This is a genomic window from Acinetobacter legionensis, from assembly GCF_048551735.1.
Taxonomy (GTDB): domain Bacteria; phylum Pseudomonadota; class Gammaproteobacteria; order Pseudomonadales; family Moraxellaceae; genus Acinetobacter.
The window spans coordinates 115343-165332 of sequence record NZ_JBIMBV010000010.1; the positions used below are offsets into that span (position 1 = coordinate 115343).

The window sequence follows — 49990 nt, forward strand, 5'->3', positions numbered from 1 at the left end:
AGGGGGGTCAAATAGCGGTACGACTTTGCCTCCAGAGAATGGTTCGGGGGGTTCAAATGGTGGATCAACTGAGACTCCTCCTGAGAACGGTTCAGGCGACTCAAACGGTGGCACGACTCAGCCTCCTGAGAGTGGTTCGGGCGGTTCAAACGGTGGCACGACTCAGCCTCCTGAAAATGGTTCGGGTGGTTCAAATGGTAATACAGGGACAACACCACCTATAGTAGAAAAATATCCAGAACCAGTTAAAAATAAAATCTCAAGCAGTGTATTAGGCTTTTATGATTTTAATGCACAGGGTGGAAATCGCTTATTGCGCAATGATTTAAATGGTGACTTTGCTGCAATGCTACAGTTTGCCCAAAGCCATGTGGTAAATCCGAAGAATAATGAACAGGATAAAATGCCACGCTTAACAACGCAAAAAGATGCATTGTTATTGGTTACACCTTTAGTTTCAATGGGAGATGTTGATAAATTACAAGCGGAAATCTATCAAGGTAACCAACTGATACGTACCGTAAATCTAAAAGAGCCTTCACGTCTTGCTGCTTCCGATCAATCTAATCAGGATGATCGAGCGCGGGTGATGTACTCTAAACAGGCATGGTCAGCAGCATTAAAGTGGGATGAGGTACGTTCAGGATTATCCATCCGTATTATAGATCCTGTAAACAATCGCAGTGGTTCTTTAGCTGGGGCAGATATTGATTTTGCAGCACCAGGCGAGTTGGTGGTACAAAGTATTCGTTTAGGTTTATTGACTGATGCACCTAAATCCAATGGTCACTATATGCTGTTGGAACCTGAAAAAGCAGGAACCGATTATTTCCAAACCATCCCTGCTGCAAAAATGATTGTCAGCAAATACGATGAAATGAAGCTTAATCGGGTCATGGTTGCAAGTGGTGTCATTTACGATTCTGTCAGTGCAACCAATGGTGGTGTCTATGATGGAGATATGCGTGAAAATACTGCTAAATCAACATTTAGTGTGGGAATTAACTTAGCGAATTGGGGTGTCACCAGTTCATCGATGCAAAGTCAAGAGCAACCACAAGTGACTCAAAGTGTGGTGATTCATCATGCCAGAGGTAAATATGCCAATGGTGAGTCCAATCACGGCTTAAGTGGTGGAAATGGTATTTTGACATTGATCGATTCGGTGGGGAATGAATTTAGCCATGAAATCGGGCATCACTATGGTTTAGGGCATTATCCTGGCTCAGTCGAAACAAGTGGAAGTCCTACAAATTATTTCTGGTCTGCACATCATGCTGATAGTGGCTGGGGATATATTGCATTTCGAAATAAAATGCGTGGCAATTTAAATTGGGGCAATACCAATTTAGGTGATGGTAGTAATGGTGTACCAAACTTCCAAAATCTCTATGCTTATGGTTGGGATGCCATGAGTGGTGGATCTAGCGCCAGCTCGATTTCCAAATATACCCACTATACTGGTTATAGTATGTGGTTAAAAATTCAACCTGCTTTTGATAAATACGTTTGGGATCCAAATTCTACGACAGGTTATAAAAAATGGAATGCAGCAACGCGTGAAATGGTAGATGCACAACCTAAAACACCAAACTCAGGCAATGTTTGGTATAACAGTGCCGATGGTAACTTTTTAAAACCACGTTTATTTAGTGTGCCTGTTTATACGATTTTAGGTGGCTATGATCCAATCAATCAGGTGGGGATTATTTATCCTGCAGCACGAGGTAATTGGGGCAATGTCTTTAATCTACCTCAGGCCAACTCGGCTGGCACTGCTGCAAATTGTTGGTTAAATGTGCAGTATGTCAATAAAGTAGAAAATATTGCACTTGCACCACAACGGGTAAACTCAGGTAGTAATGCCAATAAGTTCCATATCAATCTTGCGCAAAGTGATGCGCCTCAAAATATTGATCTTTACTGCCAAAAAGCAGGCCAGCAAGCAGTGAAATTGTCGAATATCAATATCCCAGTCACTACACAAGCAATGACACCTTTTGTTTCTATTGGTAAAGAAGCAGAGTATTCGGCATTAAGAACACTTGAAATGCCACAACTCGAACAAGCTTTGCTGAATAATAAAGGTAAAGAGGTGGTCAGCCTAGATGCGGATTCACGCTTATTATTTGACTCTTATCGTCAATTTAAAACTGAATTGTCAGCGGACGCGCAAACAGAAATGGTTCGTTATACCCAACAGCAAATTAAACTTTATCGTTTAAATCGTTGGATAAATGCATATCGAACTGATCTCGAAAGTGGCAATGTTGAAGCGATTGAGGCATTTAATCAGTTTATGGCAAAGTTGGAACTAAGTACTGATTTCAATTTAAACCATGTTTCCAGTATTAAAAATGGGACAAATTGTTTAAAAGTTGAAACACTGGCTAATGGCAAATTGAATGCCTATATCAGTGGTAAGAGTGGCTGTACGGGTGATGACACTGAACAGTGGATCTACGATGCAATGGGTAAAATCCACAGCAAAAAATATATGGATCAGTGTTTAGCCAATCAGGGTGGGGTGATTAATCTAAGCTCATGTAACCATGATGCAGCAAGCCAAGTGTGGGCGATGAATGCCACACTGCAACGTATCGAGCAAGGTTCAAAATGTTTTGATTTGGAATATGGTTATTTAAGCAATAACCGAGCACGTTTGATTAGTTATAATTGCGGTACTGGTGGGAATCAAAAATGGACAAATCTTACTGCCAATAACAGTTTGATTTTGGCTGCAACCCGTGCTGAAAATTTAGCTTTGATCAAGCAGCTTCTAATCAAGTAACCATTGATCAAATAAGCAAATCAAACATTAAGTTATCACAATAAAATAAGCGCCATAAGGCGCTTATTTTTGTTCATGTTGATGATTTTACTTAAATACATCAATGATTGAAATGTTGTTAGGCTGGTTTAAGAAAACTGATCCGCATTCATCAAAGAGTGTTGTAAATCTTCAGTGGCTTTACGCCCTTGTAGTTGTAAGGCAACAGCATGTATTAAACCAGTCCAAGTTTCATTGGGTTCCCAAATTTGATGCATCAACTCTTGTGCGGCTGGCATATCGATATCCATATAATATTGGCGATATAAATACATCAAACAACTCACCTGCATATTCTTCGCACAATGTACCCAAACGATTTTTTCCTGTACCAAATGCGCGATCAAATCTAACACAAATAAGCATTGATCATCTGCTGGTGTATCCCAATGGATTGGAATTTGAATGTAGTTGAGTCCAAACTCAGCACAGATTTTATCTTCATGTTCAAGGTGTAAGCTGGCATCTGTAAATGCCAAATTGATGATTGTATCTACGCCGTATTCTTTAATCTGTTTCAGTTGTTCAGCACTCGGCTGACCTGAAGTCAGTAAATGTTCGTGGACAAACTGGAAGTTTGCGATTTGACAGAGTTCTTGTTCAAGTTCGTTCATAGCATTCTTACAGAAAATGTTTAATAACATCATAAACAAAAACGCCATCTATGTAGATGGCGTTTTTATATTAATTAACGATTTGGTAAAATTTCTTTTAAAGCTGCATCCATTTCCAGAAGTGCTTTTTCAGTGGTTTCCCAATCGATACAGCCATCAGTCACAGATTTACCATATTCTAAATCAGCCAGATTTTCAGGAATATCTTGGCGCCCACCTTTGATATGGCTTTCAACCATAATGCCGACAATAGATTTGTTGCCATCTAAAATCTGTTCGGTGATATTTTTCAACACAAGCGGTTGTAAATACGGATCTTTATTTGAGTTGGCATGACTGGTATCAATCATGATTTTATTGCTGACTTTGGCTTTTGCTAATGCATTTTCCGCTTCAGCAACAGAACCCGCATCATAGTTCGGCTTACCATTACCGCCACGTAATACAACGTGTGCATAAGGGTTACCACTAGTACGAATCACTGAAACTTGGCCTTCGTTATTTAAACCCAAGAAACTATGACCATGTTTAACAGACTGCATAGCATTGGTTGCAACGGTTAAACCACCATCTGTACCATTTTTAAAGCCTACAGGTGACGAAAGACCAGAAGACATTTCGCGATGTGTTTGGCTTTCCGTTGTACGTGCACCAATTGCAGACCATGAAATAAGATCTTGGTAATATTGTGGTGAGTTTGGGTCAAGCGCTTCAGTTGCACAAGGTAAGCCTTTATCGTTTAACTCAAGCAATAGTTTGCGCCCTAAACGTAGACCTTTTTCAATATTAAAAGAATCATTCATATCTGGATCATTGATCAAACCTTTCCAGCCAACGGTGGTACGAGGTTTTTCAAAATAAACACGCATGATGATATATAAAGTATCTTTTACTTTTTCACTTAATACTTTTAAACGATTTGCATAATCATGTGCTGCAACAGGGTCATGAATAGAACAAGGGCCAATCACAACAAATAGACGTTTATCTTTACCATCTAAAATATTACGAACAGTTTCCCGACCATGAAGTACAGTTTGGTAGGCATTTTCATTTAATGGTAATTCAGCTTTAAGTTCCGCTGGGGTTACCAGCGTTTGAATGCTTTGGACATTCACGTCATCAATATCTGATTGAGTAATTGGATTTGAATTTAATGTATTCATTGCCGTCACTGGGTATTAGAAACATACAGAAAGTATTTTTAGTGGTCAGAATATAACACGAATTGGCCGAAGTTTTGTCATAAATAAATCATTAAAACTTTGCGGTCAATTCATAACTATTAGTTATTAATAAAAGCTTAATTTTAAACCTGTGGTTGTTGGACGGATGGCGTCACCATTGCAACCTGTGGTTTTTCTACAGGTTTGGATTTAACTGGGTTTAAGATAAAGTTAATACCCAAGGCAAATAGGGTGATCCCCAAAACCTTGCGAATCATTTTTTCTGGCATTTTAGAACTGATTAAGGTTCCCACCACAATTGCAGGAATTGAGCCCACCAACAACCATCCAAGCAGATGAAAATCTACATTGCCAGATGTCATATGTGCAAATCCAGCAACAGAGGTTAATAAAACAGCATGTACAACATCAGAACCAATGATACGAATCATGGGTAAATTTGGAAACATGAGGATCAGTGCCATGATACCAAATGCGCCAGCACCTACAGAAGAAAGGGTCACAAACACACCCAGTACAATCCCCATAATCACCACATAAGTGCGTTTGCCTTCAATGTTGAAATTATTGGCTTCATGAAAATCTTGCTTTTCTGCACGAAATTTGGCAAAGAATTTTTCAATTCTAGAACGGAACACGATAGACAAGCCTGTTATGGTCAGCATAAAGCCTAACACCATGGTTAAAATGGATTTGTAGTGCGTTGAACTGCTGAGATAATTGTCTAAAACCCAATGGGTGATAAATGAAGCAGGGACACTGCCTAAAGCTAACCAGAGAACAATCGGCCAAACGATATTCAGTTTTTTAGCGTGAACCATTGAGCCACAAAATTTAGAAATAGTTGCATAAAGTAGGTCTGTTCCGATTGCGATGTGTGGTTCTATTCGAAATAAACTAATCAAGATGGGGGTCATAAGTGAACCACCGCCTACACCAGTAATACCTACACAGAAGCCGACTAAAACGCCAGCTAGAATAAACTCAACAGGACCAAACATGACTTATATTGCCAGATATCAAAAAACAGGCATATCTTATGACTTTTTTGTATAAGTGGTTGTCTTGATTGTTGATTTGCTTATGCAAAAAAATGCTAAAGTCTTTTAACTTTAGCGTAATGCAGGTTTTTATATCTATCTAATTGATTATTATTCTAAATTTTGATTAGGTCTCTTTTGTAGCTTGAAGATGATCATTTGAATTAAATCATATTAGTATGAAACTTCTTCCTTCCTTTGGGAGGAAGGCTAGGATGAGGGTGCTTTTACATCGATTTATGCTTTTAAAAAGACTTGTGAAAGAAACCTAATAAATATACGAATTATATGATTTATCTTACAAAAGTAAACTTTATAACTTGGAACTTATACTTCTCTATGGAAATGAATATTTATGATTGAAAAGCTTACAATGCCCTACTTTACTATTGGCGCTTAAATAGGTTCACGTAGTCGATGCCTCACTTTTGGCAAGGGCTGCCAAACCTCGCACTGCAAACAAAGCTATACTTTGTTTTTGCTCATGTTGTGCGAAGGGTACGTCCTGTAACCCCCGCATTCCCACGCTCAATGGGCGAGAGCCGTCGCCACGCAATAGCCCGATCATGTATAATTCATCAATATAAAAGCAACTCATTGCATACTAGTTCAAAATATGACTGAGTATTGAATGCTCATTTTTTAGTAACTCAAAATCTAATAATCAGCTCTAAAATAAGCCTTATTCTGAAATAAATATTCACATCAGTACCCGATGTTTAATGGGAATATTCAAGCAGATAAAATTTATAATAGAATGCTTTGATATTTAGATGCCCAAGGTTGCGCCTGCTCTAATTGTGCCGCCAGTTGTAATAACACATCCTCACGTCCAAAAGGGGCAATAAATTGTGAACCTAAAGGTAGATTATCTTTATTCCAATATAAAGGTACTGACATGGCTGGTAAGCCCGTGATATTGGCCAATTGAGTAAATGGAACCCACTGCAAATTATTTTTAATCATTTGCTCAACTAACTTACCTTTTGCCAGTAAGTGGGCTTGATCAACTTTGAGCAAGGCTTTTAAAATCGGAACCTGCCAAGATGGTGTTTTTACCTCACCATTTTTCGGTGCTACTGAGGCTGTAGACGGGATCAAAAATAAGTCATAATGCTCAAAGAAATGGTTCATTTTTGCAACATAAACACCCCAGTTATTGAGGTTGTTAATATAGTCCACAGCAGAAGCCTTGGCCCCAAATGCGGCAATTGCCAGTGTATCTAATTCAAAATCTTGATCTGTTGCGCCAAATTTCTGTTTGACTTGATTGACCGTATAAGCGCATTGACTAAACCATGTGGTAATAAAGTCTTTGGCAAGAGACATACCGTCAATTTGAGGCGTTGCCTCTTCAACAATATGTCCTAAAGATTCTAAAAGTTTGCTAGTCTTTTGGATAGCTTGAACTGCATCTTTTGAAACTTTGGTTCCAATTGGGGAAACAGTGGAAAAAGCAATTCGCAGACGCTTTGGAGCTTTTTCAATGATGTCTAAGTAGCGTTCAGTCGGGCTTTGGATGTTGAAAAGAGCAGTGCGATCTGAGCCTTGAGTGGCATCTAACATGGCTGCACTATCACGGACTGATTTGCACAAAACATGTTGCATCGCAGCACCATGCATTGCTTCACTGATTTCAGGTCCCCAAGGCGTACGTCCACGACTTGGCTTTAAGCCAAATAGGCCACAATATGAAGCTGGGATTCGGATAGAGCCACCTCCATCACTTGCACCCGCAATCGGTACGATACCTGCTGCAACCCCAGAAGCGGAACCTCCAGAAGAGCCGCCACTATTGTGTTTTAAATTCCATGGATTTTTGCAACTGCCCCAAGCTTCAGGTTCAGTGATACCTTTAATGCCAAATTCAGGCGAATTGGTTAATCCGAAAGTGACTACCCCAGATTTCACCCAGCGATTGACGATTTCTGAATTTTCTTTAGCAATATATTGCGCATTTTTAAACGATTTGGAACCAAATGAAGTTGCGACACCTGCATATTCTTGATGTAGATCTTTGAGTAAAAATGGTACACCTGAAAAGGGACCAGTCGCATAATTTTGGGTGTTTTTTAATGCATGTTCATAAATCGGAATAACGATCGCATTAATTTTAGGATTAACTTGTTCAGCACGTTGAATTGCGATTTCTAATAATTCATGTGCTTGTACTTCCTTGTTTTTTACAAGTTGTGCTAAACCGATACCATCATATTGAATATATTCTGAAAACTTCATAGCTTTTCCTTGCTGTTTTGAGTTATTGGGCAAATATGTTTTGGTTTTGTTCGATGGTTTTTTCTAAACAAAGCTGATTTCTACCTTTTTCCTTGGCTAAATACAAAGCATCATCAGCTCGTTTTATCAGCTGTTGAAAAGGTATGCAATAGGGTAAAGTCTGATAACTTAAGCCAATACTGACGCTGATATTTAAGCTACGTTGATCATCTAAATGAATCGGGGTATTGAAAACGCTATTACAAATTCTTTGTGCAATGGCAATACTTTGATCTAAAGATAGATCTTTTAATAATATAGCAAACTCTTCGCCACCTAAGCGACCAAATAGATCATTCGTGCGAATTTGTGCTTTGACTTGATGGGTAAACTCTTGCAAAACATAATCGCCGATCACATGGCCATATTGATCATTAATTTTTTTAAAATGATCTAAATCTAAAACTAAAATTGTGACGCTGTGTGCTTGTTGTTTTTCAACATCCTCAGCAATGGTGCGTTCACTTTCTTCATAGAAATAACGACGATTTAGTGTGGTGGTGAGGCCATCATGATTGGCTAAGTATAAGATTTGGTGATAAAGCTTTTGTCGATTTAAACTGATAATAGCGAGGGTTAAAGGCCCCAAAGCCAGCATCATTAAACCGATGCGTACAGACAGTGTGGTGCCCAAATAGGCATCGGGTGACTGAGCAATATAATATGCAGTCAATGCATTATAGAGCAGCATACACACTATACAGTTAATGATAGAGACAAAAAATAAATTATAGCTTAGTGCAGCCCAGACTAGCGCTGCAATTGGGAACATGATTGCACCTGGACCCAGAAAAAAATGAGTCAGAATGACGGAGAAAATCACGCCCAATAGCGGAAGAAATTTTTCGTATTGAAAAGGCTGTTGTTTAAATTGTTGGATATGGTTTTGAATGGCTTTTTTATCTGGGATTGCCAATATAATCGGTAAAAAGGCAATAACATTGAGGATTTCACCCGTCCACCACATACCAAAATCGACCCAGATTCTATCCATAATCATAAAGGTGTTTGGTAAATAAGGGACAGTTAAACTTGCGACGATTGGCGAGGCTAAACAACCGCCAAAGGCACTGATTGCAAATAAGTATAAAAATGTTAGACCTTTATTATATTGTTTATAATCTAGTTTAAAAAAACGAATCAGGCCTAATGTGACCACGGCGTGAGTTAGATTGGCTAAAGTCAGAAAGAAGGTGATTAAAAATGAATTGCCAGTAAGCAGATCTGCAAGCATAAATGCGATAAATGCACCAATCCATCCACCTATATTTTTTAAGCGATGAAACCTTAAAAAGAGCCCAAGTAAAACAGCATTTGCGGGCCAAAAAATGGCAAGAAAAGATAAGGGTCTACCCAATATTCCAGCCAATGCACAGACAAAAATAATCATTGCAATAATAAAAAATGCAGAGATGTTGTCTTTAAGCACTTGACTTAAATATGCGAGAGCTCGAGGCAATTTACTAACCTATTCTAAAGAGGGATTAATCTCTAAGCCAATATTTTATCTGGCTCTGCTAAGGTATTAATCAGTAATCATATCTATTTGTATCGATAAATCAATAGTTTTAGTTACCTTAATTCGGGCTCGTCACAAAAATGTTTTTTGCATAGATCACACAAGAAAGATTGTTCATATATGGTTAATTTTACATGTTTTATTCTAAATCTATGCTAATTTATGTCTGATGAAATATTACATACAGACTTGGTATGAAAAAAACAGCACTTATAATTTCTTTATTGCTTAGCCTTTCACCTTTTGTGAGAGCTGAAACAGTTCAACCTCAAGCAACCAATCCTACGACTGTGGCTGCAACCAATACCACAAGCACAATTCGTATAAATACTCGCCCTGAAATTTTAGGCTTATGGGGTATGGAAATTCCAGAAAATAAGAAATGTACAGAATATTATAATTTCCGTGGTTCCAATGAAGTGGTGGTGAATAGTGCCAAAGAGTGGTCAACTGGTCTGTTTGATTATCAACCTTCACCGGATAATACGTTGGAAAAGCCACCTGCATTAATCATGCAAATTCGCTATGAAAATAATGAAACAGATTGTTCAGGACGTAAAGAAGATCAGTCTGGTGAAGTTACCCAATATTTTGTGAAGTGGATTAATAAGAACACCTTGAATTTTTGTATTTCTGACAAAGGGGATCAGTGCTTTGCTACTTTACGCAGAGTCTTGCCTTAAGTCGATTTAAAGCATCAATGCTTGTCTAAGTAATGAAGCATTTGCTTTAAAATGAAAAACCTCTGATTTTACAGAGGTTTTTTATTGGGTTTTTACGGGATTAGAGAATGTATATTAAGCTTCTTTTTCATGTCCTTGAACTTGTTTTAATAAGTGTTTTTCAAGGTAGTGAATATCCATTGCTTGTGAACAGAAGTTTTTATCTTCAAGAATCAGATCTTTATGTAATGGAATATTGGTTTTAATTCCAGTTAAGATCATCTCATCCAAGGCTTGTTTCATACGGGCAATCGCGGTTTCACGATCTTTACCATAAGAAATCAACTTTGCGATCATTGAGTCATAATACGGAGGAATGCTATAGCCTTGATAGATATGAGAATCTAAACGGATACCCGCACCGCCTGGCGCATAGAATGATTCAATTTTACCTGGTGATGGTAAGAAGGTTGACGGATCTTCTGCATTGATACGGCATTCAATCGCATGACCTTCGATTTTAATGTCTTCTTGTTGAAGATTTAAACCTAGACCTGCAGCGATACGTAATTGCTGTTCAATAATATCAACACCAGTCACTTGTTCAGTCACCGGATGCTCAACTTGAACACGAGTATTCATCTCGATAAAGAAGAACTCACCATCTTCAAATAAGAACTCAAAAGTACCAGCACCACGGTATTGCATCAACTTACATGCATTGACACAAGCTTCAAGAATATGTGCACGCGCTTCTTCTGGTAAACCTGGTGCAGGTGCTTCTTCAAGCACTTTTTGATGGCGACGCTGTAAAGAGCAGTCACGGTCATATAAATGAATCGCTTGGCCATTACCATCGGCTAAAACTTGTACTTCAACATGACGTGGTTTTTGTAGGAAACGCTCCATATAAACCGTATCATCCCCGAACCACATTTCAGCATCACGTTGTGCAGCTTGAACAGATTCAAGTAATGTATCAACACGCTCAACAATACGCATCCCACGCCCACCACCGCCTGAAGCAGCTTTTACAATCAATGGGAAACCAATTTCTTTGGCTTCAGCCAATGCATTGTTTGGTGTGACCGCATGAGCAGAACCAGGAACTGTTGGAACACCTGCTTTACGCATCGCCGTAATTGCGGAAACTTTATTTCCCATCAGACGAATGTGTTCGGGACGAGGTCCAATGAAAATAAATCCTGAGTTTTCTACAATTTCTGCAAATTCAGCATTTTCAGATAAGAAACCATAACCTGGATGGATGGCATCTGCGCCTGTAATTTCTGCTGCGGTAATAATGGCTGGAATATTTAAATAGCTTTCACTACTTGCGCCAGGACCTATACATACGGCTTCATCACAAAAACGTAAATGCATCAAATCTTTATCAGCATCTGAGTAGATTCCGACAGTTTTGATTCCCAAAGTTTTACAAGCACGAGTGATGCGTAATGCAATTTCACCTCGGTTTGCAATTAAAACTTTTTGCAACATATCAACCCCCGAGGTATTACGCGCGGTAGCGAAATAAAGGTTGACCGAACTGGATTACATCACCATTTTTTACTAAAATTTCTTCAACTACACCACTTTGAGTTGCTTCAATAGGGTTCATAATTTTCATTGCTTCGATGATACCTAAAGTTTCACCCGCAGAAACAGTCTGACCAATATTCACAAATGGTGCTTCACCCGGACTTGGTGCTGAATAGAACACACCAACCATTGGAGACGTTTCTACTGCACCACGAGAGGCAGCTTTAACTACAGGCGCTTCAGCGGTTGGAAGGGCAATAGGTGCTACACCAGCAGCAACCACAGGATTACGGCGAGTTAAAGCAATCGATTGATCGCCTTCTTTCACTTCAATTGCTTGAAGATCAGATTCGATCATCAAATCGATGAGCTTTTTAATTTTGCGAATATCCATGGGTTCGTATTCCTAAATTATGATTGGGTTGAAGATTTAAGTTTTTCGATGGCGAAATCAAGTGCAAAAGAATAGCCTTTGGCACCTAAACCACAAATGACGCCAACAGCTTTATCTGATAAATAAGAATGATGTCTAAATGCTTCACGTGCATGAACATTAGAAAGGTGTACCTCAATAAATGGAATCGCAACGCCAAGTAGAGCATCACGTACAGCAACTGAGGTATGGGTCAGCGCGGCAGGATTAATAATGATAAATTTTATGCCGTCTTGTTGTGCTTGGTGAATACGATCGACCACAGCTCCTTCCCAGTTGCTTTGAAAAGTATCTAAACTCATATTAGCTTGTCGTGCTTGGAGACTCAGTTGTTGGTTAATGTCATCCAATGTGAGGTGACCATAGACCTCAGGTTCGCGCTTTCCTAGCAAGTTTAAGTTTGGTCCGTGAATGACCAAAATGGTCGAACTCATTGAGAGTGCTCCAATTCAAAAGTCGCAAAAAAAATTGCAAGATGTCTGCAAAGTTTGCATATTATGGCATATTTTTCCACAAATACTTTATATTTTCTTTGAATCGTCGCGGAAACGCAGTGCCTTGTATGGGCTATATAATGTTAATTTTGTCTGTAAATGGCAATGTTAAAATATGACATTTTTAGCAGATGTTTTACAGAGACTTCATTTTAAACTGAGTGACCAAAACTATTCATTTGATTTGTGTAACAGCCATATGGCTATCATCAATACATAAGATGTCACTACAACGTGTTGTATAGCTTGGAGAACGATTTTGCTGACGCATTTTCCATGTTTCTTTGTCGGAATGATAACCTACTTGAATACAGTCTGAGCCAAAGCGTTGTTTCATACTGGAGAGTGTATCCATCAGTTGATCACGTTGCTGAATAAAGTCTACAGGATGCCATAAGTCATTGATGTGCTGGCTTTTGCCATGCAGTGCTGAGAACATGACGGCGACTTTTACATACTTTAAATTTTCTTTAAATAAAACATCAATTTGCTGTAATGCTGACTTGGTTAAAATCATCAAATCGTCTGTTGCATACATCAAGCCAATGACACTACTTTGTGCCTTTTTATAGGGTGCTTGAGCAACTTTTTCATATAAGGAAACATGCACAACTGCACACAGTTGGCGTTGCTTGCTTAGTCGTTGATGTGCACGATTGACATGGAAAATAATGGCTTGTTTAATAATCTCAACATTATTTAGAGCAGATGCAAAACTGCGTGACGAAAGGATACGTTTTGAGGGAATGTCTGCATCGTCCAAAGCAATACAGGATTGACCTTTTAGCTCACGAATGGTGCGTCCAATGACCACTGAAAACTCGCGTGCAAGGTAATGTTCATTGGCAAAAGTTAAGTCATAGCAATTATAAATATTATAAGCTTGTAACCGTTTGCTGGTTTTACGTCCAACACACCAGACCTCAGCGACACTGGTTTCAAGTAGTAAACTTTCAAAACTGCACAAATCTAAACCAGTCAGGTCACAGACACTATCAAAGCCGCGCCGTTTCTTGGCAAAACTATTGGCAAGCTTTGCTTGGGTTTTACTATAGCCAATACCAATACAACAGGGTAGACCAAGCCATTTTTGGATGGTTTCGATGAGTTTTCTACAGTAATCCTGTAGAACGAATAAGTCTTGATAGGAACTGAGATTGATAAAACACTCATCAATAGAGTAGGCTTCCAAATCCTCATCTTTAAAAAAAATCTTTAAAATTTTAAAAAAACGATCTGAAAAATCACCATATAAAGCATAGTTACTTGAAAAGGCGAGTACTCCGGCTTTTTGGGCTTGTTGTTCAACTTCATGCCAAGGGATAGCCATATCTATATTTAACGCCTTGGCTTCGTTGCTTCGTGAAACGACACAACCATCATTATTGCTTAATACGACAACTGGTTTGTTATTTAAACTGGGGTTAAATACGCGTTCGCAACTGACATAACAATTGTTAATGTCGATCAAAGCAAAAATTTGTTCACTCATGAGATATCTTGAAAAAGTTACAAATTCAAGTTAAATATTAAAAGATGTTTAAAATAAATTCAAATCAAATGTGGATTTATTCATCATTTGGACGGGATGATTTCAATAAAGGGATTGGCGAGATACAAAACTTAATAAGCACTGTTGAGCTTCGTAGTGGTTTAAGTAATTTAGGTAAAAATGCTGAATAGAGAAGTGATTCTTTTAAAAGGTATATCTTAAATTGCAACTTACAATGTCGAAAAATGAAACATCTCAATCCTTGTATAGAAAACTGAAAGGGCTAAATTAACAGTTGTCGTAGATTTGTACGGCATATCCCAATATTGAAAAGGATGGATATGAAAATGGCTAATCAACAACAGAATCAGCAACAGAATCAGCAGAACGACCAACAAGGTCAGCCCAATCAATCTAATCAACAGCAGAAGCAACACAGTCAGCAAGATCAACAATCAAATCAACAAAACCAGCAAAAGCAACAATCCAACCAACAAGCTCAACAAAATCAGCAAAACCAACACAAGCCTCAGCAAAAATAGGGCTTTGAACTAAACTCAATCGTAGCTTTTAATGACGAAACGCCTCAACTTAGGTGTTTTGTCATTTTAGATTTAGATAGAGTTAACCTGTAAAAAAACGCATACACAAGAATATATACAGCTACATATTAGAGGGGAAGTTTAAATTTAATTTGCGTAGGCGATGCCTCCAAAAGATAATAAACCTTGCACTGCAAACAAAGCCGTGCTTTGTTTTGCTTATGTTGTGCAAGGGAACGTCCTGTACCATCGCATTCCCACCTTACAACGATAGGCGATATTTATGTCGCTCCACGGCAGGATAATCCTCTAGAATTCAATAATACAAAAACTTATTCATAACCAAAAAACTTCATACAAAACATAAGCTTTATTGATGATCAATGACTTGATGCAAATCAATTGTATGAATAATTAAGTGGTTTGACTTTATTATGCTTTTAAAGCATTTTGATTTTAAGCTTACGTTACCTATCACTTGAATTGTTTCTTGCTATGATCAAGAATTTTATGAAGACCTTCATTTATATTTATACATTGATTAAATTGGGCAAAATGGTGTATTTCAGTGTTTAGTGTGCTAAAAAAATGCGCTGGATCCGAAATAGTATGATTAAGATGATAGGGTTCAAAATGTAGGCTGATGACTTCAAGTTGATTTTTTGCCCGATGTGCTTTGCAATCTATACGTCCCACAATTTGATCCCCATATAAAATAGGTAGACAAAAATAACCAAATATACGTTTAGGTGGCGTCACATAACATTCCAATCGATAATCAAATTTAAACAGGGTATTTAGACGTTCACGATGTATCACCAGATTGTCAAAAGGAGAGAGAAGTTTGACTTTCAACTCAATAGTCGGGATCCGTTCTAAGGCATCGGTTGGGATATAAAGATTTTGACTATCTTTGTCCCTACTGCCTAATTGAGCTAAAGTGGTGATTACACCCGCATCTAATTTTTCATTGACAATGTCACGCATTGCCTTACGGATCTTTTGTCCAACTTTTAAATGCAACAATTGCTTCCATGTAAACACGCCATGTGCACGAAGCGTGGTATTGAACAAGTAGTAGGCATATTCCTCTAATGTAGGAACACTCAGATCAAGCTGACTTGGAATACAATATTCAGTCAGTTGATAGACTTTTTCCATACCATTACGTTCAGAAATCATCAAATCGCCTTGCATAAACAATTGTTCAATAGAACGACGCGCTAAACTTGAGTTCCACCAGCCCCCCGAATTTTGCTTATTGCCTTGTTCAATGCTACGTAATCGAATACTGCCTTCAGCTTTCGCCCGAGCCAGAATCTCATTCATAAAAGCTTGATCACCGTGCTTAAAATAACGATGCTCTCCATTTCTAATCGATGTCATATGAGGAAGTGCATAGCGATAATCCTGCATCGGTAAATAAGATGCTGCATGAAACCAATATTCAAAAATATGTTGTTGTTTGATCAGTTGATTTAAATGGCTTTGTTGATAATCCGGAACACGGTTCCATAAAATATGATGGTGGGCACGTTCTACTACTGAAATTGTATCAATCTGGACATAGCCAAGATGTTCAATGGCATGGCGTGTTCCAGATAACCCTGTACCGAACGAAGTAGGTGAAATTAGACCCTGATGAGAGAGTGCTAGGCGTCTTAATGATTCAATCATAACAATTATTTTTTTAACCTATTTTTAGTGAGTATTGGCTTACAAGAGTATCGCAAATGAAACTTTAAGATGATTAGCATAAACCAGTGCTGCCACTTTTAATGATCATTTTAATTTTTTAAGAATATAAGTAACTACGCCCCAAATCATAATTTGTTCTTCACTGTGTGGGTGAATATCTGGAAAATCAGGGTTTTCTGCTTTGAGCCAAATATCATAAATTCCTGTAGATACTTTAACTTGCATAAAGCGTTTGACTGTAAATTCATTGTTGATTAATGCCAAAACAATATCGCCATGTTCAGCCTCTAGACTACGATCAATTAAGATTTCATCTCCAATTTCAATACCTGCATTTTTCATTGATAAGGAGTTAACTTTTAACATAAAGGTTGCAATAGGGTTATGAATTAAGTGTTCATTTAAATCAATTTTCTTTTCAGTATAGTCTTGGGCGGGTGATGGAAAGCCTGCTGCAACAGTTTCTAAAGGATAAGGAATGCGAATGTTGCTACGAAATTCAATTGTAAGTAGATCTTGCATTGAAATAGACTCGATAACAGAGATGAGGGGATTCATTGATTTAAATTTTTCCCTTACAGTGCTATCACTTAATTTCGATGGAGAATTTAAATTTGGCTTCATCACGATTCAACTTGATAATGTAACATAATCAAGTTTAACAAAATAAATGCTTGATGCAAGATTCTTTTGGTGAATTGATTGTGATTGTCAAACTGTCAGCTTACAATTTGACAAAATCCAATCGCTCGGAAATGTACATGTTGCAAGATTTTGTAGAAGAACAGAAATTAGTGTGTGAAGAATTTGACTCTCGCTATATCAAAGTCAATGAAACGGATCTCGTGGCTATCGCTAAGCAAACATTAAATAAAGAACCGATCGTGGGTTTACGTAAACAGCCAGATGCTGAAAACGTGTCATGGTTTATTTATGGTGGTGAGTTGGAAGAGGGTGAAGATTTTTTTGATGTGATCAGTGTAAAAGAGCTTGAAGAGGTTTTTCCTGATGCGATTCCTTACCTTGCTTTAGAAGAAGGCTTTAGATTTATGATAGATGCTGATGAATACGAAGATGTATGGAAAGCAGATATTTTATAAAAAAGGTTTGCTCAAGCATGATCTATAGATTTATTTTGACCCTCTGCAGTATTGTTCTGAGTAGTGTATTCAGTACCCCAAGTTTTGCTGAGCAATCCACGCAAAAACTCACTCAAGAACAATATGATCAGCGTATTCAAATCTATACTGATCAAGTCAATGTAACCAAACATATCTTGGATGAAGATCAGAGCACGATCACTGCAGCTGAACAGCATAAAGCATTTTGTTCGCGCTTAGATGCTTATCAAACGATTGCTAGAATTTCGAAAGAAAATTTAGAGCTCGATACGGCCAATATGATGTTAATGATTGCCAACAATTATTTAGATCGACAAAAGCAAAGTATTGAGCAGTCAGGAATGACGCTTGAGCTATTTTGTTCGATTAAGAAATAAGCAAAATGTCATTTAAGCCTTATTTTAGTCAAAAAATGATATTTAATTGGCTGAAAATGATAAGTTGTTTTTTTTAAAATGATCAATAATAGACGCATTAAAGCAATACAAGATTTGATTTTCCCTGGTCTGTATTTTGTTTGGCTTTAAGCATCAATCATATGACTGATGCACCCTAAACTCGCTTAATTGCGAGTTTTTTAATGCGTGTGTTTTGTTCTGGCTTTGAATTCACACTAAGATCGTAAAAGATTACAAGCCAATTAAAAGAAATATGACAACTCAAATCAAAAGGAAACAAGAGTTCACTTTTCAGCAGAATTTTAAAAAATAGAAGAGCAATCAAGATTGCGCATAAAGCCAAATAGGTTTAATTACTCTAAGCAAAGCTAAAAATTTTCTTAAATATTAGAATGATGTAAGTAAATTTAATTTTTGATTTTATTGATTTTTTATTTTATCTAAGGGGGCAATGTTTTCATTTTTGAGCAGATGTTGTTACTGTGAGACTGTTATCCTGATCCGTATATATTTTTTATTATCACTTTCTAGTAAAGAAAATATGGGTTTATATGTATAAATTTATCAGTAAAAGTGTGATGTCGTTGCTGATATGTATTGAATAAATTCTTTAATTAATCAAGTGATTAATCTATCTGTTAATTTTTTATTTAAAGGGTTTTTATGAAATCTATCCGTTTATCGCCATCGTTTACTTTAGCATTGTTACAAGCCCGAGAAGCAACAATGACTCATTTTAGATCAGTATTAAATGAAATGGATTTTAACTGAGCAGAAATGGCGGGTGATTGCTGTACTTTATCAATATGATGAGCTTGAAAATAACCATTTGGCTGATTTGGTGTGTATTTCAAAGCCCAGTTTAACGGGAATCTTAAGTCGTATGCTTGATCGATACTTGATTAAGAAATGCAAAATCATCCATGATCAACGGGTGAGTTTGATTCGGCTTAGTGAAGAGGGTAAACAATACTTTGAAACGCAAGCGAATAAAATGGAAGAAATTTATATAGATATTCAAATGCAATATGGTACAGAGAATATCCAACAACTTATGGGATTGTTAAATGATCTTTCGAAAATAAAACCACGATAAATTTTAAATTATCAGATCGCAAGTGAAACAATGGTTTAGGGATTAAAATAAAACTGCATGTCACTCAATTCATTTTAAATATGCAAAACACTTTAATCAAAAATGAGTGGGTTTTAATCACTCATTTTTATCATTGCTTAATCAAATAACTTTTTAATGTCTTTCGGTGCGCCTTGCTGGCTTTGAATTTCACCTTTTGCATCTTTCCATACCATTGCTGGGGTAGCGTAAAAGCCGTATTTATCCATCAGTTTGGTATTTACATCTAACTTTTCAGATAATGCATTAGGAATACTTTTCATTTCCACCAATTTATTCTTACCGTTGCTTAAATTGTATTGTTTGAAAATTTCGGAAGGATTGGCGTGATTTAAAATCGTTGCGGCTTGTCCTTTACTGCTTGGACGAATTACCCCAACCATAATATGTCGTAATTGAACTTTTCCTGAATCTACAAAAGGACGCGCTTGTTGCCAAAAGGTATGACAGTAGGGGCAGTTTGGGTCGTTAAATACATAAACCACTTTAGGAGCATTGCTATCGCCGTCTTGAATCCAAGTCGATTTTTCGAGGCTCTTCCAAATTTCATCTAATACTGCACCTTTAACATGGGTATTAATTGCTTCTTCAGTTAAGTTTTTACCTGAAGCATTAAATAGATCACCAACGATATAGTGCTTTTGATCTTTTGAAATAAATATCGTAGATGGATATTCATCTTTAAAACCTGTCCAACCCTCTAAACCTTCGGGTGCACTTATTTGCTTAACAAAGTTATAACCTTCTTTTTCCAATTTATTTTTAAGGAAATTTGCATCAGCAGCAAACAAAGAGCCACTTAACACCAAACCAAGCGAATAAATACCGAGTGTTTTTAAATCAATCATCAATATGACTCCTTAAGTTAAAAGCAATATTTCTTCAATCAATACCAATGAAATACATTATTCTGAAACTATCCTTTGAACTTTTTGGTGAAGCGCAGCATGGGTAAGTTCCCCCATATGTGTATCGATTAATTTGCCTTGTGCATTAAAAAATAAGGTGCTGGGTAAGCCAAACATTCCCATTTTATGTGCCGTTACACCGTCAAAGTCTAGTAGAACCCAATGCAAATTAAGTTTGTGTTGTTGCAAATACGTTTGCACTGCTTTGGCATCTTCATTTTGATTAATAAAGACAAATTGCACATTGGGATATCGTTGTTGCGCATCATTCAACACTGGCATTTCACGTCTGCATGGCGGACACCAACTGGCCCAAAGATTAATTACTGTGGGTTTGCCGAGGAATTGAGTCAGCTCAACATGCTCTTGTTGAAGACTCACTAAATTGACTTGAGGAAATTGTTGGTATTGCAATTGTACTTGTTGATAGAAATATTGACCTGAAATGAAAAACAGGGCAAAAGCCGCAAAAAATAGTGCAATAAAGCTTTTCTTCAGAGATCTGTTTTTCCAAATCATCCACAGGCCAGCACAAGCAACTCCCACATAAAGATGAAAACCTTTATCTTGAATCTTCCATATTTCAACTGGATGCTCTAAATAAACATCTAAGTTAAGTAAGACAAACCCAAGTCGTGCAGATAGCAGGCCAACCAAGAATGCAGACCAAATCGAGTCTTTAAACGCAGACCATTGTAAATTTGATACAGCAAAATATTGAAAGCAAAACTTTCCAATCACCACACTCATCAGTATCGCAAGCATGAGGATGGTTAATCCCCATGGCAACATAATCGGTCCTAAATGAATTGCCTGTGCAGTGATCATGGAAGTTTGTTTAACGTCCTGTGTGTATTTTTTCAGTTTGTTGAATAAGTTGTGGTGCTGAGAAGGTTCCAGTAAAGCGCAATTCACGGATTTCTTGCGCATTACTATTTAAAAACAACATGGTGGGTGGACCTAAAATTTCACGTTGTTTTAAAATGATATCTTGTGAGGCGTTGTATTGCGTTAAGTCTAATTGGATGAGCGTGAAGTTTTTCAATGCATCTTGTACATCTGTACGCGGGAATACTTCTTTTTCAATTGGTTGACACGCCACACACCAGTCTGCATAGACATCAATAATGATTGGTTTGTCTTGCTGTTTTGCATTGACCAATGCCAGTTCTAATTGTTCAGCGGTGGTCACTTTATTCCAAACTAAATGTTCTGTTTGGCTATGTTGAATTTGATAAGCAGAATAACTTTGTTGAATATTCCAAAAACCAGCAACTAAACTGGCTATTGCGATGATGGCTAGAATAACTTTATTGACTATTTTTTCACTGTCGCGTAGAGCAAAAAAGAGATAGATTGACAATGCGATACATAGCATGGCAAAAATTGCAGCGTACACAGTCGAAGGAAGCATTGGACGAATGAAATACAATGCAACCATCAACATAATAAAGCCGAAACTGACTTTAATCCGATCCATCCATTTACCTGGCTTTGGTAATAATTTAGAACCAAATACACTGGCAATAAATAAAGGTAAACCGATACCTAGACCTAGAATAAATAAGTACAAGCCACCTAATACAGCACTTTGAGTTTGTGAAACAAATAATAATGCGCCAGCAAGCGGGGCACTCATACATGGGCCAACAATGAGCGCTGATAATGCACCCATAACCACAGCACCGAGTACTGTCCCAGCTTTTTGATTATTTTGCAGATGACTTAATTTATTGGTAATAAATTGTGGTAAGTTTAATTGATATAAACCAAATAAATTTAAAGCCAGAACAACAAATAAAACTGCAAACAACGAAACAATCCAAGGGCTTTGGAACCAACGCTGAAAGCTATAACCAATTTCAGCCACCACAACACCCATAATCGCGTAAACTACAGCCATACTGATCACAAAGCATAAGGCAATCACAACAGCTTTATAACCTTTAGCACGTTGAATGATGATCCCTGAGAGAATAGGAATAAGCGGAAGCGAGCAGGGCAAAAAAGCCAATAAAATACCTAAACCAAAGAATACCAATAAGTTTAAAAACAGAGAGTCTTTAGATAATAGCTTAAAGAATGATTGATCATCATTCCATTGTAATGACGATGTAGTGTTTTTAGTGTCAATATTACTGTGTAAACCAGTAGAATTTTCTGTATCTGTAATGACATTACCACTTGCAGCAGAAGCGTTGAAATTGTTTGGATTTACAGTGTTGTCTGCTTCATTAGTAGTTTTTTGTCCCAGCTCAGTGGTTTGTTCATCCAATACTTTGTCTAAACCTATTTTTCCAACAGTTGAATTTACTTTAGTCTCAGCATTTTCTTTGATTTTTGTATCTTGAGCTGCGACTGCGGTATCAGATTGATTGAGTAATGAGCTAGTAGGATTGTTATTGAAAAGGCGTTTTGAAGATGTATTACTTTGCGGTAATAAGCCATCTGCATCAGTTGCAATGGTTTTTCTTTGTAATGGATAACATAAGCCATCTGCAGAACAACCTTGATACATCACTAAATATTGTGAATTAGGTTTAACCTGAATTTGTGTTGTCACATTTTCATAATGAACTTCAGTTTTCCCAAAAGTTGGATCATCTTTGATATGACCTTTGGGAAGACTTAAAGGTACAGCTTTATTGTTAATTGTTACTTTAAACTGATCATGATAGAGGTAATAGTGAGGTGCAACTGTCCATTTCAATTGTGCTTTATTTTCTGAAATTGATTCGGCAGAGAATTGAAAAGCTTGATCTGGTGGGAGAAACTCAGGATTGGCGTGGCTGATTGTACTTAGACTCAACAAAGTAAAACAACATACACTGAGCAATGTTCGCAACTTCATAATTCCATATCTTGATTTCATTTAAAGCCATTATCCATAATTTCAGATAAAGAAGGCATAATTCTAAGTTTTTCTTTGTAAAAATATCGTTAAAAACATTCAACTCCATTTTGCTTAAGTTTTTGAAAAATTTGTTCATCGTCATGATAGAGTCTGTCGAATTGAGTCATTTTCTTAGTTTTTTTACTGGTGTAATTGACATTGTAAAGCACAGCACCTTGATAAACGATTTCATAAGTTCCTGTTTCTTTCTGATTGATTATTTCTTTATAGAAATTGTGAAATTCACTCGGTCTACCTTGTGCTGTATCAACAGCATCATAGTGAGTAAATTTTAGCGAGATTTTTTTCATATAAGGATAATATTTTACTGTTTTGACTTTTGGAAATTCTTCCTCAGAAATAAGCAGAATATTATTGTTTTGACTTTCCTTAAAGCAAAAATATGGGGCAGTTTGCTTTGCATAAACAGACAAAGGGAGAAGACACATTACCGTTGTAAATAGCCTAAGCGATTTCATATATTTTCCCATTCTTGAATATCTTCAAGACGATCTTGTTTGAGTTTATCTAAAAATGTTAAAAAATCTTGTTTGCTTTTTATTGCATTAATTTTCATAAGCATCATTTCTGATTTACAGGATAAATTGTTGTATAAAGATAGGCCATCTCGCACGTTTTTTGCATTCTAACAATTGAAATTAATTTCAACTAGACCCATATAGAAATTAATCAACAGTACAGAACAGACACTTTGTGAAATTTGATTGATGATCAAGCTCACGATAACAAGTCGAAGCTCAACAATAGGATTAGGACATCATATGAATATCGCGGCAAACCCAGTAGTTGAAGCAGATCAAACTATATATTTAAAAGATTATCAAAAACCTTCATATGTTGTAGATTCAATCAATCTCGATATCCAAGTTTATGATGACCATACCAACGTAAACAGCAAATTAGTCATGAAACGTCAAGCAGCTGGAGATATGGTATTGCTTGGACGCGATCTTGAACTTAAATCAATTTCTATTAATGGTAAAAAACTGACTGAAAGTGAATATAGGCTTGATTCTGAGCAGTTGGTGATTGCCAATGCGCCAGATGAATCCATCGTTGAAACATCTGTAGTCATTCATCCTGAAACCAATACACAACTCGAAGGATTATATCTTGCGGGGAGTGATCTATTTGTCACTCAAAATGAGCCAGAAGGTTTCCGTAAAATCACTTTCTACCCTGATCGCCCAGATGTCTTATCCGTGTTCACCACTCGTGTAGAAGCCGATAACAAATACCCTGTGCTTTTGGCAAATGGGAACTTGATTGAAGCTGGTAAAACTGGTGATGAGCGCCACTATACCATTTGGGAAGATCCAACCAAAAAACCAGCTTATTTATTTGCCTGCGTAATTGGTGATTTAGCGGTTTTAAAAGACCGTTATACCACTACAGAAGGTCGTGATGTGGCATTAGAAATTTATGCAGAAGAAAAAGATATCCCAAAATGTCATATTGCGATGGAAGCGTTAAAGCATTCTATGCGTTGGGATGAAGAACACTATGGACGTGCATATGATCTAGACAATTATATGATTGTGGCAACCAGTCAGTTCAATATGGGCGCAATGGAAAATAAAGGCTTAAATATTTTCAATACATCATGTGTGCTTGCTGATGAAGAATATACCACTGATGCAGCAATCATGCGTGTACAGTCTGTGATTGCTCATGAATATTTCCATAACTGGACAGGTAACCGTATTACTTGCCGTGATTGGTTCCAATTGTGTTTAAAAGAAGGCTTAACGGTTTTCCGTGATCAGTCTTTTTCAGAAGATCTACAATCAGCAGCAGTACAACGTATTGACGATGTTGCGGTTCTTAAAGCGCATCAATTCCCAGAAGATGCAGGCCCATTATCGCATCCGCCACGTCCAGATCATTTTGTCGAAATCAACAATTTCTATACTGCGACAGTGTATGAGAAAGGTGCGGAAATTAACCGCATGATGTCAACCTTATTGGGCAAGGAAAAATTCCGTAAGGGAACCGATGAATATTTTCAACGTCATGATGGCCAAGCTGTCACTGTTGAAGATTGGGTTGCTGCTTTAACTGCGGGTTCAGGTGTCGATTTATCTGCATTTTTAATCTGGTATAACCAACCAGGAACGCCAAAGCTTGAAGCGAAAGGTGAATATGATGAGAGTGCTCACACTTATCGTTTGAGTTTTAAACAAAGTTTAAAAACCCATCCTAAATATCCAAATTTAAAAGCTGTACCTATTCCTGTGGCTTTAGCATTGTTTAATGCAGAAACAGGTGAGCAGTACACCTTACATTCTGAGGCTTTATTTGAAAATGGGATAAAAGATGGGGTGTATTTGTTTGATCAAACAGAAGCGACCATTGAATTTACAGGCGTGACCGAAAAGCCTGTAGCATCTTTATTACGGAATTTCTCAGCACCGGTAAATCTTGAATTTAATTATTCAGATGAAGAACTTGCCTTCTTGCTACAATATGAAACCAATGGTTTTAATCAGTGGCAAGCAACACAGACTTTACTTGAGCGTATTTTGCTTAATGGTCATGATGCTCAAATTTATGTAGAGGCAATTAAACAGACCTTACCAAGTGTAATTGAAAAAGATCCACTCTTGGCATCACGCTTATTTGATGTACCAAGTGAAGGTTATTTGGGTAGTCGTATCGACCAAGATTATAATCCTTTGATTGTAAATGAAGCACGTGAAGCTTTGTTGAATCAATTGGCAAAAGTACTGGATGACTTTGTTAAAGAAACATATTTATCACTTGATCCAGATTCACAAAATGAATTTTCACAAGCAATGGGTGTTCGTGCTCTGAAAAATATTATGTTGAGTTTTATGGCACGTCAGGGGGATACCGCAGTATTTGATTTGGCTTATGCACAGTATGAAAATTCTGTGAATATGTCTGAGCGACTTGGCGCACTTAAAGTATTGGTATGGAATGATGCTCCACAAGCAAAAGCAGCCTTAGAGGACTTCTATAAGCGCTTTAAGGATGAAGCATTGTCATTAGATCAATGGTTTATGATTCAAGCAGCGCATCCGAAAGCAACCGCTGAAACGATTCAGTATTTAACTTCACATGCTGATTATGATTTAGGTACACCTAACCGTATTCGTTCAGTAAGTGGTGGTTTAAATGCCAATCCTGTCAATGCATGGAGTTTTGGTGTTCAGCATTTTGTCGATTTGGCGAAGTATTTGGATGAGAAAAATCCAATTGTTGGGTCTCGTTTACTTCAAGTCCTCACCCGCTGGTATACATTAGCTGAGCCACAACGAAGTGAAGTAAAAGCCGCACTTGATGGATTAAAATCTCAAGTGAAATCAAAAAATGTCAGTGAAACCTTAAATAGTATGTTAAGTGTTTAATGGCTTATAATTTTTTGATTTAATTATATTTGTAATGCTATTTCTCTTATTTTTATAGGGGAAATAGCATATTTATAAGTTCTTAAACATTCAGATTTATTATTTATCTATTCCTTAAAAGTCTCATTTAAAGCTTGTTGCACCGCATCTACACGTGACTTACAGGCTTTATATGCAGACATAGATTCTTCAACAATCTTCATTAAATTATCAATATCAGGTTCTTCTTGAGATTCTAATAATTCTGCATTTTTCTTTAGAACGTCATAACCTTCTTTAAACGTTAAATCTTGTTTAGCCATTGCTTAATACCTGTGTCACATTTGCGTTGATCGTGCCATCCAGTAACTCTACTTGGATGCGATCAGTTGAAATTTGTTGAATAGAACGAATGGCTTTACCATCACTACGGACAATAGCATAACCTTTGGCCATGACATGACGTGGATTTTGCAAAAGCGTTTCACGCATGAGTGATTCAACTTGATTGGATGCCAATTTAATCAGTTGCTGTGCCAAATACTGAACAGTACCTTTCATCAAATCTAAGCTTTTATTTGCCTCATTGATTTGCCCTTGAGAAAGCGTTTTAATGACTTTGATGTACTGATCATTCTGGCTTTGGTAAGCAGTGATTTGATGCTGAGATAACAGTTTAATCTTCTGTAGAGAATCTAGCACATCTTGGGTTCGCTCTACGATTAGATTTCGAATCCCTGCAATCACTTTACTCGGTGTATCAAAAGAACGGTTCGCTACTTCATCTAAAATGGTTCTATCTTTTTCATGGCCTATACCTACCCAGATTGGAACAGAGCGTTTGCAGAGTAGCGCAGCGAGATTGTAATCATTGAGATAGGCCAGATCATTGACTGCACCTCCACCACGAATAATCACAATAAGATCTGGTGGGGTGTTGAGGTCTTTCGCCCATTGTCGTAATCCATTTGCTAAAGCTTCAGAAATACTTGTAGCCGCAGTGTTCCCCTGAAACGTTGCCGTATGATAGACAAAATGACAAACGCCAGCTTGATCGAGAGCATCTGCATCTTTCTTAAAGTCACCCAAGCCAGCAGCATTTTCAGGAGCAATGACGAGCACATTTTCAATATCAAATGGGGTAGGCAGTAATTTATTTTTATTCAGTAAACCTTCGCTGGTCAGTCTCTCTAAAATTTGTTGATAACGCCGTGCAAGATCTCCTAAGGTATAACTTGAATCTATTGCTTCAATATTGACTGAAAAACCATATTGGGGATTAAATACAGCTTTCACTTTAATCAGTACATTGAGATCACGAGAGAGTTCAATGCCACTTTCACGCTCAAACTTTAACACCATTTTGGCAGCAGAGAATTTCCAGATTGTTGCCTTACAACTGGCAATGACTTTATCTGAATCTTCCTCCTTTTCTGCAAGTTCTAAGTAGTAGTGGCCGCCCTTGATGCTTAGATTTCTAATCTCAGCTTTTACCCATATTGGTTCATCAAAAGTTACACGTATAACTTCTTGAACAGTTGCAAGGTATTCGCTTAAGGAAAGCTGTAAGTCAGACATACAAAGGCAATTACGGTAAATTTATCTAAAATAGTATATAACATGGTGGCTCAAGGCGGTGAAGATATATTGATCTTATACATCGGGTATGGCATATTTTTATGATGTTGATGGGCGTTATCGACATCTACTTAAACCAAATTATTTTTTAGTCTTTAAAGTAAAAACACAAGTGAAATCATTAATATTTATTAGCTTTTTTATTGGTATTTTGTACCAGCTATGATTTATAAAGTAATCATGCGCATTGTATGGGATATGGAGCAGATGTCAGTAACGTTACATCAACAATGAGTGATTATGATCGCTTTAGATATCAGAGTCAGAATGGGATGAGTATGCTTAACAGTAATGCACTCTCACCGAAAATGCGAACCGATTGTTATAAAATTGACCCGAAACAAACCAAATAACTTCAAAGCTCATCAATAGATGGGCTTTAATTTTATGTAAACTAAACTTCTTTTATAGAGCATTCAAAAAATTATAAATTATGAAAAAAATCCTTTTTTTATTTATTTTATGGATATCACAGCTTTGTTATGCAGATCCAATAATGCCAATTTTTGATAAAAAATTAAATATAGAGAAATTCAAAGAACATTTTGATCGTGATCATACTCGGTATCCTGAAAATGATAAATTAATCGCAGAACGAGAAACAGCTTTGGATCAACCTAAATATAAAGTGATTGTGACGAGAATAATATTTGGTAGAGAATATGAGCTTCAAACTTATATCAAAATGATTGGTTATCACGACTGCGAAGCTAGAAAAATTTTCTTATATTCAGGATATTATGATTACAATGCAGATCTTACTGAAACTTATAGAACTGTGACTAAATTTCCACAGGGTAGTAAGTTGATTGAAGATGCTTGTTTAGATAAATAAATTTTAAAATTTCATTTAAAGATAAATTCTCATACATCATAATCAACTAATATATTATTTTAATAACCCATTTCCCCAAAAAGTGGGTAATTTCTAAAAGTATTTTTTGAAAAAAAGTTTATCTAGCGTGAAAGAATCTGGCTTGTTTGTAAAAATAAAAAGTAAAATGAAAATATAAAGCAAATCATGGGTATAAAAAAACCAGCTTATCCAAGTGATCAAATTAAGACCCGGTGGAATTGTATATATACCAACGGTTACGAGTGCTACAAAGCAAATAAAGAGCAATATAAGGCTGGTTAACTGAGTAAATAATCCTAGGGTTAGCAATAGCCCGAATGCAAATTCAAATAAAGAAACAATGATAGCTGTGACTTCTGGAAAAGGTATACCAGCAGAAACAATCGTTTCCAACATGATTTGTTGATTTTTCTCTACAAATAATTTGTTATAACCCGTTGTTAAGAAAAATAAACCGATTGAAACTCTGGTTAATATTAAGGCGAACTGACTAAATTTTGGCGAATTAAATGGATTTTTAAAGAGAAAACCAAGCATGTGTCTATAATTCTGAAAATTAAAAAATATCTTAATAATCTGAGTAAACTTTTTAAATGTAAGCATTGTTGGTGAGTGTATATAATTTGTCATTTATACAGATTTAAAATTTTGCAAGTCAGTTCGAAATGTTACCTAAGTTTCATAAAATACACATTATGAAGTTCATACTTTGATATGGTATATTTTTTAAGCAAAATTGAGCGAACTATGAAAATCTTTTCAATTTTAAGTTTAGCTATGCTGATCGGTTTAACAGCGTGTCAAAAAAGAGATACAGATACACAAAAGCAAGATCAAACAACAACGCCACATTCAGTGGATAAGGACAGTTAATCCAACGCCCACTGATACAGTGGGCTGATTGATATGATGCATTGGTCGAAATCGAAATCATGTTTATGATAAGACGCTTAAAGCGTTTTTTTATTGTAAAAATAAAGTCTTGTTTGAGATTAGACAAACATTTTATAGATAGATCTTTGATTCTTTAGGCTCGATTTCACAATTAAAAGATATCGAAAAGTGGGAGGATTATTAAATTATAAAGCAAAGTTTTATTTAGATATTTTATATCTAATTCATGTAATTTTTAGGCTTTCTCTATAAGAATTCATACTAGAGGTATAAGCTATGATAGCCGAGTAATTTTCTGTAATGATATAAAACTACCTCGTCCTAATCGGCAATGACAGCACTTGTCTGAGCTCAATACATCTTGCTAATTGATTAAAAAATAAATTTAAATATATAAATTAAAAGAAATTCAAGCTTAAAATGTATAGGGTTCTAAATGATTTTTATGATTTGTGTAGATAACAAGTAGTAATTCGCAATTAGTGGTTGGATTGCTCTAAAGCGCTATGTTAGAACTTAACTTCCATATTTATTCGAGATTAAACATGAAAAAATTATTATTAATTTCATCTTTTTTAGCTGTTGTTTTTGTTGCTGGGTGTAATGCAAAAGACAAAGATAAAGCGACATCTCCTGATAATGAGGTAAGTAGCAGCGCAGTTGCTGTTGATACAAATGAGTCAGCTGAAAAAACGGTAAAGTATGAAACAGCTGATAAGAAACAATTTACGCTGAAGACCAGTGATAATTTTGTTACAGCAACATTAACTGATAATGATGGAAATAATTACTCCTTGAAAGAGGTTCCTGCTGGAAGTGGTATGCGTCTTGAGGGGGAAAATGGTGTTTCAATTCATTCTAAAGGCGATGAAGGAACCATTGAACTTGCAAAAGATAAATCTTTTACAGTGAAAGAAGTAAAATAGAGTTGTAACTTCAACAGCCTCACCATCTGGTGGGGTTTTTTATTGTCAATCAATAATGAAATTAATATGGTATGTTCAAGTGATTTGTAGAAAGTAGAGTGCAAACCATAATTTAGAATAGACATCTTTAAAATTCAATTGAAATAAGATATTTAAGCATACTTCCTCATTTATGCACTTGATTAGAACGCACAGATGAAAATAATTAGCGCACTTTTCATTGAAATGCTTAAATTAATGTAATTTTACCGTGGCATGAAATTTGCTGAAACTCCTTTGCAATATTTTTATTTTTCAATTGTTAAAGGTATTTTTTATGTTTAAGCAGACGGTTCTTTCACTGTTTATTTGCAGTGCTATCAGTACTTCAGCAGTTAATGCTGAAAGTTTTAATGTCCTTAAGCAATTATCCAACAAGCCTGTTCAATTAAAAGACGGTGAATACAAAGGTAATTATTATGTACCATCAACTTTAAACACGATTACTTGGGGTTACTTACCGAATAAAGAAGCAAAGCCAGTGATAACTGTTCCATCGGGAAGTGTTGTGACTTTCGATACAGTTTCACATGAGGGGTTACTTGAAGATCAAGGACGAGATGCAGAAAAATTCTTTAAATCCAAAGGGGTACAGGATGAATATATTTTAGATGAAGCAAAAAATATTACCAAATCTTCGCTAAAACATGATTTTCATAAAGATGGTCCTCATATTGTGACTGGTCCAATAGCAATTCAAGGTGCGCAACCAGGTGATATTTTAAAAGTAGAAGTCATTAAAGTAGAGCCTCGTGTTCCATATGGCGTCATTTCGAATCGTCATGGTAAAGGTGCATTAGTGGGTGAGTATCCTAAAAGACCACAACAAGAAAATGCTTCGGCTGAACATCCTGAGCGATATGGGAATGTTTCAGTATTTACTCCAATAGAAAAAAATGCAAAGGGTGAATATGAGGGGGTATTAAAAACAGAATCGGGTAAATCGATTCGTTTCCCACTGAGCCCCTTCATGGGGATCATGGGAGTCGCGCCGAATACATCAGAACCAGTGCATTCAGTTCCACCCGCGATGTATGGTGGCAATATTGATATAAATGAGTTAGGTGCTGGATCAACTGCATATTACCCAGTACAAGTGCCAGGTGCATTGTTTTATACAGGTGATAGTCATTTTGCCCAAGGTGATGGCGAAGTTGCTTTAACTGCATTAGAAGCCTCAGCAAGAGCAACACTCAAGTTCACTTTATTAAAAACAGGCAAAGATAAAATCCCAGGTAAAGAAATCGTACAGCCATTAGCCGAAAATGCTGAATTTTGGATCACACCCGGATTAGATCAAGATTTAGATGAAGCAATGAAAAAATCTACACGTGAAGCGATCCGTTTTTTAAACCAAGAATATGGTATTGATGAAGCGATTGCTTATGCCTACCTCAGTGCTGCTACTGATTTTGAAGTATCGCAAGTGGTAGATAAGACCAAGGGAATTCATGCCAAAATACGTAAAGCTGACTTTAAAGAGTTTGTTGAAGACCATAAATAAAATTAAAGCTGCTTAATTAAATATCCTTGAAAGTACCGCCGTGATGTAATTTCAAGGATTTATGATTAGATCTAAAATAATATATAATCCATAAAACGATAATTTAAACGTTATGCATTCATTTCCTTCAATTCAATCATTTATGCTTTGAAACTACATTTTATTGTGATTCTGACTCTCAACAGGAAAGGCATGACTTTTGAAACATGATCAATCGGGTTGGTTTAAACTTTGGTCATGTCCATTCAGTACGCAAAATTTAAACATGAATCATACTTTTACTATTTATATCCTCTATCCAGTCATTTAAATCTAAATCATTGGTAAAAGAATGTTCACCATCGATCTTAAAGACTAACAATGAGTCATGAATACTAATAATATTCGCTAAATGCTGGCGAATGATGTTGGCTTCATAAGTTGTATTGATCAGCCAAGTGGTAGGATTTACTCGAATTGAAGCATCATAGTCACAAATGAGCTTATGCATTTCATCAAAATGGTGTGCCTGTGATGAATTTAAAATAATCAAATAATTCATATTAACAACCTCCATAAAAGAGATTTAGATAAAATAACTTTTATTATGAAATGTGATAAGTATCACGATTTTTTCAATCTAACATCAAAGTATTTTGATCAGGTGAAAAAATGTCGGACAATCTAAAGCTGATTTTTGATGATGTGTTAAATTTTTTTATTGTATTGTTCAAGAAAATTATTAGTGGATATTCCTTTTGTTACATAATAAATAATCAAAAATTTTAAATACTGGCTAAATTGAAGTATGATTAAGTTTAAAATATTTAAATAATAAGCTCATCAAAAGATGGGCTTTTTTGTCTTACTCTCTCTGTGTTATAAAGTTTGAGGCTTAAAATGCTGGTTAAAATAGAAGATGGTTTTTACCTAAATTCACTGCATATTATCGCGATACATGTTTCTAAAAATATGATTACGCAGAATTTTTCTATAAATATAGAATATACCCCGCACAATCAAAATGCCAATGGCCTATATCATAAAATGTGTCAAACCAAAGCTGAAGCGGATTTATTTTTGCAAAGTCTACATCAACAAATCGCGCAAATATAAATTAAAATTTTTAGTTGTTTTTAGCATTGAAATTAAAAGTAAAAGACTTCATTTTTTAGACTATGTTTGGGTCAAAATTGAAGTTATCGATAATGTGAAAATCACAATGATCGAACATTTTTAAGATCAAAATGTGTAAACTGAAAATTCTTATTTGTTTAATTTCACTATTCACATTATCAGCTTGCCAAAATATGCAAAAAAATAACAAAATCCTTGCTAAGGTGATTGATACTTGAACACTATTTGATAGATAAACATGCACCAAAGAATGTCATTGTTAGAAATAACATTCGTTAACAAGAACAGCTAAAACTCAGTTTAGATCTCTAGCAGTCAAAAGATATTCAACACCTTGATAAAACGTCCAAGCGTGATTTGGATTCATGGTGGTGGTTGGATTTCAGGTGCTAAAGATAATGCTAAAGGATATTTTAAGCTGCTTGCAGCATAAAGTTATAATGTTGTTTTGGAGCGATAGCAATTTGCAGCACAAGCAACTTATCCAACGCAATTGTATCAAATCAATATCGCACTGCAATTTATCCAGCAAAATGCAAAAAAACCATATAAATGCAGATCAATTATTTTTAGCAGGGGATTCAGCTGGGATTAATTCAGCCAGTCCTTATGTAGTGCTTCTCACGAGCCCTAATATCTCCATGCAATCTGGATTTATAGCTACGATAGAAGCTTCACAACTTAAGGAATTGATCTTGTAATGTGGGATCTATGATATGAATGCTTTTATCCATACAGCACCAGATGAAATCAAACTGATTGAGTGAGGGTAAATAAGCTTGTCCAAGTTTATATAGCTAATCAAAAAGATAATCCTGAATATTTAAAACTTTGATCACCTCTACAGCTTTTTACCAAAAACTATCCGCCTGTTTTTTTATCAGTGGGGGAAATAAAGATTTTTTGACTGATACGAAATCCATTCCTTTTGTAAAAGCTTTGCAAGAAAAGCAAAATTCTCGTTCAAGCTATTTCCTACCCCGAATCAAAAGAATGGTTGGTCCATGAGTATCGATTTTCTTAGGTAAAAAAGCGAGTCAATAAATATTTAATCAAACTATTATGTTTTTGAAGAAAAATGTTGCTGCAAAATAAACTCAAAAAATAATGATTTAAACGGTATTGTCATAAAAGCATGTTATAAAAAATGAAATTGTAGCGAGAAATGAAAAATGGAAATTAGTGTAAAGCAAATCAACAAGCGTATAGATGAATTTCAAGAATCTAGTAAAAAAGCATCAACTTTAGAAATTGGCTATAAAACTTATGCGAAGTTAATGAATGAAGATAAATTTGCAGATGCACTGAAAAAAGATCCAAATAACACAATGGTCCGCTACTACAAAGATATAAAAATTAAATTGGTCACAGAAAAACATCATTTTGAGGTGAAGTAAGTTTTTTACTGAAAAGAATAATAAAATTATCATTTATTAAAAAATTTACAACTCAAGGAATGAGTGTGAATTTTTTATCATATTGCATGAGAAAAGTAATATATCTTTAGAGCCCTTACTTGATCCAGCAGGGATCACTCTTTGCTTTTAAAAATCTAAATTTATCACATTTAGAATATTGACATCCGCGACCATTGTTAAACACAACTTGTAACACTTTTTTATTAATTCTTCATTTTTTATCCACTTTTTTTGGATGATGTATCTAAATATTTCTTTTTTTTGATTTTTTTACCATGCGGTTAATGCATTAATAATATTATTTATTAAGAAAAACTAATGAGTTTGAATATTTTTTAAACAGCAGGGTACTGCAATAATTATTGTGATATAGGTATCAAAACCTGCATAATAACTGAATAAAAACAAATATGTGAGAATATTTATCATTTATAATAAATCTTTTTAATATCTATTGATGCCGTAAAAGTAGCCAGTTAGACTTATTTTTAAGTGTTTTTTAATTTAATTAGGCTTAATTATCTTACAAATTGTGACAAAATATATTAAAATAAATACTGGTTTATTTTGTGACGAAAAATAATGGAAATTTTAAACTTTATAAAGAGTTTCAACACGGTAAACACGTATTTAATTTTGGCGATAATTGCCTTGTTGTTTATAATTTCATTTTTCTACTTTATTCATCCAACCTGATTAGGTGGGAAATTGAAAAAAAGAGGTGAGTATCATATTGATAACTCACCTTTTTTTATAAAACTAGTTTTTATCAAAGTGATGTTGCTTTTTTCTTCATAAAATTTAATGGCTGAGATTACAAATAGCTAAAGATTGTATTGTAAATTGAATTTATATAACATACCAACCAACTGGTATCTTTTGATGAATTTATGAATTCTATACTTTTTGCCTATAGTTTATTGGCTATCGCTATCCTCGCTGAAGTAACTGGTTCAACTTTCTTAGTGAAATCCCAAGGCTTCACAAAGTTAGTCCCAAGTTTACTGGTGGTGTTTTTTTATGTGATTTCTTTCTATTTACTTTCTCAAGTGATTAAAACAATTCCATTAGGTATTGCTTATGCAATTTGGGCTGGTGTTGGTATTATTCTCACTGCTTTGGTGGGTTACTTCATTTTCAAACAAAGCTTAGACTTTGCTGCAATTGCAGGTATTGGATTAATTATTTCAGGTGTATTGGTGATTAATTTATTTTCAACATCAGCAGGACATTGATAAAAGCACGAAGCGGGTAAGATTTGAGTATGGATAAAATTGTTGGAAATGCTTATCAACGTAAAAAAGATCCTGAAGGTGTTAAAAAATTAATTTTAGCCAACACGATGAATTTAGTTGCTGAACACGGTGTAAATGGTGTGTCGATTCAAAGTATTGCAACTCATTCAGGTGTAACTAAAGGTGGTATATTTCATCATTTTGCCAATAAACAAGTTTTAATTGAGGCAATGTTGGAAGAGTTAATCCAACAATTGGACCAGCAAGTCAGCCTAGCAATTGAAAAAGATCCAGTCACTTATGGCTGCTTTACTCGCGCATATATTGATGTCACCTTAAGTTCTTCATTTGGAGTCAACACTATATGGAGTGCTTTAAGCATGACATTGATGACAGATAAATCTTACAGTGAGAAGTGGGATCAATGGCTAACACGACGGTTATCTCAACATGCTGAAACTGATTATTCTGTCACATTAAAAATATTACGTTATGCTGCCGATGGGGTCTGGTTTGTAGAAAGTCTATCCCCAAAAATACAGGATAATTATGAGAAAATTAAACAGGAATTATTGTTAAGGAGTTATCCTGAATAGTGATTCATTTGCTCAGATTTTTAAGCAAAATCAATATCTACAAACTAAAATAAAAATTCTAAAAAAAACCAAGCCAATTGATTTTGGCTTGGAATGGAAAAATTATTTAAATCATTGCTTTATGGTTTATTCACTCCCTAAAGTCATTAAACTTGCATTTCCGCCTGCAGCCGCAGTATTGATACTGATCGCACGCTCAATGAGTAATGGTGCAAGTGGAACAATTGTATTGGAATCCGTTAAGTGAGTTATGCCGACAATTGCACCTTGACGTTGCGCAATCTGGGTCTGTAATTCTTTTAGACCCGCACCTTGATGTAAAACTGCATCAAATTCTCCAGCAACAACATCCTTGATCATCGAAAATTTTTGTTGCAATACTTTTGGCATCGCTTGAATCATTTTTAAAGCAATCGCATCATCACTTAAAATACAGACTTGCGTATTGAGAGACAAAATTGCATTAAATTGATTCAGCAAAGCCTGTTCTTGCTCTGCGATTGCCAATATCCGATGACGTGATACAACATGATATTGATTCAATTCACCTGTTGGGCCCGGGAGCTCATATAAGGCAATCGGTGATTGATACTGATGCAAAGTCCATTGTGAATAATGCTGTTTTGCCCAAGTGTGAAATTCTCTTTGAATCTCAGATGGTTTTAGATTGAGCTGTTCAGAGATATTTTTTACAGTACCAAAAGGATGCTTTGGTAGGGCTGTATGCTGCATTAATTTATATAAATAAATCGGACCGCCAGCTTTAGGCCCTGTTCCTGATAAGCCTTCACCACCGAAAGGTTGTACGCCAACAACAGCCCCTACAATATTACGGTTAATATATAAGTTACCCACTTCCGCATGTTCAATGGTAGTTTGAATAGTTTCATCGATACGTGTATGTAAACCCATGGTTAAACCATATCCTTTTGCATTGATATGTTCTAACAATTGCTTTAATTCACCATATTTATAGGTAATGACATGCAATACAGGTCCAAAAACTTCACGTTTTAAATCATTAAGATTTGGAAGTTCAATCACCGTCGGAACAATAAATGTGCCTGCATTTAAATCAGATGTTGGTGTTTCATAAGCAAGTTGATGTATTGCATAACCCTTGCTACGCATCATTTCGATATGCTTTTCAATATTCTGTTGCGCTTCAGAATCAATCACTGGACCTATATCTGTTTTAAGCAAAATAGGTTGCCCAATGTTGAGCTGTTGCATGGCGCCTTTAAGCATCTTAATTAAGGTTGCTGCATTGTCTTCTTGAACGCACAATACACGCAGGGCAGAACAACGTTGACCAGCACTATCAAATGCTGAGTTTACTGCATCGATTACGACTTGTTCTGTCAGTGCAGAAGAATCTACGATCATCGCATTTTGACCACCTGTTTCAGCAATTAGCGGAATCGGTTGACCTGTTGGACTCAGACGTTGTGCTACGGTTTTTTGTAAAATCTTAGCAACTTCAGTGGAACCTGTGAACATAATGCCTTGAATACGCTCATCTTGGCTGAGTTTTGCTCCAACTGTTTCACCACGACCAGGAAGTAATTGTACAACTGATTTTGGAACTCCTGCTTCCCATAAGATTTGAATTGCTTGTGCTGCAATTAATGGGGTTTGTTCAGCAGGTTTAGCAATTACGGTATTTCCTGCAACAAGTGCTGCCGAAATTTGTCCAGTAAAAATTGCAAGTGGGAAGTTCCAAGGGCTGATGCATAAAATTGTACCCAGTGGGCTGAGTGTCCCATTTTCCTCAATGCTTTGCATTTGTGCTGCATAGTATCTGAGGAAATCAACAGCTTCACGTACTTCAGCAATACCATTACTATAGGTTTTACCACTTTCACGGCATAGTAAAACCATTAGCTCCTGAATACGCGACTCCATAATCGAAGCAGCTTTGAGCAATAACTCTGCACGAAAATCTTGAGATGCATTTTTCCAATTTTCAAAAGCTTGATGAGCGTTATCTAAGGCCAAATCCACTTGTGTTGTTTCTGCTTCGATCACATAACCAACTAGATCTGCATGATCAGCTGGATTACGGATTTCTTGCGAATTTATTTCTGATAAATCTCGTAAATCAAGCTGATCGACAAGGCTATAACTGTTCCATTGGTGTTTTAAATAGTACTGAACAGTTTGATTTAAATCCTTTAATTTACTGTCATCGGCTAGGTCTAAACCTTGAGAGTTTTGGCGTATGCCTTGATATAAATTATGAGGAAGTGGAATAGCAGGGTGTTTTAGCCCAATTGCATGTTCTTTTTCTGCAGTATGTAAAATCTCTTGAACTGGGTTTTCAATCAAGTCTGCAATTTTAATATTTTTATCAGCAATACGGTTAACAAATGAGGTATTAGCACCATTTTCCAATAAACGTCGAACTAGATAGGCCAATAAGGTTTCGTGATTACCGACAGGCGCATAAATACGACATGGAATCCCTAATTTTTGATCTGAAACCTTGCCTACTACTTGTTCATAGAGTGGTTCACCCATGCCATGTAAGCATTGGAATTCGTATTGACCAAGATAATATTTTTGTGGATCTGCTAACTCATAAATTGTGGCAAGCGTTTGTGCATTATGTGTCGCAAATTGCGGATACACTTGATCAGGTGCAGCCAATAATTTTTTTGCACAAGCAATATAAGACAAATCTGTATGCACTTTACGGGTAAACACTGGATAGTCAGACATACCGTCAATTTGTGCTTTTTTGATTTCACTGTCCCAGTAAGCACCTTTGACCAGACGAATCATTAAACGTTTTTGACTGCGTTTTGCCAGATCAATAATATAATCCACCACATAGAAACAACGCTTTTGATAGGCTTGGATCACAAAGCCAATACCTTTCCAGTTTGCTAGTTGTGGCTCAAAGCATAAACGCTCAAGTAATTCTAAAGACAGCTCTAACCGATCCGCTTCTTCTGCATCAATATTGAGGCCAATATCATAAGTCTTTGCTAAAAGTGCTAAATTTAAAATACGAGGATAAAGTTCATGATGCACACGTTCGGTTTGAGAACGTTGATAACGTGGATGTAAAGCCGAAAGTTTAATAGAAATTCCTGGACCAGTATAAACATCTTTACCTTCAGACGCTTTACCTATGGCATGAATCGCTTGTGTATAGTCTTCGAAATAGCGATCTGCATCGTGTTCAGTCAGTGCAGCTTCACCAAGCATGTCATAAGAATAACGGAAACCTTTGTCTTCAAGGGTTTTGGCATTGTCCAAAGCCTCTTCGATGGTTTCACCAGTAACAAATTGCTCACCCATCATACGCATTGCTGCATCAACTGCTTTACGGATGATGCCTTTACCTGTACGTGCTAAAAGCGAAGTGAGGATCCCAGAAAGGCTAGTCTGTTTAGGTGTTTCCATCAGTTTGCCAGTCAGCATGAGTCCCCATGCAGCAGCATTGACAAACATGAGATTACTTTGGCCTAAATGATCTTTCCAGTTACCTTGATTAATTTTATCGCGAATCAATAAGTCTCGGGTCGCACTATCAGGAATACGCAATAAGGCTTCAGCTAGGCACATCAATGCAATGCCTTCTTGTGAAGACAATGAAAATTCTTGTAGCAGTCCTTGTACAATCCCTGCTTTGCCTGATGAACTTTTACGGTCACGTAAGCTATGCGCTAAATTAAATGCAATGTCATAGATTTTCTGATTCATCTCTTCAGAAATTTGACTGTGCTCAAGTAAGTTTTCAACACATTCCGACTCAGCAAGACGCCATGCATGATTGATTTTTTCTTCAAAATCAGTTTTGTCTTTAAATTCGGTAATGTAATCCAAACTTGGCAGTAGGTTTGCGTTTAAAACTTGAGGTGAATCCATATTCATTGTCAACGTCCTGTGACTAGCAAATATTTTTGTTGAGCAGATGGGTTTATATAATTTATGATTACAGAATATTTAGTGAATAACTCACTATAATTTGAATAATATTTAGAGAATTATTCTATGGAAAGCGCTTATTTAAACTTGGATCGTATAGATATTCGAATTTTGGATATTTTGCAAAAAGATGGGAAAATTTCCAATATTAAGCTGGCTGAAAAAGTCAATTTATCGCCTACAGCTGCGCTTGCTCGAGTACAGAAATTGACAGGAGAAGGGTTTATTTTAGGCTATGAAGCAAAACTAAATCCAAAAATGTTAGGCGCTAATTTTGTTGTATTTGTTGAGATTCTTTTAGATAAAACCACACCCAATGCTTTAGATGCGTTTTCAGATGCAATCGTACAATATCCAGAAATTATGGCATGTCATATGATCAGTGGTGGTTTTGATTTTTTGGTAAAGATTCGATGTGCTGATATGGAAGAGTTTCGTCGTATTTCAGGGCAGGTGCTATGGCAATTGCCTGGGGTAAAAGAAACGCGTAGTTATCCAGTAATGGAAGTGATTAAAGACAGCTCACAATTACATTTAAATTTTAAAGCGAAAGTAAAGAAATAGAAAAGGGGCATGAATGCCCCAACTCTAATGATTTATTCAAGCACATGAATTTACATGTTTTTCATTTCACGATTATAAATTTGTTCAGCATTTTCAAAACGATCAATCACATCTTTTTCAGGCGCTTTGTCCATTAAACTGACCACAATGATACTGATGAAAGACAGGATAAAGCCTGGAACGATTTCATATAAACCGGTATGTACCATCGTGTTTTTCCAAACAATTACTGTTGCAGCACCGACAATGATACCGATTATTGCACCATTCAAAGTCATACGTTTCCAGAACACAGACAATAAAATAAGTGGACCAAATGCTGCACCAAAACCAGCCCATGCATAAGCGACTAAACCAAGTACCTTACTTTCTGGGTTAAATGCCAAAATGATAGCCAGTACTGAAATAGCTAAAACCATTAAACGACCGACCCAAACCAACTCATTTTGTGAGGCTTTTTTGCGAAGAAAAGATTTATATAAATCTTCAGTCAAGGTGCTTGAGCATACCAAAAGCTGACAGCTTAATGTACTCATTACAGCAGCTAAAATAGCGGCTAAAACAACACCTGCAACCCATGGATTAAATAAAATTTTGGTCAATTCCATAAACACTGTTTCTGGATTTTTTGCCACAATTGCAGCAGACGGAATGTCCGGATGTGCTTGGAAATAAGCAATACCAACATAACCGACAGCAACAGCACCTGCTAAACATAGAATCATCCACGCCATACCAATACGACGAGCATTGGGAATAGTTTTCACTGAATCTGCTGCCATAAAACGGACTAGAATATGTGGTTGTCCAAAATAGCCTAAGCCCCATGCCATTGATGAAATGATGGCGATAAAACTAACTCCTTGGAACATATTTGCGGCATGGGGGCGTGCGGTTTCAATCAATTGATTGACATGTTGTAAATCACCAACTGCCAAGAAAGTCATAATTGGCGCCAAAAGCAATGCAAAAATCATCAAGCCCGCTTGAAATGTATCCGTCCAACTGATCGCAAGGAAGCCACCGATACACACATAGCTGATGGTTGCAATCGCACTGACCCAAAGAGCAGTGGTGTAGTTCATAGCAAAAATACTTTCAAATAAACGTGCACCTGCCACCATGCCTGAAGCACAGTAAATACCAAAGAAGATTAAAATGACCAGTGCAGAAATGATACGTATCACTTTCTTTTTATCACCAAAACGGCTGGTGAAATAATCTGGTAATGTTAATGCATTATTTTGTATTTCAGTATGGACACGTAAACGGCCTGCGACCAAGTACCAATTGAGCCAAGCACCAATAATAAGCCCGATTGCGATCCATGATTCAGATAATCCAGTCAGGTAAATTGCACCCGGTAGTCCCATGAGTAGCCAACCACTCATATCCGATGCACCCGCTGAAAGTGCGGTGACAAAACTCCCTAAACTTCGACCTCCCAAAATATAATCTGAGAAATCGGTGGTTTTTCTATAGGCATATAAGCCAATACAAACCATTGCAATAATATAAAAGATAAACGTTACAACTGTGGGGTTGAGTGAGTCCATATTTAATTCAGTCCTTGTGGAGTAAATCTCCAAGTTTTATTTTTTATCGCATAAGTTTCACGAGCGAATTCTTTCACACAACTAAAAAATATCGCTGTGATTTTTATAAGGTGATTGTGCAAGATTTATGTATCCGATTGTAACTTTAGATACAAATGCAAATAATCAGCAATTTATATCTAAAAAATTCTACTGGGAGTGTTTAAGTGACTGTGGGATTATACTTTACGTAAAGTTACATTGTTAACATTTAATTGATAGTTCCATAAAATTGTTTATCGAAATGACATCTTTTGCTAGTACAAAAGCAGATGAGAAGGAATATTATTATCACTGCACAACTATAGTGCATAAATACATAATGAGCAGATCACATGGAAACGGTTCAACTTGAAGTTACAAGAATAGAAAAAGATTTGTTAGGAAGTAAAGAAGTTCCTATAAACAGTTATTATGGCATTCACACAATCCGAGCTTTAGAAAATTTTAATATTTCTAAACATACCGTTGGAGAGCAAAACTTTTTTATTCGTGCTTTGGCTCAGGTCAAAAAGGCCTCGGCACAAACTAATTTGCAATTTAATACGATCTCTGAAGAAATCAGTGTAGCAATTCAAAAAGCCAGTGATGAACTGATTGAAAATCCGCAAAATTGGAAAGATGAATTTCCAACAGATGTATACCAAGGTGGCGCGGGTACATCGATTAATATGAATACCAATGAAGTTATTGCCAATATTGCGTTAGAGTCTTTAGGTTATGCGAAAGGACGTTATGACATCATCCATCCAAATGACCATGTTAATAAATCTCAATCGACCAATGATGTCTATCCCACAGCATTACGTTTAGCAACTTACTATTCACTGGATTTGTTATTTGAAAAAATCAATAACTTGATTAGTTCACTGACATTGAAATCTGCTGAGTTTCAATATGTGTTAAAAATGGGACGAACACAGTTACAAGATGCTGTCCCAATGACATTAGGGCAAGAGTTTCATGCCTTTGCTACATTACTCAAAGAAGATGTTCGTTTAATTAAAAAAACCCGTGAACTTTTATTAGAAATTAATTTAGGCGCTACTGCGATTGGTACAGGCGTAAATACGCCTCATGGTTATGCTACCCAGGTCAATGAAAATTTAAAAGCCTTAACAGGATTAAACTTAAGTGGTGCAGAAGATTATGTTGAAGCGACCAGTGATTGCGGTGTATTTATTATCCTTTCAAGCACCTTAAAACGTTTGGCTGTAAAACTCTCTAAAATTTGTAATGACTTACGTCTATTAAGTTCTGGCCCAAGAACAGGTTTATGGGAAATTCGCTTACCTGAATTACAAGCTGGTTCATCGATCATGCCAGCGAAAGTCAATCCAGTGATTCCCGAGGTGGTCAATCAAATTGCATTTAAAGTGATTGGTAATGATTTAACCATTACCTTTGCAGCAGAAGCAGGCCAATTACAGTTAAATGTTATGGAACCTGTGATTGCACTTACCATGAATGAGTCAATTGAGTTACTAATCCATGCAATCCAAACCTTGGATGAGAAGTGTATTCAAGGTGTGGTTGCCAATGAAAAAACCTGTTTTGATGCTGTGATGCGTAGTGTCGGAATAATTACCTTACTTGATCCAATTTTAGGTCATGCGAAGTGTGATGAAATTGGGAAGCAATGTATTGCTGAAAATAAAACCATTCAAGAGGTTGTACTTGAACAAGGTTTATTGAGCCAAGAACGTCTAGATGAAATTTTCTCTTTTGAAAATATGATTGCAGAAATTGCAGTACAGCCATATGAAGAAATCGGTAAAGCAGGCTAATTGTTTGAATTACGGCTATTGATCCGTGTAAAAAAGATCTGATAGATACAGCATTTGGGTGCTGTATTTTTATGCATGGTAAAAAAAGTAAAGTTTCTTTATAATTCAACAAAATTTAAAATCACCAACAAAAGTCAATAATCTATGAATAATAAACATTTAATTCTCGCCTTAAGCTTGGTACTTCTTTCTGGATGCGCGAAAAAATCGGAACAAGCTGCTGAAACTTCAGCAGCTGCTCAAGATGCACAAGTCGTTGCTCAGGATGCTGTTCAAGCGGCTGATGCCGCAGAAAAAAGTACTGAGCAAGCTAGTGAAAATTCTGTTGATACTACACCTCTGACTGAACAAAAACCTGAAACTATTTTAAGTACCGATGTCAGCCAAGCAGAAAAAGCACGTCGTATGGTGCGAGAAGCACAGGTTAATTTCACAGCCAAAGATGTGGTGAAAACTGCTTTAGAAATTGATAAGCTCACTTTTCAAGCGGGTGGCTTTATAGAGCAGAAAAATATCAGTTTTGATGTACTCGATGTAAAAACACAAAAAATTGCGGATGGTAAAATCCGAGTTTTTGAAAAAGTTGATCCGCATGCTGAGATCATTGTCAGAGTACCGAGTGATAAAGCTGCGATATATGTCAATCAGTTATTGCCATTGATGTACTTTTTAAATCAACAACAATATTCTGCTAAGCGTTTTGAGTTAAAGCTTTTAGAAGAAAAAATTGGACAAACTCAAAGCGTTCCAAGTGATACCAAACCATCACAGCTGAATGAAATTTCCCGTTTAACCCAACTTGAAGTTCAAGATCGTGTGCGTTTTAGCACGATTAGTATTGCCATTAAGCAACCTGCGATGGTGAGAGAAAGTCTGGATGTTGATGTTGCTGCTGTGGCACGCTTAAACGGTGATAGTTTTTGGAAGCGTGCTTGGGAAGGTGTTCAATATGGCTGGCAATTTATTTTGGATTTATTGGTTATTTTAGTCACCATTTGGCCTCTTTATTTACTGGTATTTATTGGCTTGATTATTTATCGAGTGATTAAACCTGTAATGAATAAATTATTTAATGATTCATCATCGACTAAAGCGCCTAAAGATGTAACAAAAGATCAGATGAATTCTACAGATGAAAATGAATAATTTTGCTTAGTGCTATGCTGTAATTTTTAAAACCAGTGCAATTGCACTGGTTTTTTAATGTGTTGTCAGTTTTTCAAAAAGCTGTTGCATCCCTTCAGTCGCACTCATTTTTAAACATTGATATTGTTGGGGAACACGCTCATAACTGGCTTGTGGATCAATATAATATGCATCACAGTGTTCTGGAATCTCGTGTATCAAACTTGCCACAGGGTAAACGGTTAATGTGGAGCCGATAACAATAAAAATATCAGCATCACGGATTATCTGTACTGCTTCTTCATAAGCAGGAACTGCTTCACCAAACCAAACCACATGGGGGCGAAGTGGATATCCTTCAGGACATTTATGTTGTTCTAGATCCAATTGCCAACCATCTATAGGATAAAACTGAGTTGTGTACTGCGAATTGGGTTTAGAACTTTTAGCAAGGCGAATATTGCCATGTAAATGAATAACTTGTTGGCTTCCAGCACGTTCATGAAGATCATCAATATTTTGAGTAATTACAATGACATCAAAATGTTGTTCGAATTGAGCAATGATATTGTGTGCTTGATTAGGGTGGGCTTGGAGAATATGTTGACGTCGTTCATTATAAAAACGTTGCACCAATGCAGGATTACGCTCCCAAGCTTCAGGTGTAGCCACCTCTTGAATATCATAATTCTCCCATAAGCCATTACTATCTCGGAAAGTGCTGATTCCACTTTCCGCACTCATTCCCGCACCTGAGAAAACTACAATTTTTTTCATAGGATAAACAATTAAAATTTTTAAAATGCTAACATAAATATTGTGAAATATGACTGAAACGTTTTTTATTGGAATTAATTTGTTATAAAATAATAGTCAGTCATACTTCGATCATTTCGAATATTTTTTATAAAAATCAAATGTACTAGAAATAAGTTAAATTGGAACAGCATGGAAACACGTGATATTGTCAATGCCCCTGAAGTAAAAAAGACAATTGTAGAGCGTAGTCAACGCCGGAAAGATGATCCAGAAATTACCCAATGGTTTGAAAAGAAATTCTTTGAATATGTGATTAAACAATTTAATCCAGTTTTTCATGTAAATTCGGTCTCTGCTTGGAAAATTTGTCAACTTCCGCAGCCCATTCCTACATGGTTTTTGAACAAGCTTGAACAACAGCCAGAACATCAGATGTTGTATGTTGATCCTTTACATGAACAGATTTTGGAGCTGGAAAAGCCCATTTTAGAGTTTTTTAATTCGCGTTTAAAAAGCAATTTAAAAGGCAAATTCATGAAAATGACCTATGAGCAAGTGTTAGAAGCTTGGCATAAAGATCATGAAGCAATGAAAAAGCGTTTAGAAAAAGGGCAATGGGACAGCAGTGAGCAGGCAATTGATGAAGTTTTAACTGTAAATACAGGCAAGTTTATTGAAATTACGGCAACAGGAATGTTGTTACGTAAGGAAATGGCATTTGAATCACGTTATATGCAGCACTGTTTAGGGCAGTTTAGCAACCTGATTGAATTGAAAGATGGCTATGGTGAATACTATGTGACGCAAAAAGAGCAGGGGATATTTCGTTATTTTAGCTTAAGGGATTCAAGCAATAAGCCCCATGTAACCATCAGTTTAGAATGGGATGGTGAAGCCTGGTGTATTGAGCAGATTAAGGGTAAGCAGAATCAAGCACCAGTTAAAAAATATGCAGATGATGTCTTATTATTTTTAAATCATATTCAACCAAATAATAATCACAATCCTGATTGTTTAAGCATGGGAATCGTCTATCAACCTGAGATAAATGAAGATTTAACCAATCATGTCAATCAAGCCTTATATTTCTATTTTAATGAATTAGATGATCCTTGTAAAATTGAAACGCTGTTGATGAAAAATCATCATCTATTGGAACAATATGATCATCAAACCAATGTGATTCAGCATCTTTTACTGGGACTAAATCGTCCAGAACATATCAGGCACCCATCAGAAAAATATATAGAAGAAATCCTTGCTTATACAAATCAAAAGCAAACTGAGAAAAAATTTGATTTAAAGGTTGAGTTAAGTCAAGCAAAGTCAAAGAAATCGCTGTGGAGCGTGATCTTTAAGCCTTATTTCTGGTTGCTTCAGACTTTATATGGTTTAAGCAAGATTCCATTGCTTGGTTGGATGATTAAAATTATCGTCTATATCATTGCTTTGCCTTGGATGCTGTTAAATTTAAAGCAGGACAATCGTAAGCAATGGATGCTTGCAACTGGTGATCTGATTTATTTTCGTAATCATATTCAATGGTATCAAGTGGATAGCTTAACGTTAGCGCATTTTGAACAGCATCCAGAAATATATAAAAACCATTTAAATCAATTGTTAAATATCAAACAGAAAAAAGCAGGTTCTAAAGAGAAACAGATTCGTTATTTTTTAAATCAATATTTTCAAATCGCTCAATTAGAAAATCTTTATTCAAGTAGTGAATTTGGTACTGCAAGTTATTTAAGAGATATTTTGGTGTTTAGCCATATTCAAAAAATATTTACTATACGGTTATTGGTGCAGTTCTATGAATTACAGGAATATGATGCATGGCAATACATTGTTGCTTCATCGAATATTATTCAAGACTGTTGTTCTAGCTGGCAGGATATGGGCGAGAAATATGTCGCAGGGCGTGAGCTGTATTTGATGTTTAAACATTCAGATTTTGAAAATTATGATCGCTCTGCAAAGCAAGACTTACACTTATATCAATCCATATATCCCAATAATTGGTCACTTTATTCATGGAATATTGATTTATTCTCAACCCATAATAAAAACAAAGTAGCTGAATGATGATTAAATCTGAATATACCCATGAAGTATTTCGTAAAGATATCCATTGTCCGCAAGGTTTATTGGAAAGTAAAAACTATGCAGAATTGGAAGATTTTTTCAATGTGTTATGGCAAAGTCGAAGTCATAAATCGCCGCAGCTTTGGGAAAATGAATGGTTTGATCAGCCCAAACAAATGTTTAAGGACATATTCTTAAATCATGGCGTAACTGCATTAAAACATATCAATGAATGGCATTTGGCTTTTCCAGAAAGTTTTTTTCCTTATATTGTTCGTGTGCGTTATTGGGCTTTTTGGGCAGCGGAATATCGTGGGCAAGAATGGTCAAGCAATGTTACAGATGAAATGTGGGATTGTGCAAGAGAGGCGCAAAAGCAGTTGTATGCTTCCGCAATGCAAGCTTTTGCATTTAGTTCGGATACATGGACAATTGCGCTGCATCTATTAAATTCGGCAGTTCACTTGGATGAACCCGAGTGGTTTTCTGAGTGGATGCTTAGGCGTCGATATCCTTCAAATTTAGTGCATAAAATAAATGCTTCAGCCCAAGCAATGGCGCAGAAAAGTGGCTTAAATCAAGATTTAAAAATTGATCTACCCCAAGATGTACCTCAACTTTTACTAAAATATCTAAATTTGAAAGAAGAAATTGATTTACCTCAAGCTGATGCTGCTTTTTGGTTAAAAATATTTATTGAAGAATCAGGTTTTGGCTTGCTTGCGGTAAGAGATTATTGTTGGTATCTATTGCCAAGATGGGGACACGATCATCAGGCCATTATTGATTTTGCTCAGTCGGATTGGTGTCAACATTTTAGTGAAATCGAAAAAAGTGAATTAAATTATATCGTATGGTTTGATACGCTTGATACGAGTTTTGATAAAGATCAAACACTTGAAATAAAAAAATATATCCAAAAAGCCCAAGCAATCTTAAAACGCCCCTTAACGGAACGTAATCGAGCAGTTATCTTTTTAAAATTGGCGTATTTTTATTATCTGTTAGATGAAAGTGATCCAAGAATTTTATCTTGTTATCAAAACGCCGCAGATTATCCTGTATTTGATGAGTATGATCTTGATCGTGCAACTTATTTTTGGCGACATAATGCTCAAGATTCAGATTTTTTAGGCCGAATAGCGTTGTCCAATCGGAAGCATCTTGCCAGTGCTGCGGTTCTTTATGGTTTTCTATGTCAACATGGTTGGTCAAGTGTTGAAAAAAATCCATTGGTTGCTCAATCTTGGTATGAACAGGCAAAATTATTGGAAGCACCAAAAGCTTATCCTGAAGGGCGTTACTGTTGTTTTTTTCGTGTCGCAAACAACTTTGATGATGATCACGGATATATTTTTATTATAGATTTATTACATCAAGGTGCAGATTTAGGCTTTGTGTATTGTTGCTTTAGTGCTGGTTATATTCACTCTTTGGCTGAACATGCCTTATATGATGTGAAACAAGAACTGTATTATGCAAAAAAAGCAGCAGATCAAGGTCATTATATTGCCATGTATAATATGGGTATACATTATCTAAATTTAAGTATGGATGAAAATCAATCTCAACCTAAAGAATATTTAAAAAAGAGTTTAGGGTATTTTGAACAGAGCCGATTAGGTTTAGAAAAGTCGCAACAAGACCATCGTTATATTAATTCTGGGCGAATTCAAACATGAGGTGCGACAGTTTGAAAAGTCTTATGATAATCAACAAGCTGAGCAAATTTCTCTAATGGTGTAAGCCAATCTAACGCTT

Annotated in this window: 42 protein-coding genes and 2 pseudogenes (1 of these 44 only partly in view); 21 read left to right on the forward strand and 23 right to left on the reverse strand. The window is 36.1% G+C overall.

What is annotated here, in order from left to right:
- A protein-coding gene (locus ACG9ZL_RS11030) for a M66 family metalloprotease (protein ID WP_419360007.1) crosses the window boundary here: on the forward strand, window positions 1-2791 show its 3' portion. 179 nt of this gene lie to the left of the window's left edge; 2791 of the gene's 2970 nt are visible here — the last part of the coding sequence; its start codon lies off the left edge, out of view; the stop codon is at window positions 2789-2791.
- Between the two features lie 128 nt (window positions 2792-2919).
- On the opposite strand, the gene ACG9ZL_RS11035 is transcribed toward ACG9ZL_RS11030, so the two are convergent.
- From ACG9ZL_RS11035 to ACG9ZL_RS11060, 6 genes are all read right to left on the reverse strand, one after another.
- On the reverse strand, window positions 2920-3444 hold the full coding sequence (locus ACG9ZL_RS11035) for a protein tyrosine phosphatase family protein (RefSeq protein WP_419327363.1): 525 nt from the start codon (window positions 3442-3444) through the stop codon (window positions 2920-2922).
- A 74-nt stretch (window positions 3445-3518) separates the two neighbouring features.
- Window positions 3519-4610, reverse strand: coding sequence for a 3-deoxy-7-phosphoheptulonate synthase (locus ACG9ZL_RS11040; protein WP_004719768.1), 1092 nt, complete (start codon window positions 4608-4610; stop codon window positions 3519-3521).
- Between the two features lie 143 nt (window positions 4611-4753).
- Window positions 4754-5632: a sulfite exporter TauE/SafE family protein gene (locus ACG9ZL_RS11045; protein ID WP_419360009.1), complete on the reverse strand. Its 879-nt coding sequence runs from the start codon at window positions 5630-5632 to the stop codon at window positions 4754-4756.
- Between the two features lie 445 nt (window positions 5633-6077).
- Window positions 6078-6239 (reverse strand): hypothetical protein, encoded by a 162-nt coding sequence (locus tag ACG9ZL_RS11050; protein ID WP_419360011.1) that lies wholly within the window; start codon window positions 6237-6239, stop codon window positions 6078-6080.
- A gap of 179 nt (window positions 6240-6418) precedes the next feature.
- On the reverse strand, window positions 6419-7909 hold the full coding sequence (locus ACG9ZL_RS11055) for an amidase (RefSeq protein ID WP_419360013.1): 1491 nt from the start codon (window positions 7907-7909) through the stop codon (window positions 6419-6421).
- 22 nt (window positions 7910-7931) lie between these two features.
- Window positions 7932-9407 (reverse strand): GGDEF domain-containing protein, encoded by a 1476-nt coding sequence (locus ACG9ZL_RS11060; RefSeq protein ID WP_336950890.1) that lies wholly within the window; start codon window positions 9405-9407, stop codon window positions 7932-7934.
- 254 nt (window positions 9408-9661) lie between these two features.
- On the opposite strand from ACG9ZL_RS11060, the gene ACG9ZL_RS11065 reads away from it, so the two are divergent.
- Entirely contained in the window at window positions 9662-10150 is a 489-nt protein-coding gene (locus tag ACG9ZL_RS11065) for a hypothetical protein (RefSeq protein WP_336950891.1), read from the forward strand.
- Between the two features lie 114 nt (window positions 10151-10264).
- On the opposite strand, the gene accC is transcribed toward ACG9ZL_RS11065, so the two are convergent.
- From accC to ACG9ZL_RS11085, 4 genes are all read right to left on the reverse strand, one after another.
- Complete coding sequence (gene accC / locus ACG9ZL_RS11070; RefSeq protein ID WP_336950892.1) at window positions 10265-11629, reverse strand: acetyl-CoA carboxylase biotin carboxylase subunit; 1365 nt, start codon at window positions 11627-11629, stop codon at window positions 10265-10267.
- 16 nt (window positions 11630-11645) lie between these two features.
- On the reverse strand, window positions 11646-12065 hold the full coding sequence (locus ACG9ZL_RS11075; RefSeq protein ID WP_336950893.1) for an acetyl-CoA carboxylase biotin carboxyl carrier protein: 420 nt from the start codon (window positions 12063-12065) through the stop codon (window positions 11646-11648).
- Window positions 12066-12082: 17 nt separating this feature from the next.
- Window positions 12083-12538: a type II 3-dehydroquinate dehydratase gene (gene aroQ / locus ACG9ZL_RS11080; RefSeq protein WP_336950894.1), complete on the reverse strand. Its 456-nt coding sequence runs from the start codon at window positions 12536-12538 to the stop codon at window positions 12083-12085.
- Window positions 12539-12773: 235 nt separating this feature from the next.
- The gene (locus ACG9ZL_RS11085) at window positions 12774-14090 is read right to left on the reverse strand and encodes a Y-family DNA polymerase (protein WP_336950895.1); all 1317 of its coding nucleotides are present in this window, start codon (window positions 14088-14090) and stop codon (window positions 12774-12776) included.
- Window positions 14091-14437: 347 nt separating this feature from the next.
- Between ACG9ZL_RS11085 and ACG9ZL_RS11090 the strand changes: the two genes are divergently transcribed.
- Window positions 14438-14632, forward strand: coding sequence for a hypothetical protein (locus tag ACG9ZL_RS11090; RefSeq protein ID WP_419360015.1), 195 nt, complete (start codon window positions 14438-14440; stop codon window positions 14630-14632).
- Between the two features lie 474 nt (window positions 14633-15106).
- Here ACG9ZL_RS11090 and ACG9ZL_RS11095 read toward each other — a convergent pair whose 3' ends face one another.
- On the reverse strand, window positions 15107-16309 hold the full coding sequence (locus ACG9ZL_RS11095) for a winged helix-turn-helix domain-containing protein (RefSeq protein ID WP_336950898.1): 1203 nt from the start codon (window positions 16307-16309) through the stop codon (window positions 15107-15109).
- A 105-nt stretch (window positions 16310-16414) separates the two neighbouring features.
- The gene (locus ACG9ZL_RS11100) at window positions 16415-16852 is read right to left on the reverse strand and encodes a LexA family protein (protein WP_336951464.1); all 438 of its coding nucleotides are present in this window, start codon (window positions 16850-16852) and stop codon (window positions 16415-16417) included.
- Between the two features lie 239 nt (window positions 16853-17091).
- Between ACG9ZL_RS11100 and ACG9ZL_RS11105 the strand changes: the two genes are divergently transcribed.
- From ACG9ZL_RS11105 to hpaR, 3 genes and pseudogenes are all read left to right on the forward strand, one after another.
- Window positions 17092-17430: an immunity protein Imm33 domain-containing protein gene (locus tag ACG9ZL_RS11105; protein ID WP_336950899.1), complete on the forward strand. Its 339-nt coding sequence runs from the start codon at window positions 17092-17094 to the stop codon at window positions 17428-17430.
- Between the two features lie 17 nt (window positions 17431-17447).
- Window positions 17448-17828, forward strand: coding sequence for a hypothetical protein (locus ACG9ZL_RS11110; protein WP_336950900.1), 381 nt, complete (start codon window positions 17448-17450; stop codon window positions 17826-17828).
- 684 nt (window positions 17829-18512) lie between these two features.
- A pseudogene (gene hpaR, locus ACG9ZL_RS11115) lies at window positions 18513-18945 on the forward strand (homoprotocatechuate degradation operon regulator HpaR).
- A gap of 137 nt (window positions 18946-19082) precedes the next feature.
- Here hpaR and dsbG read toward each other — a convergent pair.
- The 4 genes from dsbG to ACG9ZL_RS11135 form a co-directional block, all read right to left on the reverse strand.
- The gene (gene dsbG / locus ACG9ZL_RS11120; protein WP_419360018.1) at window positions 19083-19832 is read right to left on the reverse strand and encodes a thiol:disulfide interchange protein DsbG; all 750 of its coding nucleotides are present in this window, start codon (window positions 19830-19832) and stop codon (window positions 19083-19085) included.
- A gap of 57 nt (window positions 19833-19889) precedes the next feature.
- On the reverse strand, window positions 19890-20720 hold the full coding sequence (locus ACG9ZL_RS11125) for a prolipoprotein diacylglyceryl transferase family protein (protein ID WP_419360020.1): 831 nt from the start codon (window positions 20718-20720) through the stop codon (window positions 19890-19892).
- Window positions 20721-20730: 10 nt separating this feature from the next.
- A complete protein-coding gene (gene dsbD / locus ACG9ZL_RS11130; RefSeq protein WP_419360022.1) occupies window positions 20731-22764 on the reverse strand; it encodes a protein-disulfide reductase DsbD in 2034 nt (677 codons plus the stop codon).
- Between the two features lie 68 nt (window positions 22765-22832).
- Complete coding sequence (locus tag ACG9ZL_RS11135; protein ID WP_336950904.1) at window positions 22833-23276, reverse strand: hypothetical protein; 444 nt, start codon at window positions 23274-23276, stop codon at window positions 22833-22835.
- Window positions 23277-23567: 291 nt separating this feature from the next.
- Between ACG9ZL_RS11135 and pepN the strand changes: the two genes are divergently transcribed.
- Window positions 23568-26177 carry an aminopeptidase N gene (gene pepN / locus ACG9ZL_RS11140; RefSeq protein ID WP_419360023.1) on the forward strand — a complete coding sequence of 870 codons (2610 nt, stop codon included), beginning with the start codon at window positions 23568-23570 and terminating at the stop codon, window positions 26175-26177.
- Between the two features lie 107 nt (window positions 26178-26284).
- On the opposite strand, the gene xseB is transcribed toward pepN, so the two are convergent.
- Both xseB and xseA read right to left on the reverse strand, forming a co-directional pair.
- Window positions 26285-26479, reverse strand: coding sequence for an exodeoxyribonuclease VII small subunit (gene xseB / locus ACG9ZL_RS11145; protein ID WP_034615548.1), 195 nt, complete (start codon window positions 26477-26479; stop codon window positions 26285-26287).
- A complete protein-coding gene (gene xseA, locus ACG9ZL_RS11150; protein WP_419327311.1) occupies window positions 26472-27734 on the reverse strand; it encodes an exodeoxyribonuclease VII large subunit in 1263 nt (420 codons plus the stop codon). Before xseA ends, xseB begins: the two co-directional genes overlap by 8 nt.
- A gap of 493 nt (window positions 27735-28227) precedes the next feature.
- On the opposite strand from xseA, the gene ACG9ZL_RS11155 reads away from it, so the two are divergent.
- On the forward strand, window positions 28228-28629 hold the full coding sequence (locus tag ACG9ZL_RS11155) for a hypothetical protein (protein ID WP_419327310.1): 402 nt from the start codon (window positions 28228-28230) through the stop codon (window positions 28627-28629).
- 93 nt (window positions 28630-28722) lie between these two features.
- Here ACG9ZL_RS11155 and ACG9ZL_RS11160 read toward each other — a convergent pair whose 3' ends face one another.
- Entirely contained in the window at window positions 28723-29187 is a 465-nt protein-coding gene (locus ACG9ZL_RS11160) for a DoxX family protein (RefSeq protein ID WP_419327309.1), read from the reverse strand.
- A 210-nt stretch (window positions 29188-29397) separates the two neighbouring features.
- On the opposite strand from ACG9ZL_RS11160, the gene ACG9ZL_RS11165 reads away from it, so the two are divergent.
- The 3 genes from ACG9ZL_RS11165 (at window position 29398) to ACG9ZL_RS11175 (ending at window position 32013) form a co-directional block, all read left to right on the forward strand.
- On the forward strand, window positions 29398-29523 hold the full coding sequence (locus ACG9ZL_RS11165) for a hypothetical protein (protein WP_004821939.1): 126 nt from the start codon (window positions 29398-29400) through the stop codon (window positions 29521-29523).
- A gap of 566 nt (window positions 29524-30089) precedes the next feature.
- Complete coding sequence (locus tag ACG9ZL_RS11170) at window positions 30090-30470, forward strand: MliC family protein (RefSeq protein ID WP_336950909.1); 381 nt, start codon at window positions 30090-30092, stop codon at window positions 30468-30470.
- 316 nt (window positions 30471-30786) lie between these two features.
- On the forward strand, window positions 30787-32013 hold the full coding sequence (locus ACG9ZL_RS11175) for an acetamidase/formamidase family protein (protein ID WP_419360025.1): 1227 nt from the start codon (window positions 30787-30789) through the stop codon (window positions 32011-32013).
- Between the two features lie 259 nt (window positions 32014-32272).
- Here the strand turns inward: ACG9ZL_RS11175 and ACG9ZL_RS11180 are convergent, their stop codons facing one another.
- Window positions 32273-32554, reverse strand: a complete 282-nt coding sequence (locus ACG9ZL_RS11180) for a hypothetical protein (RefSeq protein WP_336950911.1) — start codon at window positions 32552-32554, stop codon at window positions 32273-32275.
- A 338-nt stretch (window positions 32555-32892) separates the two neighbouring features.
- Between ACG9ZL_RS11180 and ACG9ZL_RS11185 the strand changes: the two genes are divergently transcribed.
- The 5 genes and pseudogenes from ACG9ZL_RS11185 (at window position 32893) to ACG9ZL_RS11205 (ending at window position 36378) form a co-directional block, all read left to right on the forward strand.
- On the forward strand, window positions 32893-33108 hold the full coding sequence (locus ACG9ZL_RS11185) for a hypothetical protein (RefSeq protein WP_336950913.1): 216 nt from the start codon (window positions 32893-32895) through the stop codon (window positions 33106-33108).
- Between the two features lie 131 nt (window positions 33109-33239).
- A pseudogene (locus tag ACG9ZL_RS11190) lies at window positions 33240-34173 on the forward strand (alpha/beta hydrolase).
- Window positions 34174-34301: 128 nt separating this feature from the next.
- On the forward strand, window positions 34302-34526 hold the full coding sequence (locus ACG9ZL_RS11195; protein WP_004719860.1) for a hypothetical protein: 225 nt from the start codon (window positions 34302-34304) through the stop codon (window positions 34524-34526).
- Between the two features lie 911 nt (window positions 34527-35437).
- Complete coding sequence (locus tag ACG9ZL_RS11200; protein ID WP_336950915.1) at window positions 35438-35782, forward strand: DMT family transporter; 345 nt, start codon at window positions 35438-35440, stop codon at window positions 35780-35782.
- Between the two features lie 29 nt (window positions 35783-35811).
- The gene (locus ACG9ZL_RS11205; protein ID WP_336950916.1) at window positions 35812-36378 is read left to right on the forward strand and encodes a TetR/AcrR family transcriptional regulator; all 567 of its coding nucleotides are present in this window, start codon (window positions 35812-35814) and stop codon (window positions 36376-36378) included.
- A 126-nt stretch (window positions 36379-36504) separates the two neighbouring features.
- On the opposite strand, the gene putA is transcribed toward ACG9ZL_RS11205, so the two are convergent.
- Window positions 36505-40260, reverse strand: a complete 3756-nt coding sequence (gene putA / locus ACG9ZL_RS11210; protein ID WP_419360027.1) for a trifunctional transcriptional regulator/proline dehydrogenase/L-glutamate gamma-semialdehyde dehydrogenase — start codon at window positions 40258-40260, stop codon at window positions 36505-36507.
- A gap of 120 nt (window positions 40261-40380) precedes the next feature.
- On the opposite strand from putA, the gene ACG9ZL_RS11215 reads away from it, so the two are divergent.
- Window positions 40381-40878: an Lrp/AsnC ligand binding domain-containing protein gene (locus tag ACG9ZL_RS11215; RefSeq protein WP_336950918.1), complete on the forward strand. Its 498-nt coding sequence runs from the start codon at window positions 40381-40383 to the stop codon at window positions 40876-40878.
- A 50-nt stretch (window positions 40879-40928) separates the two neighbouring features.
- Here the strand turns inward: ACG9ZL_RS11215 and putP are convergent, their stop codons facing one another.
- The gene (gene putP / locus ACG9ZL_RS11220; RefSeq protein WP_336950920.1) at window positions 40929-42434 is read right to left on the reverse strand and encodes a sodium/proline symporter PutP; all 1506 of its coding nucleotides are present in this window, start codon (window positions 42432-42434) and stop codon (window positions 40929-40931) included.
- A gap of 374 nt (window positions 42435-42808) precedes the next feature.
- On the opposite strand from putP, the gene aspA reads away from it, so the two are divergent.
- The gene (gene aspA / locus ACG9ZL_RS11225; protein ID WP_419360029.1) at window positions 42809-44260 is read left to right on the forward strand and encodes an aspartate ammonia-lyase; all 1452 of its coding nucleotides are present in this window, start codon (window positions 42809-42811) and stop codon (window positions 44258-44260) included.
- A gap of 144 nt (window positions 44261-44404) precedes the next feature.
- Window positions 44405-45406 carry a hypothetical protein gene (locus ACG9ZL_RS11230; RefSeq protein WP_336950922.1) on the forward strand — a complete coding sequence of 334 codons (1002 nt, stop codon included), beginning with the start codon at window positions 44405-44407 and terminating at the stop codon, window positions 45404-45406.
- Window positions 45407-45460: 54 nt separating this feature from the next.
- Here the strand turns inward: ACG9ZL_RS11230 and ACG9ZL_RS11235 are convergent, their stop codons facing one another.
- Window positions 45461-46162 carry an SIR2 family NAD-dependent protein deacylase gene (locus ACG9ZL_RS11235; RefSeq protein WP_336950923.1) on the reverse strand — a complete coding sequence of 234 codons (702 nt, stop codon included), beginning with the start codon at window positions 46160-46162 and terminating at the stop codon, window positions 45461-45463.
- 171 nt (window positions 46163-46333) lie between these two features.
- Here ACG9ZL_RS11235 and ACG9ZL_RS11240 point away from each other — a divergent pair, with 171 nt between their 5' ends.
- Window positions 46334-48229, forward strand: coding sequence for a cytoplasmic protein (locus ACG9ZL_RS11240; protein ID WP_419360032.1), 1896 nt, complete (start codon window positions 46334-46336; stop codon window positions 48227-48229).
- Entirely contained in the window at window positions 48226-49911 is a 1686-nt protein-coding gene (locus tag ACG9ZL_RS11245; RefSeq protein ID WP_419360034.1) for a DUF4034 domain-containing protein, read from the forward strand. Before ACG9ZL_RS11240 ends, ACG9ZL_RS11245 begins: the two co-directional genes overlap by 4 nt.
- Window positions 49912-49990: the final 79 nt, after the last annotated feature.

Coding starts and splice junctions, on each gene's coding strand:
- ACG9ZL_RS11035 (WP_419327363.1), bottom strand. CDS start 3,444: ATGAACGAACTTGAACAAGAACTCTGTCAAATCGCAAACTTCCAGTTT.
- ACG9ZL_RS11040 (WP_004719768.1), bottom strand. CDS start 4,610: ATGAATACATTAAATTCAAATCCAATTACTCAATCAGATATTGATGAC.
- ACG9ZL_RS11045 (WP_419360009.1), bottom strand. CDS start 5,632: ATGTTTGGTCCTGTTGAGTTTATTCTAGCTGGCGTTTTAGTCGGCTTC.
- ACG9ZL_RS11050 (WP_419360011.1), bottom strand. CDS start 6,239: ATGATCGGGCTATTGCGTGGCGACGGCTCTCGCCCATTGAGCGTGGGA.
- ACG9ZL_RS11055 (WP_419360013.1), bottom strand. CDS start 7,909: ATGAAGTTTTCAGAATATATTCAATATGATGGTATCGGTTTAGCACAA.
- ACG9ZL_RS11065 (WP_336950891.1), top strand. CDS start 9,662: ATGAAAAAAACAGCACTTATAATTTCTTTATTGCTTAGCCTTTCACCT.
- accC (WP_336950892.1), bottom strand. CDS start 11,629: ATGTTGCAAAAAGTTTTAATTGCAAACCGAGGTGAAATTGCATTACGC.
- ACG9ZL_RS11075 (WP_336950893.1), bottom strand. CDS start 12,065: ATGGATATTCGCAAAATTAAAAAGCTCATCGATTTGATGATCGAATCT.
- aroQ (WP_336950894.1), bottom strand. CDS start 12,538: ATGAGTTCGACCATTTTGGTCATTCACGGACCAAACTTAAACTTGCTA.
- ACG9ZL_RS11085 (WP_336950895.1), bottom strand. CDS start 14,090: ATGAGTGAACAAATTTTTGCTTTGATCGACATTAACAATTGTTATGTC.
- ACG9ZL_RS11090 (WP_419360015.1), top strand. CDS start 14,438: ATGGCTAATCAACAACAGAATCAGCAACAGAATCAGCAGAACGACCAA.
- ACG9ZL_RS11095 (WP_336950898.1), bottom strand. CDS start 16,309: ATGATTGAATCATTAAGACGCCTAGCACTCTCTCATCAGGGTCTAATT.
- ACG9ZL_RS11100 (WP_336951464.1), bottom strand. CDS start 16,852: ATGCAAGATCTACTTACAATTGAATTTCGTAGCAACATTCGCATTCCT.
- ACG9ZL_RS11105 (WP_336950899.1), top strand. CDS start 17,092: ATGTTGCAAGATTTTGTAGAAGAACAGAAATTAGTGTGTGAAGAATTT.
- ACG9ZL_RS11110 (WP_336950900.1), top strand. CDS start 17,448: ATGATCTATAGATTTATTTTGACCCTCTGCAGTATTGTTCTGAGTAGT.
- dsbG (WP_419360018.1), bottom strand. CDS start 19,832: ATGATTGATTTAAAAACACTCGGTATTTATTCGCTTGGTTTGGTGTTA.
- ACG9ZL_RS11125 (WP_419360020.1), bottom strand. CDS start 20,720: ATGATCACTGCACAGGCAATTCATTTAGGACCGATTATGTTGCCATGG.
- dsbD (WP_419360022.1), bottom strand. CDS start 22,764: ATGAAATCAAGATATGGAATTATGAAGTTGCGAACATTGCTCAGTGTA.
- ACG9ZL_RS11135 (WP_336950904.1), bottom strand. CDS start 23,276: ATGGGAAAATATATGAAATCGCTTAGGCTATTTACAACGGTAATGTGT.
- pepN (WP_419360023.1), top strand. CDS start 23,568: ATGAATATCGCGGCAAACCCAGTAGTTGAAGCAGATCAAACTATATAT.
- xseB (WP_034615548.1), bottom strand. CDS start 26,479: ATGGCTAAACAAGATTTAACGTTTAAAGAAGGTTATGACGTTCTAAAG.
- xseA (WP_419327311.1), bottom strand. CDS start 27,734: ATGTCTGACTTACAGCTTTCCTTAAGCGAATACCTTGCAACTGTTCAA.
- ACG9ZL_RS11155 (WP_419327310.1), top strand. CDS start 28,228: ATGAAAAAAATCCTTTTTTTATTTATTTTATGGATATCACAGCTTTGT.
- ACG9ZL_RS11160 (WP_419327309.1), bottom strand. CDS start 29,187: ATGCTTGGTTTTCTCTTTAAAAATCCATTTAATTCGCCAAAATTTAGT.
- ACG9ZL_RS11165 (WP_004821939.1), top strand. CDS start 29,398: ATGAAAATCTTTTCAATTTTAAGTTTAGCTATGCTGATCGGTTTAACA.
- ACG9ZL_RS11170 (WP_336950909.1), top strand. CDS start 30,090: ATGAAAAAATTATTATTAATTTCATCTTTTTTAGCTGTTGTTTTTGTT.
- ACG9ZL_RS11175 (WP_419360025.1), top strand. CDS start 30,787: ATGTTTAAGCAGACGGTTCTTTCACTGTTTATTTGCAGTGCTATCAGT.
- ACG9ZL_RS11180 (WP_336950911.1), bottom strand. CDS start 32,554: ATGAATTATTTGATTATTTTAAATTCATCACAGGCACACCATTTTGAT.
- ACG9ZL_RS11185 (WP_336950913.1), top strand. CDS start 32,893: ATGCTGGTTAAAATAGAAGATGGTTTTTACCTAAATTCACTGCATATT.
- ACG9ZL_RS11195 (WP_004719860.1), top strand. CDS start 34,302: ATGGAAATTAGTGTAAAGCAAATCAACAAGCGTATAGATGAATTTCAA.
- ACG9ZL_RS11200 (WP_336950915.1), top strand. CDS start 35,438: ATGAATTCTATACTTTTTGCCTATAGTTTATTGGCTATCGCTATCCTC.
- ACG9ZL_RS11205 (WP_336950916.1), top strand. CDS start 35,812: ATGGATAAAATTGTTGGAAATGCTTATCAACGTAAAAAAGATCCTGAA.
- putA (WP_419360027.1), bottom strand. CDS start 40,260: ATGAATATGGATTCACCTCAAGTTTTAAACGCAAACCTACTGCCAAGT.
- ACG9ZL_RS11215 (WP_336950918.1), top strand. CDS start 40,381: ATGGAAAGCGCTTATTTAAACTTGGATCGTATAGATATTCGAATTTTG.
- putP (WP_336950920.1), bottom strand. CDS start 42,434: ATGGACTCACTCAACCCCACAGTTGTAACGTTTATCTTTTATATTATT.
- aspA (WP_419360029.1), top strand. CDS start 42,809: ATGGAAACGGTTCAACTTGAAGTTACAAGAATAGAAAAAGATTTGTTA.
- ACG9ZL_RS11230 (WP_336950922.1), top strand. CDS start 44,405: ATGAATAATAAACATTTAATTCTCGCCTTAAGCTTGGTACTTCTTTCT.
- ACG9ZL_RS11235 (WP_336950923.1), bottom strand. CDS start 46,162: ATGAAAAAAATTGTAGTTTTCTCAGGTGCGGGAATGAGTGCGGAAAGT.
- ACG9ZL_RS11240 (WP_419360032.1), top strand. CDS start 46,334: ATGGAAACACGTGATATTGTCAATGCCCCTGAAGTAAAAAAGACAATT.
- ACG9ZL_RS11245 (WP_419360034.1), top strand. CDS start 48,226: ATGATGATTAAATCTGAATATACCCATGAAGTATTTCGTAAAGATATC.